Raw genomic sequence first — 57,671 nt, forward strand, 5'->3', positions numbered from 1 at the left:
CAAAGATTACAGAGTACCGTGGTTAAAATTCGTCATTCTGGACAGCGACGAAGGAGCGTGATTCAGAATCTACTAGTTGAGAATGTAAGTGTTTAAGTTGTTAGCTTCATCCTTGCTATGAGTAGATTTCTGATGCCGCTATGGCTCCTCGGAATGACAGGAAATGATGGTCAAAGATTACAGAGTACCGTGGTTAAAATTCGTCATTCTGGACAGCGACGAAGGAGCGTGATTCAGAATCTACTAGTCGAGCATGCAAGTGTTTACGTTGTTAGCTTCATCCTTGCTATGAGTAGATTCCTGATGTCGCTATGGCTCCTCGGAATGACGGAAAATGATGGTCAAAGATTATATAGCACTGAGGTTCAAATTCGTCATTCTGGACAGCGACGACGGAGCGTGATTCGGTTCCCCAAGAAGGAACCTAGGGTATTCCTTTACCCTAGGTCTCAATTTAATACTGGTCTTCAGACCAGCCATCACTATCGGACATATCGGGTGCGCCTGGGATGGTGTTTTCTTCATCTGCCCATTCACCAAAATCAATCATTTGGCATTGTTTACTGCAGAAAGGGCGATGAGGACTTTGTTCTCCCCATTCTACGTCGGCGCCACATTGTGGGCATTGAACGATGGTAACTTTAGACATAGTTGAGCGTCCCATTACTAATTGGTGTTAAAGGGTAGTATACCTAAACGAATTAAAGATGGCTTATTCAACGCGCTATTGCTGCTACGAAATTTTATCAAATATAAGCGCAATAAAGCGTTGAATTTTAGATTATGGAGGCGAGGCGTAGTGTCGTCTTAGCTGCAAACAGCAAGTTCAAATTCAATATCTTGTGTGCATGCTTGACCGTTTTCAAACGACATGAACTTGATCGCAAAGCGATTTTTATGACCTGAAATCATAGGATAAACGCCATATTCCATTGGGATGTGAAGTCTTAGAATGTTGGCTTCATCAGCGTCGCTTTGGAAGAAACCTGCACGACCGATTTGAGCTTTGAAATGTCCGGTCTCTCTAGTGAGCTTTAACCATAACGAAAGCGCATCAGATAAGGGCTTTAAGCTTGCTTGCCACTGTTGTGCATCACGCTTTTTACGTTCAATAGGTAGATGAAGCCAGTAGTGTAATGCTGGCAGATCAAAACAGCATGAACCACCCGGTAGATTAAAGCGTTGGCGGATAGAGCTTAAGAAGCGATCTTCTTTTAATGCTTGGCCAAAACGTTCAGCACCCATTAGTTGGCTATGAACGACATCTATCTCTTGTAGTAGGGTATTTAATGCGTCTTGATCGACACCATCAACATTTAGCCAATGGCGGTACGACAGCCGTTGCTTCTCAAGATCTTTAGCCAGTTCACTTTTCAGTTGGATTTGTTCGAAGATCTCAACCATATCGAATAACGCACGGAAAAACAGTTGATACTGATGATTTTCGCTAAACCCAGAGGCCAAGTGAGCCTGACGCAGCAGAGACTCCACTCTTAGATAAATACGAGTTTTCTCATTTAACGGATGTTCAAATTTGTGCGTGGTCATCGACATAAGCCTTTGTGAGTTTCGTTCCTATTTTCGCAGATTTTTCTTACACATGGCTAGGTACTTTTCGTGCAAATCTGTGATTTGAAGCAAAAGATCAGGGTCACTTGGATTATTCTTAACCACATCGTCTGCAAGCGCGAGCCTTTGCTCTCTTGATGCTTGAGAGGCAAGGATGGCGCGAACTTGATCTTCACTCACATTGTCTCGTTTCATCGTGCGAGATATCTGTGTATTCGGTTCTACATCGACGACAAGAATGCGATCACACAAACTATCTAGCTTGTTTTCTACGAGCAACGGCACCACAAGTAACGCATACTCTGAAGTGACTTGCTGCAAATCTTCGATCATCTTTTCACGAATTATCGGGTGCAACAGTGCATTGAGCCATGCTTTTTCATCTGAATTCGAAAAGATTTTTTCTCTCAGCTTTGCGCGATCTAAAGTTTGGTCTTCACGTACGATATCGTGACCAAAGTGTTCAATAATCGCGTTTAGGCCGGGAGTACCTGGCTCGACAACTTCTCTTGCTACAATGTCGGCATCGACGATATCGATTTTAAATTGTTGTTTGAACAGATTCGCGACGGTTGTTTTTCCACTAGCGATACCGCCTGTTAAACCAATAACCAAAGCCATTTACACTCCTAGAACTGAAGTAAAGTACCAGTTTAAAATCTGGTCGCCCCAAATTAAGCTTATCCAACCAGCAATTGCTAAGTAAGGACCGAAAGGGAAAGCTTTTTCAATTCCCTGCTTTTGCAAGCGTAGTTGAATGATGCCAAATACGATGCCAACCACAGAAGAAAGTAGAATGATCATCGGCAGTGACTGCCAACCTAGCCAAGCTCCTAGTGCCGCCAGTAGTTTAAAATCACCATACCCCATTCCTTCTTTACCAGTAAGTAGCTTAAAGCCCCAGTAAACGGACCAGAGACATAGGTAACCAGCAATAGCACCAATGACAGAATCTTGTAGAGTAACAGGACTTATTTCGACTAATGCTAAGGCAATGCCAGCCCAAGTTAATGGTAATGTTAATTGGTCAGGTAACAACATAGTATCGAGATCGATAAATGTTGCGGCGATTAAGATAAAAGTAAAAAAGAGTAGGGCAACGGTAAAGTAACTAAAACCAAAGTAATAAGCGATAAAGCCTGAACAGAACGCGGTGAGCAGTTCAATCAGTGGATAGCGTGCACTAATGGTTGCCTGACAGTTGTGACATTTGCCTTTTAAAAGCAGCCAGCTAATCACAGGAATGTTGTCGCGAATACGTATCGGTGTTGCGCATTTCTGGCAGGAGGAGCGTGGAACGCTCAAGGTCAGCACTTCTTTAGGAGGTTCTATTTTGTATTCAGGAAATGACTCGGCACATTCGCGTCGCCATTCTAGTTCCATGATTTTAGGTAGTCGATAAATAACCACATTGAGGAAGCTACCCACGATCAGACCGAAGATGGTGGCAAATACAACGAATAGCCAAGGGTAGTACTGGAATACTTCCATATTTGTCTCTTGAGCGATGAGTGAAATCAGCAAGATGCTGTTTTAAAGGAGTTAACAGCCCATTCTAGCCCAATACACTCATTAAGTTAAAGATTGGCAAGTACATTGCTGTCACTAATCCGCCAACAACGATACCTAAAAAAACGATAATTAGTGGCTCTAGAATTTTACTAAGGTTGTCGACGGTGTTATCGACTTCAAACTCGTAGATCGTTGCAACTTTATTGAGCATGTCGTCAAGTCGACCAGACTCTTCACCGATCATAACCATTTGTAACACCAATTCAGGGAACACATTACAGTTGCGCATGGCTACATACATTGGCATACCTGCGGCGGTATCACGGTAAACTTCTTCTATGGCGAGTTGATAGTGTAAGTTTCCTGAGGTTTTTGATGTGGTTTTTAAACTGGTTAGAATTGGAATACCCGCTGTAAAGCTTGTGGCGAGTGTTCGACTAAATTTGGCGATAGCGGCTTTTGATAATACAGGGCCCAGAACAGGAAATTTAAGCACAGAGCGGTTGAGCATTAAGCGAAAAGAATCTGAACGCTTAGAGAGGATTCTCGCCGAGGTGAATAAACTAATGGAGCCTAGTGCGATAAACGGACTCCAGTTTTGTGTCCAGGCGGAAAGATCTAACACTTGCCTGGTAAACCAAGGTAAGTCAGCACCAAAACCAACAAACATTTTTTCGAACTCGGGAATGACTTTGGTGAGCATGATAAACGACACGCCTAACGCTACTAGCACTACCATGGCTGGGTAAATCAGTGCTTTGATCACTTTCGCACGAAGCTGCTCATTTTTTTCTCGGTAGGTGGCTAAGCGCTCGAACACTTCCGCTAAGTTACCGGATTGCTCACCTGTTGCGATAAGGTCGGTATAGAGTGGGTCAAAGTGTTCACTTGCAGTGCGCATGGCTTTTGACATGGGCGTACCGGCTTCAACGGCGCGTGTCACGCTCATCAAAATGGATTTCATCTCTGCTTTTTTATTGTTTTCTGAGACCAATTTTAAAGCCTGAACTAACGGCACACCAGTTATCAACATCGTCGAAATCTGACGGGTGAACACCGTGATGTCTCTGCCTTTCACGCGATGGCTGAGTTTAGTGAGAAACGAGATACTGCTTTTCTTTAACTTCTTGATCTTGATGTGCTGTGCGTCTAGACGCTCGCGTACTTCAATTTCTGTCATCGCGAGGGTTTGTCCAGACGTCTTTTTGCCTGAACTGTTGATGCCTTTCCAGCGGAAGTTTTTAAGTTGTGGTGTAGTGCTTTTCATAGAGGTGACTGCTGATTAAAGGATTAAAAATAAAGTACGCGCTGTAGTTCACTAAAACTTGTGATCCCTTGTTTGAGTTTTTCTATGCCCGACATTTGTAACGTGCTCATACCATTTGCGATGGCGAGTTTTTCTAGTTCATGTACCGAGGCACCTTTAATAAGCGCTTCGGAAAGAAATTCATCAAAGCGCATCACTTCATAAATCCCCGTTCGGCCGGAATAACCATGGGTACACTCATTGCATCCATCGGGATTGGCTTTAAAAATGTTGTCGCTTGCTTGAATTCCGAGATGTTGTAGCTGAACGGTAAGCTCTTGTGATTGTTTGCAGTGCGAGCACAGTTTACGGGCTAAGCGCTGGGCAATAATCAAACTAAGAGATGAGGCCAAGTTAAAGCTTTCTACGCCCATGTTTGATAAACGAATAACCGTTTCAGCCGCAGAATTGGTATGTAAGGTTGAAAGTACTAAGTGACCGGTTTGCGATGCTTTTATGGCTATTTCCGCAGTGTCTAAGTCACGAATCTCACCGACCATTACCACATCGGGGTCTTGACGCAAGAAAGAGCGCAGTGCTTCGGCAAAACCAAAACCAATCTTAGGCTGAACTTGAACTTGGTTAATGCCCGATAAGTTAATTTCTACTGGGTCTTCTGCCGTGGAAATGTTGATTTCTGGCTTATTGAGGATACTCAGCCCAGTGTACAGAGATACGGTTTTTCCGCTCCCGGTTGGGCCTGTCATCAGAATCATGCCTTGTGGGCGACGCAGCGCATCCAAGTACAATTGTTTTTGTTGTTCGCTATAACCAAGCTTGTCGATATCCAATGATGCAGAGCTGCTGTCGAGCAGTCGTAGTACAATTTTCTCTCCAAATAGAGTAGGCAGCGTGGATACACGCATATCAATTGCGGTGTCTTGATTCAACTTGAGCTTAATACGCCCATCTTGTGGTAAACGTCGCTCTGCAATATCAAGTTTAGAGAGGATTTTGATACGAGCGGATAAGCGGCGACTTAAGTGGCTTGGTGGCTGCTGTGTTTCAATTAAGATGCCATCACAGCGTAGGCGCACGCGGTACATCTTTTCATAAGGTTCAAAGTGGATATCGGATGCGCCTTTGCGCACAGCGTCCAACAGAATTTGGTTGATGTAACGGCTAACAGGAGACTCATCTTGGCTCAAGTCTTCAATGTTGTCGATTTCATCTGCGCCCACATCAACCAGATTGGCTAACTCTTCTTGGTTGATCTCTTTTAACCCGGACTTCTCATGACTCAATGAACGACCATATAAGCGTCGAATTGCCGCGCTGAGTTGACGAAAATCCGCCAACACCAATTCAATCTGTAAACCAGTGGCAAAGCGGAAATCGTCTTCTGCTTGTTGGTTCGTGGGGTCGGCAACGGCTAATAATAACGTTGAAGGTGTACGCTGGAGTGGGAGTGCGTTATGCCGTGTGATTAATTCCCTAAGGCCAAGTTGCTGACAAAGCGAGGCGTACTCGTACTGAGATAACTCGGGCTGATTTAATCCAAAAATAGAATTTAAATGTTCAGTGAGTTCGCGTGATGTAAATAACCCTGAACTGAGCAAAGCTTCCGGCATCGAAATGCCAGAAGCTTTGACTTGCTCAAGCAACGATTCTTCTTGGGAAAAAGCCAATAGTCCTTTTTGACGAAGAATCGTGGAGAGGTTGGTTTGCATTATGGGCAGCTATCAATAGATACTTTTGGGTTAGTATTATTTGTACAGCCCCAGGGTGTGTTTGGTGTCCTAGCATATTCGATGTCACCTGCTGCAGCATTGCCAGTATTAAATACAAATTTGAGTGTAGATTTTGCGTTTGAGGCTGCTCCAGCACCTTCAATTGATGCGGTAATATTGCCAAGGGCGTTCATAGTAGCGTTCCCACCGATGTCTCCTAAGTCGGAAGTAGCTGTGGTGTTGTTCTGAGTATATAAATCAGCATTAGTAAGTAATGACTTTAAAGTACCCACAGCAGAGGTTACAGCTGACTTTGCGACATAGTCTTTATATGCAGGGATTGCGACTGCTGATAACACACCAATAATTGCTACCACAATCATCAATTCAATTAACGTAAAGCCTTGCTGTTTTTTCTGTTTACTGTGTTTCATTTTCTTTCCTTCTTAATGAAATAAATAATGCCCTTGCATTAGCGAAGGATTATGGAGACTTCATAAAGGTTGAAAATGGGGAAGGGATGGGCTCTCGAGTGAGATAAAACTCTTTGGTGAAAAGTTGCATATCGCATGCAGAGTTTTGCGAGTAGTACTATTTTTTAGTGGATAAAAAGAAAGGGCCAATTGGCCCTTTTAAATGATGAATTACTCACAACTCACTGAGTTAGTTGAAGTAATTTCAGATTTGTTGCTTTTATTATTTGAAGCGCATCGAAAGATCCATCGCTTTTAAATGCTTAGTCAACGCGCCTACCGAAATGTAATCGACACCGGTTTCTGCGTATTCTGCGATGGTCTCTAGCGTAATGTTGCCGGAGTTCTCTAAAGCGGCACGACCTGCGTTAATCGCTACGGCTTCACGCATCATTTCTTTTGTGAAGTTATCGAGCATGATGATGTCGGCACCAGCCTCTATCGCTTGTTTCAACTCTTCTAAGCTTTCCGTTTCTACTTCTACCGGTTTGCCTGGGTTAAGCTCTTTCGCTTTTTGGATGGCTTGAGTGATGCCACCACAAGCAATAATGTGGTTTTCTTTAATGAGGTAAGCGTCGAACACGCCGATGCGATGGTTAAAGCCACCACCACACGTCACGGCGTATTTTAGTGCGCTACGCAGACCAGGAATGGTTTTGCGTGTGTCTAGTAGACGACACTCAGTATGCGCGATTTTTTCAGCGTACTCTGCGGTAACTGTTGCGCAGCCAGACAACGTTTGGATGAAGTTCATTGCGTTACGCTCACCAGTCAACAAGTCACGAGCAGGGCCTGTCAGCGTGCAAAGGGTTTGGTTAGGTTCGACTTTATCTCCGTCCTTTACGTGCCATTCAATACTGACCTTGCCACCGAGCTGCTTAAAAACTTCATCTGCCCATGCTTGACCACAGAACACACCATACTCACGAGTAATAATCGTTGCGGTATTAACCGCATCGGCAGGGATCAAAGATGCAGTAATGTCATTATCTGCGTCGACACTGCCACCTAGATCTTCTTTTAAGGTATCAGCGACAGAGCGAGTGATCTCTAAAGGGAGTTGTTGTTTAAGGTATTCTAGGCGTTCTTGAATGTTGTGTGTGTTCTTCATCGCAAATCTTGTCTTGAAAGGGAGATGGCAACGAATGATACTCTCCGGTGTCAATAATTTCAGCAGTTAATTTGCAAAGTAGAGAGGTTGATATGCGCCCAATTATCGAGAATGGCTGGCTGACACAAGCAAAGCATGTTCCGTCACCATTTTTTGATGCCCGCTCTGATATAAACGACATCTCTCTGCTGGTGGTACACAATATCAGTTTGCCTCCTGGGCAGTTTGGTGGACCATATATAGAGGACTTCTTCACTGGCAAGCTAGACCCAAATGAACATCCATTTTTTGAAGTCATTCACAAAATGGGCGTTTCTGCACATTGCTTGATTAAAAGAAACGGCGAGGTTGTTCAATTTGTTTCTTTTCTTGATAGAGCATGGCATGCCGGTCAATCCAGTTTCGCAGGCAGGGAGCGTTGTAATGACTATTCCATTGGTATCGAGCTTGAAGGGACAGAATTTACTGCCTACACAGAAGCGCAATATCAATCACTTGCAGAGATCACTGAGGTGATTATGCAGTCTTATCCTCAAATCACCCCGCCACGAATTACTGGTCATCAATATATTGCGCCCTTGAGAAAAAGCGATCCTGGTCTAAGCTTTGATTGGGTGAAATATAGACTGCTTATACAGCGTTGATTTGTAGCGAAAGTGTAAATTCAAAAAAGCGAAATAAATAAGGCATACGATCAGGTATGCCTTTTTTTGATACCAGAAATATTAATGATTGTTAAAAGTTAACTACATTTTTACGCTCGCACATGCCGTTTTGGTGAATAAATAGACTGATAATTTTGTCATTTTCTGTATTTCTTTTCCAAAACTGCTAGCACGTCGACTTCCCATTTGTATGCTTTATGTAATTGGTCATACCAATTCTATTGCTGTTTTAACAGTCGATTGTTATCAGAGTGTTGGAAGTAAGCTCGTTCTATGATTTAGGTCAATTTTCGGCTGGACAGTGGCGTTTTAATTATGTTAATTTCTGCACCAACTTAAAATTGGTATTACCAATTACCTGCAAGAGTAGAAGAACAATAAATTATGGCTTATCAAAGGATTCGTCAGCCAAAACTCTCTGATGTTATAGAACAAGAGTTAGAAAGGTTGATAGTGGAAGGAACATTGTCTCCGGGGCAACAACTGCCTCCAGAGCGTGAACTGGCAAAACAGTTCGATGTGTCTCGTCCTTCAGTCCGAGAAGCCATTCAACGCTTGGAAGCGAAGCGTTTGTTGACTCGTCGCCAAGGTGGCGGAACATTCGTAAGTGAGAATATCTGGAAGAGCTTTTCAGATCCCTTGTTGAATTTGTTGTCTAGTCATTCTGAAACCCAGCTTGATGTGCTTGAGTCTCGTCATGCGATGGAAGGAATTTCAGCCTACTTTGCAGCTTTACGTGGTACCGAAGAAGATTTTGCGCGTATTCAAGGTTGCCTTGAGCGCATTAGCCAAGAGCAAGCAAACAACGATATCGAAGCTGAATCTGCGGAAGTAATGCAATTTTTGATCGCTTTGACAGAGGCCGCGCACAACGTGGTTTTGTTGCACATTGTTCGAAGCTTAGCACCTTTGCTTGAGCAAAATATTCTACAAAATTTTAAATTACTACGTCGCCGCCCAGAAGCGGTCGAGAAAGTCAGTAAACACCGAGCCAATATCGTGGATGCGATTGTTTCTGGTCAGCCTGAAAAGGCGCGAGAAATGTCCCACTCGCACTTGGCTTACATCGAAGAAACATTGTTGGATTTGACTCGAGAAGAGTCTCGACGAGAGCGTTCTCTACGTCGAATTCAGCAGGGTAATGACTCGTAAGAGCGTTACTTAAATAAGTAGATCCAACCAACAGAAGGATAGATCGCCATGTCTGATATGAAGCATGACGTAGATGCACTGGAAACTCAAGAATGGCTACAAGCGCTTGAGTCAGTTGTACGTGAAGAAGGTCTAGAGCGTGCTCAATTCCTATTAGAGCAAGTTCTAGATAAAGCACGTCTAGACGGTGTTGATATGCCAACAGGTATCACAACTAACTACATCAACACGATTCCTGCAGACCAAGAACCAGCATACCCAGGTGACACAACACTTGAGCGTCGTATTCGCTCAATTATTCGTTGGAACGCTATCATGATCGTTCTACGTGCATCTAAGAAAGACCTAGAGCTAGGCGGCCACATGGCGTCTTTCCAGTCTTCTGCTGCGTTCTACGAGACATGTTTCAACCACTTCTTCCGTGCACCAAACGAGAAGGATGGTGGCGACCTAGTTTACTACCAAGGTCACATTTCACCAGGTATCTACTCACGTGCATTCGTTGAAGGTCGTCTAACTGAAGAGCAGCTAGACAACTTCCGTCAAGAAGTAGACGGCAAAGGTATTCCTTCATACCCGCACCCTAAACTGATGCCTGAATTCTGGCAGTTCCCGACAGTATCGATGGGCCTAGGTCCAATCGCTTCTATCTACCAAGCTCGTTTCCTTAAGTACCTAGAAGGCCGTGGTCTTAAAGATACTTCAGAGCAGCGCGTTTACGCGTTCCTAGGTGACGGTGAGATGGATGAGCCAGAATCACGTGGTGCTATCTCTTTCGCTGCGCGTGAGAAACTAGACAACCTATGCTTCCTAATCAACTGTAACCTACAGCGTCTAGATGGCCCTGTAATGGGTAACGGTAAGATCATTCAAGAACTTGAAGGTCTGTTCAAAGGTGCTGGTTGGAACGTAGTGAAGGTAATCTGGGGTAACAACTGGGATTCACTACTAGCCAAAGATACGACTGGTAAGCTTCTACAGCTTATGAATGAAACGATCGACGGCGACTACCAAACATTCAAATCAAAAGATGGCGCGTACGTACGTGAGCACTTCTTTGGTAAGTACCCAGAGACAGCTGCACTTGTTGCTGACATGACTGATGACGAAATCTTCGCACTTAAGCGTGGTGGTCACGAGTCTTCTAAGCTATACGCGGCATACAAAAACGCGGCAGAAACTAAAGGTCGTCCAACAGTAATCCTAGCTAAGACTGTTAAAGGTTACGGCATGGGTGAAGCGGCTGAAGGTAAGAACATCGCGCACCAAGTTAAGAAGATGGACATGACTCACGTACTACACCTACGTGATCGTCTAGGTCTTCAAGACATCCTAACTGACGAAGCAGTGAAAGAACTTCCGTACCTAAAACTTGAAGAAGGTTCAAAAGAGTACGAATACCTACACGCTCGTCGTAAAGCGCTACACGGCTACACGCCACAGCGTCTACCAAAATTCACTCAAGAATTCATCGTTCCTGAGCTAGAAGAATTCAAGCCACTACTAGAAGAACAGAAGCGTGATATCTCTTCTACTATGGCATTCGTACGTGCGCTAAACGTTCTACTTAAGAACAAGAACATTGGTAAGAACATCGTTCCTATCATTGCTGACGAAGCACGTACATTCGGTATGGAAGGTCTGTTCCGTCAAATCGGTATCTACAACCCGCACGGTCAAACTTACACACCAGAAGACCGTGGCGTTGTTTCTTACTACAAAGAAGCGACTTCAGGTCAGGTTCTACAAGAAGGTATCAACGAGCTAGGTGCTATGTCTTCATGGGTTGCTGCTGCGACTTCATACTCGACAAACGACCTACCAATGATCCCGTTCTACATCTACTACTCAATGTTCGGCTTCCAACGTGTTGGCGACATGGCGTGGATGGCTGGTGACCAACAAGCACGTGGTTTCCTACTAGGTGCAACTGCGGGTCGTACAACGTTGAACGGTGAAGGTCTACAGCACGAAGACGGCCACTCGCACATTTTGGCGGGTACGGTTCCTAACTGTATTTCTTACGACCCAACATTCGCGTACGAAGTAGCAGTAATCATGCAAGACGGTATCCGTCGCATGTACGGTCCAGAACAAGAAAACGTGTTCTACTACCTAACGCTAATGAACGAAAACTACACAATGCCAGCAATGCCAGAAGGCGCTGAAGAAGGCATCCGTAAAGGTATCTACAAGCTAGAAACTTACACGGGCGACAAAGCGAAAGTTCAGCTAATGAGCTCTGGTACTATCATGAATGAAGTACGTAAAGCAGCTCAAATCCTAAGCGAAGATTACGGTGTTGCTTCTGATGTTTACTCGGTAACGTCATTCAACGAACTAACTCGCGATGGCCAAGATGCAGAGCGTTTCAACATGCTTCACCCAGAAGCGGAAGCGAAAGTACCTTACATCCAAACAGTAATGGGTACTGAACCTGCTATCGCAGCAACTGACTACATGAAGAACTACGCAGAGCAGGTTCGTGCATACATTCCTGCTGAGTCTTTCAAAGTTCTTGGTACTGATGGCTTCGGTCGTTCAGACAGTCGTGAAAACCTACGTCGTCACTTCGAAGTGAACGCAGGTTACGTAGTAGTAGCAGCGCTAACTGAACTAGCGAAACGTGGCGAAGTTGAGAAATCTGTAGTTGCAGAAGCAATTAAGAAATTCGACATCGACACAGAGAAAACAAACCCGCTATACGCTTAATTAAGAAGGTAGATAAGAAATGGCAATCGAAATTAATGTACCAGACATCGGTGCGGATGAGGTTGAAGTTACTGAGATTCTTGTAAGCGTTGGCGACAAGGTTGAAGAAGAGCAATCTCTGATCACAGTTGAAGGCGATAAAGCTTCTATGGAAGTTCCTGCTTCTCAAGCGGGTATCGTTAAAGAAATCAAAGTTGCAGAAGGTGACAAGGTTTCTACTGGTTCTCTAATCATGATTTTCGAAGCCGAGGGTGCAGCTGACGCTGCACCTGCTCCTGCGGCAGAAGCGGCTCCAGCAGCGGCTCCAGCTCCAGCAGCAGCGGCAGAACTAAAAGAAGTTCACGTACCAGACATCGGTGGTGATGAAGTAGAAGTTACTGAAATCATGGTTGCCGTTGGCGACAGCATCGAAGAAGAGCAATCTCTTCTAACTGTTGAAGGCGACAAAGCTTCTATGGAAGTTCCAGCGCCATTCGCAGGTACTCTAAAAGAGATCAAAGTTGCAACAGGCGATAAAGTATCGACTGGCTCACTTATCATGGTATTCGAAACAGCAGGTTCAGGCGCTCCAGCAGCACCAGCGGCAGCTGAAGCTCCTGCGGCAGCAGCTCCAGCAGCGTCTGCGGCAAAAGAAGTGAACGTTCCAGATATCGGCGGCGACGAAGTTGAAGTTACTGAGATCATGGTTGCGGTTGGCGACACAGTGGAAGAAGAGCAATCTCTAATCACTGTTGAAGGTGACAAAGCTTCTATGGAAGTTCCTGCACCATTCGCTGGCACAGTTAAAGAAATCAAGATTGCAGCTGGCGACAAAGTGTCTACTGGCTCACTAATCATGGTATTCGAAGTGGCGGGCGCAGCACCTGCTCCTGCAGCAGCTCCAGCTCAAGCGGCAGCACCTGCAGCTCCAGCTCCTAAAGCAGAAGCTCCAGCGGCAGCAGCTCCAGCAGCGACTGGCGATTTCAAAGAAAACGATGAGTACGCTCACGCGTCTCCAGTTGTTCGTCGTCTAGCGCGTGAATTTGGCGTTAATCTTTCTAAGGTTAAAGGTTCTGGTCGTAAGAGCCGTATCCTAAAAGAAGACGTTCAAGCTTACGTGAAAGATGCACTTAAGCGTCTTGAGTCTGGCGCAGGTGCAGCAGCATCTGGCAAAGGCGACGGCGCGGCTCTTGGTCTACTACCATGGCCAAAAGTGGACTTCAGCAAGTTTGGTGAGACAGAAGTTCAACCGCTATCTCGCATTAAGAAGATCTCTGGCGCAAACCTACACCGTAACTGGGTAATGATCCCGCACGTTACACAGTGGGATAACGCAGACATCACGGCTCTTGAAGCATTCCGTAAAGAGCAAAACGCGATTGAAGCGAAGAAAGACACTGGCATGAAGATCACACCACTTGTGTTCATCATGAAAGCGGTAGCTAAAGCGCTTGAAGCGTTCCCAGCGTTCAACTCTTCTCTATCAGAAGACGGTGAGAGCCTAATTCTGAAGAAATACGTGAATGTTGGTATCGCGGTAGATACACCAAACGGTCTAGTTGTTCCTGTATTTAAAGACGTGAACAAGAAAGGCATCTACGAGCTATCTGAAGAGCTAATGGCGGTTTCTAAGAAAGCACGTGCTGGTAAGCTAACTGCGGCTGACATGCAAGGTGGCTGTTTCACTATCTCTAGCCTAGGCGGTATCGGCGGTACAGCGTTTACTCCAATCGTAAACGCACCAGAAGTTGGTATCCTAGGTGTGTCTAAGTCAGAAATGAAACCGGTATGGAACGGTAAAGAGTTCGAACCGCGTCTACAACTTCCACTGTCTCTATCATACGACCACCGTGTGATCGATGGTGCTGAAGGTGCGCGCTTCATCACTTACCTAAACTCATGTCTATCTGACATTCGTCGTCTAGTTCTGTAATAGAAATTAGATGAATGAGAGGCGGCAACTTAGCCGCCTCTGCTAATCATAATTACCGACAATTTGGTTATCAGCCTTGCTTCGTTCAGGGTTTTCACAATCGAATTGTTGTCTAGCTCACAGGCTAAATTGATTTACTTTTCACACCATTAACATCTCTGTAAACTGTTAGCGGTCTGAAAATAACTGTTTAAAACAAATCTCTCTTAAACATAAAAAATCGATACCCACTCAGCCTGTTAGGGATAATGACTACAAGAGGTCAAAATGAGCAAAGAAATTAAAGCCCAAGTTGTTGTACTTGGTTCTGGTCCTGCTGGTTACTCCGCTGCATTCCGTTGTGCGGACTTAGGTCTTGAAACTGTACTAGTTGAACGTTACAGCACGCTTGGCGGTGTATGTCTGAACGTGGGTTGTATCCCATCTAAAGCACTGCTTCACGTTTCTAAAGTAATTGAAGAAGCGAAAGCGATGGCTGACCACGGCGTTGTGTTCGGTGAGCCTCAAACAGACATCAGCAAAATCCGCATCTGGAAAGAAAAAGTTGTTAACCAACTAACTGGCGGCCTAAGCGGTATGGCTAAGATGCGTAACGTAACAGTAGTTAACGGTTACGGTAAGTTCACTGGCCCTAACTCTATCCTTGTAGAAGGTGAAGGTGAGCCAACAGTTGTTAACTTTGACAACGCAATCGTTGCGGCTGGTTCTCGTCCAATCAAACTGCCATTTATCCCGCATGAAGACCCACGTATTTGGGACTCTACTGACGCTCTAGAACTAAAAGAAGTGCCAGAAAAACTGCTTATCATGGGCGGTGGTATCATCGGTCTAGAAATGGGTACGGTTTACCACTCTCTAGGTTCTAAAGTTGAAGTTGTTGAAATGTTTGACCAGGTAATTCCTGCAGCAGACAAAGATATCGTGAAAGTATTTACTAAGCGTATCAAAGACAAGTTCAAGCTAATGCTAGAAACGAAAGTAACAGCAGTTGAAGCAAAAGAAGACGGTATCTACGTTTCAATGGAAGGCAAGAAAGCGCCAGCTGAAGCTGAGCGTTACGATGCGGTTCTAGTTGCTATCGGTCGTGTACCAAATGGTAAGCTAATCGACGGTGAAAAAGCGGGTCTAGAAATTGACGAGCGCGGCTTCATCAACGTTGATAAGCAAATGCGTACTAACGTTCCTCACATCTTCGCGATCGGTGATATCGTTGGTCAACCAATGCTTGCTCACAAAGGTGTGCATGAAGGTCACGTAGCTGCTGAAGTTATCTCTGGTAAGAAGCACTACTTCGACCCTAAAGTTATCCCTTCAATTGCGTACACTGAGCCAGAAGTGGCTTGGGTTGGTAAGACTGAAAAAGAAGCGAAAGAAGAAGGCATCAAGTACGAAGTAGCAACATTCCCATGGGCAGCATCAGGTCGTGCAATCGCATCTGACTGTGCAGACGGTATGACTAAGCTAATCTTCGACAAAGAAACTCACCGCGTAATCGGTGGTGCTATTGTTGGTACTAACGGTGGTGAACTACTTGGTGAAATCGGCCTTGCAATTGAGATGGGCTGTGATGCAGAAGATATCGCTCTGACTATCCACGCTCACCCAACTCTACACGAGTCTGTAGGTCTAGCTGCTGAAGTATTTGAAGGTTCAATCACTGACCTTCCAAACAAAAAAGCAGTTAAGAAGAAGTAAGCTTTTTCTGACTGAATGATAGAAGCCGCTGCATTGCAGCGGTTTTTTATGCTTGTTACATAGGAATATAAATGTGTGCTTAGTTGACAGCAGACAATAAAAAGCCCACCAAACGGTGGGCTGACATATATTACTAGTTAAGCTTTAGTGTTCACGGTTGTAAATGCAAAGCATATCTAAGTATGAATTCACTAGATGTTTCAGTTCCGCTTCACCTTTAGCGCGGTTCGCTTGGACAAACAGTGAGTAACAAATACCGTGGAACAGGTTTGCCAAGTGTTCTGAATCGTGCTGGTCACACACCTCACCGCGTTCAATTGCTTTAATGAACATGTTTTGTACCAGCAACTGGTTAGTACGGTTAGTTGAAACAAACAATGGCCATACTTCATCACGTGTTGAAGCACTCCACTCGAACCATACTTTTAGCCAGTGACAGTCTTGGCTGACAAGCTCGATCATCGCATTAGTAATATTGGCGATGTTTTCACGTGCATGTAAGTCTAGGTCTATGTTATCCGATAGGAAGTTTGAGAACTGACGTACGACGTGATTGAGAACTTCATCCACCAAGTCTTCGCGTGTAGGGAAGTAGTTAAAAACAGTCGCTACAGAAACTTGAGCAATTTCTGCGATATCTGCGTGACCACCACGACCGATGCCGCGGCGCGCAAATACTTCCAATGCGATTTCCATTAACTGTTGCTTACGCTTAATTGGAGAAAGCCTAGTTCTAGGTCTCTTTGCAATTGAGTCCATATCCATTTTCCTTGCCATTTGAGTTGATATTGGGGGTAACCCCCTAATTGATTATTTTAATAGTTGCTTAAAGCAGTGATGAGTGTAATGGTGCATATGCACAAGGTCAACATCTGTAGAACAATTTATATACAGTAATGTCATTATTATTGATAAATTTAGCTATGAACTTTATAAAACTAAGACCTTCTTCCAAGATTTTTTGGCAACAGGATGCGACTTTCAACCCAATGAACGTGGTGATACACTACACGCCGTAAGATTAGGTGATCGTTTGCGTGCGACTTACCTCAACCCACAAATTTAGATTGAGCACAGTATGAAACATACAATAGAAGTCATGATTTCTGAGCAAGAAGTTCAGGAGCGAGTTCGTGAATTAGGCAAACAAATTACAGAGCGTTATCAAGGTAGTGAAGATCTTGTGTTGGTAGGCTTATTGCGTGGCTCATTTGTATTTATGGCAGACTTGGCACGTGCTATCGAACTGACTCACCAAGTTGATTTTATGACTGCGTCAAGCTACGGCAATACGATGGAAAGCTCACGTGACGTTCGTATCTTGAAAGATTTGGATGATGACATCAAAGGTAAAGACATTCTGCTTGTTGAAGACATCATTGACACTGGTAACACACTAAATAAAATCCGTGAGATTCTTTCGCTACGTGAGCCGAAGTCTATCGCGATTTGTACGCTCCTAGATAAGCCATCTCGTCGTGAAGTGAATGTTCCTGTGGATTGGATTGGTTTCGAAATTCCAGATGAATTTGTCGTTGGGGTGGGTATTGATTACGCGCAGAAATACCGCCACTTACCATACATCGGTAAAGTTGTACCTCAAGAATAATCATTGAGTTCAGCATTAAAAATATAAAAAAACGCCCATCTAAGATGGGCGTTTTTTGTCCAGTTTTTAGGTATGACTTAGCGACAAAGCAGCTTGTTGTCTGTATTTAGAATCGTCGAAAGAGCTTTCTGGTAAGACGCTTCTACGGTTTCCTTAGAGTTAGAACGAATGCCTAAGTACTCTAAGCGACCATCTTCAATTCCGTATACCACACCATGAATTTCAACATCTTGCCCACGCTCCCAAGCGTTTTGCAGGATGGTTGAGTTACCCAAGTTGTACACTTGCTCTGCAACATTAAGCTCGCCTAGTTTATCCGCTCGATCTTGTTGCGGCATTTGATCTAGGTAAGTGCGGTGTTTGAAATAGATATCTCTGATATGTAACAGCCAATTATTAATAAGACCTAGCTTAGGGTTATCAATGGCTGCGTTTACGCCACCACATCCATAGTGTCCACAGACAATGATGTGTTTAACCTTAAGAACGTCTACAGCGTACTGGACGACCGATAGACAGTTGAGATCAGTATGGATAACTTGGTTTGCAACATTCCGATGAACAAAGAGCTCACCTGAGTATAGCCCGGTTAGTCGCTCGGCAGGAACGCGGCTATCAGAGCAGCCAATCCAAAGAAAATCAGGCTTTTGCCCCTCAGCGAGTTTTGCGAAGTATTCAGGTCGATCAGATTTGATCTCTTGAGACCATTTCGAATTGTTTTCAAATAACTGTTTTATTTCCGGCATTTTGCAAACTACTTCCCTTAAAAGACAAAATCGCTGCCGCTGTTTGTGTGCACATGCAAGCGATCAGTGTTGTAACTATACACAATGTTACAATTTCGATCTCGTTAAATATTCGTCAGATAGGACTCATCTGACTAGTTTTCATTAAGAAAAAAGTAAAATCTGGTGAAACTATTTGTGGTGTGAATTTAGCCTTAATCTATTTATGGTTTAAATTTTCGCCTAGCTCGTTAAAGTAGTGATATTTTACTTTTTAAAATTGAATGCAGGGAAAATCAGCAGTGTTCGGTAGTCGTTTTGAAGATATCAATTTCAAAGGGGATGTATTTGGCGGGGTAACCACGGCGATTATCTCTCTCCCTCTGGCGTTAGCGTTTGGTGTTGCATCCGGAGCCGGTGCTGAGGCCGGCCTTTGGGGGGCAATAATGGTCGGTTTGTTTGCCTCGTTATTTGGTGGTTCTAATACGTTAATATCAGAACCGACAGGGCCAATGACGGTAATCATGACCGCAGTATTAACCAGTATGATGGCGAAATACCCAGAAACGGGCATGGCTATGACTTTCACGATTGTCATGATGGCTGGCGCGTTCCAAATCCTATTGGGGACGTTAAAACTGGGTAAATACGTTACCTTGATGCCTTACAGCGTTATTTCCGGGTTTATGTCTGGCATTGGTGTGATTCTTATCATTCTACAGTTATCGCCTTTGATGGGGCATGCTGCGCCTTCAGGGGGAGTACTCGGAACGTTATCTGCTTTGCCGGAGACCATTTCTAACCTTAAGTTCAGTGAGTTGTTTTTGGGACTACTGACTTTGGGGATTCTTTTTTTCTTCCCTAAGCAATATCGTAAATACGTTCCTGCACAGCTCGTGGCATTGGTCGCGGTGACTTTATTGTCTGTGATTCTCTTTGATACAGAAGATATTCGTCGTATCGGTGAAATTCCTGCTGGGTTACCTTCTCTCGTCGCCCCTTATATTGACACAGATATGTTTGTCGAGATGGTCATTGATGCATTAGTGCTCGGCACATTAGGTTGTATTGATACTTTGTTAACGGCGGTTATCGGTGACTCATTAACTCGTAAAGAACACGACTCAGATAAAGAGCTGCGAGGTCAAGGGTTAGCTAACATGATCTCAGGCTTGTTTGGTGCGCTGCCGGGGGCGGGGGCTACCATGGGGACGGTAACGAATATCCAAGTTGGGGCTCGTTCGCCATTATCTGGTGTGATTCGTGCACTAATGTTGGCGTTGGTTGTACTGGTTGCTGGCGGATTAACAGAGCCAATCCCGATGGCTGTGTTAGCAGGCATTGCGGTGTATGTTGGCTTTAACATCCTAGACTGGAGCTTTATTCAGAGGGCACATAAGGTAAGCTTTTCCGGAATGGCGGTGATGTATGGCGTTATGTTGCTTACAGTATTCGTTGATCTTATCGTTGCGGTGGGTTTAGGCGTCTTTATCTCGAACATTATCATCATCGAGCGTTTGAGCCGAGAGCAGGCGCGACAAGTAAAAGCGATCAGCGACGCGGATGAAGATGATGTGCCGCTGACTGACAGCGAGCGTGGTTTGTTGGATCGTGCTAATGGTAAAGTGCTGTTCTTTTATCTTTCCGGTCCGATGATCTTTAGTGTTTCTAAAGCCATTTCACGTCAGCACTCTAGTATTTCGGACTATGACGTGATGATTCTCGATCTTACGGATGTACCAATGATTGATGTAACCGTCGGTTTGGCGTTAGAGAATGCGATTAAGGATGCTCTCGATGCCAATTGTGCCGTGTATTTATTATGCCCGAATGAGCGAACACGAGAACAGCTAGAGAAATTCCATGTGATTGACCTTGTCCCGGATGAAAATATGTACCAATTCCGTTACGAAGCATTGAATGCGGCGGCGGCACATGTTGAGGCAGACCAGTATCAGCGCATAACGGCGTAATCATTCTGACAGTTAAAAACGCAACAGTTTCCTGTTGCGTTTTTTTATGCTCTATTTTGTCTTACTTAGAGATAACCTTTACGAGGTAAGGGTTATATTTCCAATATTATCGAAAGGTTTATTTGTAATCATCGTTATTCAACGATAAACTGATGGACCTCCAGTACGATACCCAAGGCGATTTTGTAGTAAACCGCTGCTAAATATGAGTCGGTATTAGTAATCACAAACAAACGGCAATCAAGACCTTATGTACGCATTAGAAATTGAACAATTGCGCAAGACGTATGCAGGTGGCTTTGAGGCGTTAAAAGGTATAAGTCTCCAAGTGAAAAAGGGTGACTTCTACGCGCTTCTGGGTCCCAATGGTGCAGGAAAATCGACCACGATTGGCATCATTTCCTCCTTAGTGAATAAAACCTCCGGAACGACGAAAGTTTTCGGTTATGACATTGATACCGACCTCGAATTGGCCAAGCAGAATTTAGGCTTGGTGCCACAGGAGTTCAACTTCAACCAGTTTGAAACCGTTGAGCAAATTGTGATGCAGCAAGCTGGCTATTACGGTGTGTCTAAAGTATTAGCCAAAGAAAGAGCAGAAAAATACCTGAAAAAATTGGATTTATGGGAAAAACGCCAAGAGCGTGCTCGTAACCTATCCGGTGGGATGAAGCGTCGTTTAATGATCGCAAGAGCTTTGATGCACGAGCCGCAATTACTCATTTTAGATGAACCAACGGCTGGAGTGGATATTGAACTACGCCGCTCAATGTGGGGGTTTCTGAAAGAGATCAACCAAGAGCAAGGAATTACGATTATTTTAACGACACACTACCTAGAAGAAGCGGAGATGCTGTGTCGAAATATCGGCATTATTAATCGTGGTGAGCTGATTGAAAATACCACCATGAAGGCGTTACTAGGTAAGCTAAGCGTCGAGACATTTATCTTGGATATTGAGTCAGAAGTCGAGGTGCCTGAGCTTGAAGGTGTTAATCGACAAAGTATTGTTGATGGCTCTTTAGAGATAGAACTAGATAAGAGCCAAGGATTGAATTCGGTATTCAGTCAGTTAACAGAGCATGGCATTAAAGTTCTCTCAATGCGTAACAAAGCCAACCGACTTGAAGAGTTGTTTGTCAGCATTGTAAGAGAGGGGAGTAATTAAATGTACGGTTTATATTGGACGGCATTTCGCAGCTTGCTGAGCAAAGAAGTCACTCGTTTTACACGTATTTGGGTGCAAACCTTAGTGCCGCCAGCCATTACGATGACGTTGTACTTCATCATTTTCGGCAATCTTATTGGCTCTCGAATTGGTGAGATGAGCGGCTTTAGTTACATGGAGTACATTGTTCCAGGTTTGATCATGATGTCGGTGATCACTAACTCATACTCGAACGTGGCGTCGTCATTCTTTAGTGCAAAGCTACAGAAGAATATTGAAGAACTGCTGGTGGCACCGGTACCAAACTATGTGATTATTGCTGGCTATGTGATGGGCGGCGTGACTCGAGGTTTGTTGGTCGGTGCAATTGTTACTTGTGTGTCACTTTTGTTCGTTGATTTGCAAGTGGAGCACTGGGGCATTATTGTCGCGACTGTCTTCATGACGTCGGTTGTATTTGCTCTCGGTGGCTTGATCAATGCGGTTTACGCAAAAACGTTTGATGATATTTCGATCATCCCTACGTTTGTATTGACTCCTTTAACTTACTTGGGAGGAGTCTTTTATTCGATCAGTCTGCTGCCTGAATTTTGGCAAGGCGTTTCTAAGATCAACCCAATCGTCTACATGGTGAATGCGTTCCGCTACGGCTTTTTAGGTGTCTCGGATGTGGGCATTGTCACTTCATTTAGTGTACTTGCAGTGTTTGTTGTTGCACTGTATGTCATTGCGCATTATCTAGTAACCAAAGGGATTGGGCTAAGAAGCTAAGCCATTCTCATAAAGCAAAGAGCGGCGATTCACGCTGCTCTTTCGCGTGCATAACAATACATACCCATACAATTTTTCGGTTTTTATCATGGTAGGTTTCAATCATTTGTAATAAATGAGTGATCCTATGAATATTGTCCCGCCGCCGCCTTTCTCCTATCAGTTACTTAAGCCCAAATATTGGTCTGTATGGCTGGCATTTGGATCTTTAGCGATTCTTGTTAATGTACTGCCATACGTAGTATTGCGAATCTTAGGTAGAAGCATCGGCTGTATTGCGATGCATGTAATGAAGCGCCGACACAAGATCGCTCTGCGTAATCTCCAGCTGTGTTTCCCTGATTTTACGGATTGGCAATGTAAGGACGTAGTACGAAAAAACTTTCAATATACTGGAATGGCTATCATCGAAACCGGTATCGCTTGGTTTTGGCCAGATTGGCGGATACGTCGGATAACCTCTATTGTTGGAAAAGATCGTTTACTCGCTGAGGAAAAGAATGGACGTGGTGTGTTGGTGGTGTGCAGTCACCATTTAAACTTGGAGATAACCGCTCGTATTTTTAGCCAGTTTGCCCAAGGTTATGGCGTTTATCGCCCAAATTCGAATCCTGCTTATGAGTTTATTCAACATCGAGGTCGAACTCGTTTTGGACATCAAATGATTGATCGAAAAGACGTGAAATCAATGCTCAAAGTTCTGAAGAATGGTCATCGACTTTGGTATTTGCCCGACCATGATTATGGCGTTAGCCATTCTGTTTTTGCGCCGTTTTTTGCTGTTGAACAAGCGGCGAGTACCGTCGGGTCTAGTGTTCTCATTGATGCAACAAAGTGCGCGGTTATATCTGGCGTTACAGTGAGTAAAAATCACCATTACACGCTGTACATTGGAAAAGACATTAGCGAGCGTTTCGAGAGACGTAATGCGGTTAAAGCGGCAAGCATCTTGAACCAAGAGCTTGAGAAAATGATAAAACGTGATATTCCAGCGTGGATGTGGCTGCACAAGCGGTTTAAAACTCGCCCTGAAGGGTTAGATTGCGTCTATACGTAGAGTATAAAAAAGGTCGACTAAGAGTCGACCTTTTTACTTTTATGGCTCAGAGCTTACTCTGCGTTCTCTGAGTTTGTATTGTTAGATTCAGCTTCTTCCTTCGTTTCGACAACCATATCTACCGTTTGGTTATCGATAAGACGAGCTTTGCCTAGGAACGCAGACATCAGAATAACAGCTTGTGTCGTTTCTGGTGTGATCACTTGTAATGTACGAGCATCACGAATGAAGATCTCATCAGGGTGCAGACCTGCAGCTCGAAGTTGGTCGCTTGCATCTTCGATGATCGATGCGTAGTCATCGCGGCCACCGCGAATGGCACTACTGATCCAACGCATTGTACGAGCAAGTACAGGAGCACGTTGACGCTCGTCCAGCGTAAGCAAGCCATTGCGTGAACTCATTGCTAAACCGTCCATTTCACGTACGGTTGGTACACCGATGATTTCAATGTCCATTGCTAGGTCATCAACCATCTTGCGGATAACAGCAAGTTGTTGGAAGTCCTTCTCGCCGAAGCACGCGACATCCGGTTGTACGATGTTAAACAGCTTATTCACAATCGTCGTCACGCCACGGAAATGACCTGGTCGAGACGCGCCTTCGAGAATTGTTGATAGGCCAGGGACATCGACGAAGGTTTGCTTATCCAGACCTTCTGGGTAGATAACTTCTGGTGTTGGCGTAAATACCACATCGACCCCTTCAGAGGTTAACTTGCTTAAGTCTTCCTCTAGCGTGCGTGGGTAATTATTTAAATCGTCAGCACGATCAAACTGCATCGGATTAACAAAGATGCTTACGACAACGATATCAGCGTATTCGCGTGCTTTACGCACTAAAGTTAAGTGGCCTTCGTGAAGGTTGCCCATGGTAGGGACAAACGCCACTTTACGACCTTCACGTTTAAAGGTTTTAAGGTGTTCACGAACTGCTGAGATTTCCGCAAAAGTTTGCATGCATTTATCCTCTAGGCAATGGTATGAGCGTCGTCTGGGAATACACCGTTGGCTACATCTTCAATGTATTTAGTAACGGCTTTGCGCATATCACCTGTTTCAGCAAGAAAGTTTTTGGAGAATTTCGGCATGTAGTTGGCAGAAATACCAAACATATCATGCATTACGAGAATTTGACCATCTGTTACGTTACCTGCACCAATACCGATAACAGGAACGTCAAGCACTTGCGTAATACGTTCAGCAAGCTCAGCTGGTACGCATTCTAGTAAGACGATTTGAGCGCCTGCTTCTTGCAGCGCTAATGCGTCTTTTACCATGCGGTCTGCTTTTTCTTGATCGCGACCTTGGATTTTGTAACCACCAAAAATATTAACAGCTTGAGGAGTTAAACCAAGATGAGCACAAACTGGAACTGATCGTTCAGTGAGCATTTTCACCGTGTCGACAAGCCAGTCACCACCTTCAATTTTTACCATATTGGCACCAGCACGCATCAGTTTAGCCGCATTTTCGCAAGCTTGCTCTGGCGTGGTGTAGCTCATGAATGGCATGTCTGCCATCAACAAACAATTTGGGCTACCAGCACGTACGCAACGAGTATGGTAAGCGATATCATCGACCGTTACTGGCAGAGTATCGTTGTGACCTTGCAAAACCATACCTAGAGAATCACCAACAAGAAGTACTGGCATTTCTTGGCTTTCAAACAGTTGGGCAAAGCTCGCATCATAAGCGGTTGAAGTAGCAAATTTACGACCTTCTTGCTTCCACTTGATTAGGTCGTTGATGGTCATTTTTTTCATGGTTTTATCCTTACTAGGAGTTGGCTATGACTGCCAGATACTGAGGCCGTTTCTATCTACTTGTTCCAGTAGTTCAGAGACCTCGGTCCCATCAGGGAGTTGTAAACTTGGTGCAATTTCCGCAAGAGGGTAGAGTACGAATTCACGCTCTTTCATTCCATAATGAGGAACGATCAGCCTCTCGGAATTAATCACCTCATTGCCATAAAGCACAATGTCGAGGTCCAAGGTTCTTGGTCCCCAGCGTTCGTCTTTACGGACACGCCCTTGTTCTTGCTCTATAGCTTGTGTGCAATTGAGCAATTCAATAGGCGTCAAACTGGTGTTAATAGACACAACCGCATTGATGTAATCCGGTTGGTTTTGTGGCCCCATTGGCGTGCTGCTGTATAGCGAAGAAGCTTGAACAAACTCTGATTTAGGCAGCGTTTTTAATGCTTCAATCGCTTGCTTTGCTTGGCTGACAGGATCAGCCAAGTTACTGCCTACCGCAATGTACGCTGTAATCATGATTTGGGCTTACTCTTTTTCTTGCGATAAGTTTTACGGCGGCGCTGGCCTGTTTTCGGTGATTGACCGTCTAAGTCGGCAGCCATTGCTTGACGCATTTCTCGGCCTGCATTTTGAAAAGTTTCCCACCACTTGGCAAGCTTCTGAGTGTCACCACCTTCAATTTCACCGCGCATTTCAAGAAAATCAAAGCCAGCTCTAAATTTATTGAGCTCCATAAGACGGAATGCACGTTTACCGTTACGTCGTGGAAGACGAAGCTGTAACTGCCAAATCTCGCGAATGGTTGCGGTGTGGCGTCTTGGAATGGCAATTGTGCGAACTTGCTCGTCAAGAATGATGTTGCTCGCTTCCATAATGGCGTCGTAATGGCCTAAGTTGCGCTCTTCCATCAGTTCATCGGCTTTCGCACACAGTGGGTACCACAGCATTGCAGCAAACATAAATGCTGGATTGATGCGTTTCCCATCTTCGATGCGCATGTCGGTAGAATCTAGGACAAGATCCAACATCTGCTCAGTGTGAGAGGAGTAATCTTCTGTAAAGTGCGCTGCAATCGTCGGGAATAGTTGCTGGAATAGGTTGTACTCACGCAGTAGGTGGTAGGTTTCTAAGCCATGACCGGATTGCAATAATTTGAGTGACTCTTCAAAAAGACGCGCTGACGGAATGTCACCGAGCAACGGTGCCATGTGTTCGATTGGCGCTGCGGTGTCTTCTTCAATATCGAAGTCTAGTTTTACCGCGAAACGAACCGCACGCAGCATGCGCACAGGGTCTTCACGGTAGCGTGTTTCTGGATCACCAATCAGTCGAATTAGGCGATCTTCTAAATCTTCAATACCACGTGCGTAGTCGTGAATCGAGTAATCTGCGATGTTGTAGTACATCGAGTTAATCGTGAAATCACGGCGCTCAGCATCTTCATCGATGGTGCCGTAGACGTTGTCACGCAGCAGCATACCCTCTTTTGATTGCTGAGAAATGCTCTTATTCTTTTGCTCTTGGTGGTGACCACGGAATGTCGCAACCTCAATGATGTCTCGGCCAAACATAATATGAGCCAAGCGGAAGCGGCGACCAATCAAACGGCAGTTACGAAATAGCTGTTTGATCTGTTCCGGCGTTGCGTTGGTCGCAATGTCAAAATCTTTTGGTTTTTGTCCAAGCAGTAAGTCTCGAACCCCGCCACCCACAAGAAAAGCATCGAAACCAGCACCATTTAGGCGGTACAGTACCTTCAGCGCATTATCACTGATCTGCTTACGCGAAATGTTGTGCTCTTCACGAGTTATTACATTGAGAGCGAGCTCTGGAATTGTGGCAGGTTCGCTTGGTGTATAGTCGTTTGTATTCATGTGCATCTGGCAATAACTGGGTTTAATCCAATCTTGCTTTGGTTAGTTTTATACGCCTCTAGGGCCTAATTTGCGGCTAATGATAGCCTACACAATGCCATTTGAGAATCACGGTGTGATCTCGATCTCTGCTGGAAGCTGTTCCAACCGCCAGTTTTCGCAGCCCCAACGAAGAATATCTTCTATGTTGGCCGCCCTTACGGTTTCAGGTATCTCGAAACCTAAAAATGTCATGGCGCGCAATAGAGTAGGTTTTGGTGTATCTATATCAATAGCCGTCGCGTGATTTTGTTTCGACAATTTATTGCCGTTGTTGTCCATCGCCAATGGTAAATGCAAGTAGCTAACTTCAGGCTGACCAAGTATTTGGTACAGGCTAATTTGACGCCCTGTCGGCTCGATTAAGTCTGCACCTCGCACGACTTCTGTGACGCCTTGGTCGATGTCGTCCAATACTACCGCAAGATTATAAGCAAATAATCCATCTCGACGTTTAATAATGAAATCTTCATTAACGAGTTGCTCTGGAATCGTAATGGTTCCCTGCTTTTGGTCGAGGAAATGAGCGACAGGCTTGGTCATTTTTAGGCGAATCGCGCCGTCTTTCAAGTTTTTATCGCGGCAAGTGCCAGGATAAAAACCGCCATGCTCTTTAATTTGCTTACGAGTACATTGGCAATAATAGGCTTCTCCATTTTCGAGCCATTTGTTTATTTGAGCTTGGTAAAGGTCGTGACGTTCGCTCTGGTATACCACTTCTCCATCCCAATGCAGCTGATAGGCCTTGAGTGCCTCTAGGATAAGTTGCGCTGCACCTGGCATTTCTCTTGGTGGGTCTAAGTCCTCAATACGTACTAACCAAGCTCCGTTTTGTGCTTTCGCTTGAAAATAACTGCCAAGAGCGGCAATCAGTGAACCAAAATGCAGTGGACCAGAAGGAGATGGGGCGAATCGACCTACATAGCGTGTCATGCGTGTATCTCGAATTTAGTAAACAAATAGGGTGCGAAGATAGCCAAAACAAAAAGGGAGCCTGAGCTCCCTTCAACAATCATAATGCTGGGTGATTAACCTTGCATTTGCTTCTCTTTGATTTCTGCAAGTGTTTTACAGTCAATACAAAGGTCAGCGGTTGGACGTGCTTCAAGACGGCGAACGCCAATCTCTACGCCACAAGACTCACAGAAGCCAAAATCGTCTTCTTTGATTTTATCCAAAGTCTTTTCAATCTTCTTGATCAAACGGCGTTCGCGGTCACGGTTACGCAGTTCTAGGCTGAACTCTTCCTCTTGAGAGGCGCGGTCAACTGGATCTGGGAAGTTTGCTGCTTCGTCCTGCATGTGGTGAACAGTACGATCCACTTCAGCTCTTAGCTGGTCGCGCCAAGCTGTTAAGATTTTCGTAAAGTGTTCAACCTGCTCTGGTGACATGTACTCTTCACCAGGTTTTTCCTGATATGGCTCCACGCCGGCAATGGCTAGGATGCCTATCGTTTTCTTCTTTGATTCTGGCATACAGCATCTCCTACTTACACCTAGTCAACTGCTACGCAGTCAATTTAAGGCGGGTATCTATAGCAAAAAGAGGCGGTGCAAGCAAATACTGAATCGCAAAGTTATCGTCAATGTGAAGACGACATCATTTTTTCTCTTAATTGATAAAATCAATAGCGGAAATCAGCTTCATTCCAGTATCGCTCAGTTCAGCTTTGTAGCAGAGAACTTCCACTCCAGCGTCTTGTGCTTGTTTGAGTAATAGTGAATATTTCGCGTCTATATGGTGCGCCGCGGATACTTTTTCAATACCTGAATGTAAAACAGTGAATAAAAGTATGGCTCTACTTCCATTTTGTGCCATTTCTGTGAGCTCTCTCAGGTGTTTTTGTCCCCGAGTCGTGACCGCATCTGGGAAGTATCCTTGTCCAGTAGAGTCGGTCTCATCAAGAAGAGTGACGCTTTTCACTTCTATATAGCACTTTGGCTTGTCGTCTGCGCTGAGCAAGATATCAATTCGGCTATTTTCATTGCCGTATTTCACCTCAGTTTGAAGTGTGTCATAACCACAAAGCTCTGAAATGACATTATTTTCAATAGCCTCTACGGCTAATTGATTGGCGCGCGCGGTATTGATACAAATACGGTGGCCTTGTTCGGTTTCACTCAACTCCCAACTATTGGGGTATTTTCGTTTCGGGTTGTCGGAAGTAGAAAACCAAACCTTGTTTCCGGGCGTAGCACAACCCGTCATTGCACCTGTATTTGCGCAGTGGATTGTACGGATTTCACCAGTATCGAGCTCGATATCGGCAAGAAAGCGTTTATAACGTTTGAGTAGAGTGGCGGACTCTAAAGCGGGTGTGAAATGCATTTGCTTATTTAGACAAAAAATTTTTTATGTACAATGTTGCCACCATTACACCATAAGGTATTTCCTTTGTCACAATTGCCGATTGAAGCCGTGATGCCTGAGTTGCTGACGGCGGTCAAAAATCAACATCAAGTGATCTTAAAAGCGGCGCCTGGTGCCGGTAAGTCGACTTACTTCCCTTTGCAGTTACTCTTAAATCATTCGGTTGCTGGAAAAATCATCATGCTTGAGCCAAGACGACTCGCGGCGCGTAACATTGCCCGTTATCTTGCTGAGCAATTGGGAGAACAAGTTGGTCAACGCGTGGGTTATCGAGTTCGTGGCGAGGCAAAGGTAAGTTCTGCAACGCAGCTGGAGATCGTGACCGAAGGGATCATGACCAGGATGATCCAAACTGACCCTGAACTGGATGGGGTTGATCTACTGATCTTTGATGAGTTTCATGAACGCAGCATTCATGCCGATACCGCTTTGGCATTCAGTTTAGAAGTTCAAGAGGCATTGCGAGACGATCTCAAGCTGGTGGTAATGTCGGCAACGCTTGACCAACAAGCATTACAATCGTTGTTGCCGGAAGCCAGTTACATTGAATCTGAAGGGCGCAGCTTTGATGTGGCAATGCGCTACCAGCCGTTAGGTGTGAACGAGCATTTACCTACGAGTATGGCAAAAACAATAGAAAGTCTTATGAACAAAGAGTCCGGATCTTTGTTGGCTTTCCTGCCGGGTGTTGGTGCCATAAAACAAGTTGAAGAGCGGTTGTCTCATTTAGCGGATGATATCGACATATGCCCACTTTATGGTCAACTGAGTTTTGCAGATCAACAAAAAGCGATTACGCCAGCAGAACAAGGTAAGCGTAAAGTCGTTCTAGCGACCAACATTGCAGAAACTTCACTAACGATTGAAGGCATTCGCCTCGTGGTTGATTCTGGGTTAGAGCGTATTGCCCGCTTTGATTTGAAAAACGGTTTAACACGCTTAGAGCAAACACGCATTGCACAGTCTTCAGCGATTCAGCGTGCAGGACGAGCGGGACGAATAGAAGAGGGCATTTGTGTTCGTCTTTATTCTGAAAGCCAGTTCAAGCAGCAACCGCTGGTTCCCCTACCCGAAATTTTGCATTCCGATTTGGCTAGTTTAGTTATGGAGCTTGCCTTTTGGGGAACGGGTGATATCCACGATCTAAAGTGGCTTGATGTTCCCGCTAATGCGTCATTGGAACAAGCGAAGCAGCTATTGGTGTCATTGGGACTACTGACGGAAAAAGGGCAATTAACGTCCGAAGGAAAACAGGCGCATGAACTAGGCGTTGAGCCTCGTGCGGCTGCGATGCTAATTAAAGCGCTATCTTACAGTGATAAGATGTTAAATGCTGCTTTGGCGGCGGTCGCACTGATTGAAGAGCCAGAGAGAAATGTTACCAATATCGCTCATAGCTTGCATCGTTGGCTTGTTGGTACTCATCCAAAAAAGTCGATGTTGTTCAAGCGTGCTCAATCTCTGGCGTACAAATTGGATACGGTATTTGACCTGAAAGGCGTGGATGAAGATGCATTACCGCTGGTGTTAAGTTTGGCATTTCCAGATCGCATTGCGCAGCAGCGCACAAATCAATTTGGGCGATTTACTTTGGCTAATGGTCATGGTGCAGAATGTCATCAGGAAGACATGCTAGGTGGCTGTGAGTATTTGGTTGCCGTTGACTTAATGCGTTCTCATTCTAATTCAAGTCAAATTCATTCGGCATGTGAATTGGATGTCAATATATTGCGAACGACCTTTGATACGCTATTTTCGTCTGAAGAAGTAGTGGACTGGGATGAAAAAAGAGGCCGTCTAATAGCTGAGCGACAAACAAAACTCGGTCTGCTGGTCGTTGAACGCGAGCCGTTGCCAAGCCCGGGCAAAGAAAAAATGACACAAGCTTTACTCACGTATGTCCGCCGCCAGGGCTTACAGAGTCTAAACTGGACACCGGCAGCGGAGAGCTTGTTGGCTCGGATTCGTTGTGCGGTGGAATGGTTACCTGAGCAGTCATGGCCAGTGTTTGATGAAGCCAGTTTGCTGGATTCATTAGAGGAGTGGTTAGAACCATACATGACGTCTGTCAGCTCGGTTAAAGACCTGAGCAAGATAAACTTGGTCGAAGCGCTTAATGCTCTATTAGGTTGGCCACTCAATCAACAACTGGATGAATGGTTACCTGAGCATTACCAACTACCCACAGGTTCAAAGAAGCGTATCCGTTACCAATATGGCCACGAGCCGATATTATCGGTGCGTATGCAAGAAGTATTTGGGGAGAGTGGTTCCCCAACGGTAGCTCTTGGCCGCAAGCGTTTGGTGCTTGAACTGCTTTCACCGGCACAACGTCCATTGCAAGTAACGTCGGACTTGGCGGCTTTCTGGAACGGAAGCTACAAAGACGTTCAAAAAGAGATGAAAGGGCGCTACCCAAAACACGTTTGGCCAGATGATCCTGCCAATCATGTAGCAACAACGAAAACAAAAAGACAATTGAATAATGACTGACAGCAAGAAGCCTAGCGCGAAAAAAGCGCCAGCGAAGAAAAGTACAACCAATAAAGGAACCGCAAAACAGACTCGACGTACGCCGAGTAAAAAGCCGACTAACGAGAAACGTTCGTGGTTGAAAGTTCTGTGGTCGTTTAGCTGGAAAGCTGGCGTTGCACTTGCCGCTGTTTTGCTGTTTGTTGGGATTTACTTAGATAGTGTGGTGAAAGAACGCTTTGAAGGCCAGCTGTTTGAGCTGCCAACGGTGGTTTATGCCCGTATCTTGAATCTAAGCCCTGGTGAGAATATCACCATCCAAGAACTGCGCAACGAGCTAGATGTGTTGAATTACCGTAAAGTGAGTCAACCTCGTTACCCAGGCGAATATTCCTCTTCTTCCACTCGGATTGAATTGATTCGTCGTCCATTCGAGTTTGCCGATGGTCCCGAGCCGGATCGTCACATTATGCTGCATTTCTCTGATTCCGGCTTGCAACGTATTCAGTCTTTAGAATCTCGAGGAGACCTTGGTTACTTGCGCCTAGAACCGAAGATGTTGGGCATGCTGGAGAAAGACCGTGATGAACAGCGCCTTTTCTTACGTCGTGATCAGTTCCCTGAAATTTTGGTGGATGCACTGCTTGCGACCGAAGACCGGGATTTTTATCAACATGACGGGGTGTCACCGCTCGCGATTGCACGTGCATTGGTTGCGAACATTAAGGCGGGTCGTACTGTTCAAGGTGGTAGTACGCTGACTCAGCAATTGGCAAAAAACCTGTTTTTGACTCGTGATAAAACACTGTGGCGTAAAGTTCGAGAAGCGTATATCGCGCTAATTTTGGATTACCGTTACAGCAAAGATCGTATCTTAGAAGCCTACCTAAACGAAGTGTACCTAGGTCAAAGTGGAGGTGAAGCGATCCACGGGTTTGGCTTGGCGTCGCGTTACTATTTTGGGCAGCCAATTCAGGAGTTGCGAATCGATCAACTGGCGATGTTAGTTGGGATGGTAAAAGGACCGTCTTACTACAACCCAATTCGTTACCCTGAGAGAACGAAAGAGCGTCGTGATCTCGTTCTGCGCCTGTTAATGCAGCAAAACATGTTGACTTCAGAGCAGTATGAACAAGCTGTAAGTCGTCCACTCGATACGCAAAGCAAGCCACGTATTGCGAGCCGTCAGCCAGCTTATTTCCAACAATTGAGCATTGAATTAAAAGAAAAAGTTGGGGAGCGATTTAAAGCAGAGACCGGACTGCGCGTATTTACGTCTCTGGACCCAGTATCGCAAAGCAAAATGGAACAAGCTATCGCGAAAAAGATCCCAGAACTAGCTAAACGGGGTGGTAAAGAGTTAGAAGCCGCTGCTGTGGCCGTTGATCGCCATAGTGGTGAAATCCGTGCGATGGTTGGTGGTAAACGTGTCGGTTATGAAGGCTTTAACCGCGCGCTCAATGCCAGTCGTCCAATTGGTTCTTTAGTGAAACCAGCGATTTACTTAACGGCTCTAGAACAACCGGATAAATACAACCTAGGCACGACGCTACACGACACGCCGTTAAGTCTGAAGAGCAGTAAAGGTAACGTGTGGACGCCACGCAACTACGATAGAAAATATCGTGGTGATGTGCCACTTTACATTGCTTTAGCGAAATCACTTAACGTACCAACCGTGCGCTTAGGTATGGCACTTGGCATTCCTGAAGTCTCCAATACTTTAGAGCGTTTGGGCGTGAACAAAGACGAAATTCGCCCAGTGCCTTCGATGTTTTTGGGTTCGTTTTCTTTGACGCCATTCGAAGTCGCACAGATGTATCAGACTCTGACGAATTCAGGTAAGCGTGCAAAACTGACCGCTCTGCGCTCAGTCATGGATATGGAAGGTAATGTGCTGTATCAATCCTTGCCTCGTTCATCAAGAGCCGTGGATGAACAAGCAGCATGGCTAACGACCTACGCGATGAAACAAGGGGTTGCTCAAGGCACTGGCCGCTTCTTACAAAGCCAGTTTGGTTGGGCTGCATTGGCAGGAAAAACGGGTACCAGTAATGACAACCGCGATAGTTGGTTTGTCGGTGTTGATGGTCGTGAGGTGACGACAATTTGGCTAGGCCGCGACGATAATAAACCCGTGAATCTAACGGGGTCGAGTGGTGCATTACGAGTGTACGCAGAGTACTTGAAGCAGCGTATTCCTGAGCGCTTAGAGCTCCCATGGCCAAGAGAAATCACCACATTAGGGTTCAAGCCTACATCTGATGGAGGTTTAGAAATGAACTGCCGTAGTGATTACAAACTGCCGGTTTGGGATAAAACCGGTCAGATAAAGCAACAGTGTGAGAAGAAATCAAACTGGTTAAATAGCATATTTGATTGGTAGCATCGCCAAATCAACAACATTAGCTTGTTTATCTGATTAATTCTTAGTACATATTAGGGCGTGTTAGTACAGTACTGCTAGCACGCCCTACTTGATCAGATATTCAATAAAGGAAGAAGTGAATGTTCAAAAAGCTGTTATCAAGCCCATCGGTTCGCAACTTTGCGCTTTGGGTTAGTACCTTTTTGATGATCACTCCTTCTGTTTCCCTCGCAAACTCTCTAACAAAAACGGATGACTTGGAACCTCGACCAAAGGTGGCGGTTGTGCTCGCTGGTGGCGGAGCGAAAGGGGCGGCACACATTGGGGTTTTAAAAGCATTGGAAGAAATGCAGATCCCTGTCGATATTGTGACCGGTACCAGTATGGGCGCCTATGTGGGTGGGCTCTATGCCACGGGGATGAGTGCTGAAGAAATCGAGAGTTTTATCTACACCGTCGATTGGGGCAGCGGTTATCGAGATCGTGTTGACCGTAGCCAACGTCGAGTTCGTGACAAAGAGTATGAAGACCGCTATCAAATTAATACCGACCTCGGCTTAAGGTTCGGTGAGGTACGAGCACCAACGGGTGTGGTGCAAGGCCAGAACATGTTGCGAGTATTGCGTGAGACTACAGGGAACTTAGGGCGATTCGATTCTTTTGATGATCTTGCCATTCCTTATCGTTCTGTTGCGACAGATATTCTTGCCTTAGAAGAAGTCGTACTGGGCAATGGTTACCTTGTGGACGCCATGATGGCTAGCATGTCTGTACCAGGAGCGCTTCCTCCCTATAAGCTCAATGGCCATATGCTTGTTGATGGCGGCGTCGTCAATAACATGCCTGTCGATGTGGCTCGCGCCATGGGGGCTGATGTCGTTATTGCCGTCGATATTAGCACCGACTACAAAACCGAAGATGAATTTACGGGGCTGTTTACTGTCGCGGACCAACTCTCTAACTATCTCGTTCGTCGTAGTACACAACAGCAAGTGGACGAGCTTGAACCTCAAGATATCTATATTCGTCCCAATGTGGGCACCATGGAAACTGTCGAGTTCGACAAAATGCCTTGGGCTTTTCAAGCTGGGTACGATATTACCAAGCAGTTAAAAGACAAGCTGAAAGGGTTGCGCTTGTCCAATGCGGACTATCAAAAATACATCGATCGCAAACAAGAAGTTCGTAAAACTTTGATTTATGGCGATCAGCGTGTGGTTGATGACATAGTGATTGTTAATAACACGCACTACAGCGATGTGTTGTTGACGAATCGTATTGAATTAGAAACCGGACGTCGTATTTCAACGGCCGAAATTGAGAAAGCCGTTGAAAACCTCTACGCGTTAGATCGGTTCGAGCTCATCACTTATCACTTTGAAGAGGTTGATGGTGAGACATTGTTGGTTTTTGATGTTAACGAGAAGTCGTGGGGGCCTAATTATCTCAACTTCCGATTTTTTCTTGAAGATGACTTCGATACAGATAGCCAGTACGGCATAGGAATATCGACCAACTTTACCAATTTAAACTCTCATGGCGCGGAGTTGGCGTTCAACGTAGAAATGGGCACGGATAAGCTGATTGAAGCTGAGTTGTATTCCCCTGTTTTATCTAGCCAAGAACTTTTTGTATCGGGGCGAATTTCCTATGGTAGTGAGAGCCGAAACTTACCTTTAACAGAGCCTCAAGCACCAGATTTAGAGTCAGTAAATGACTTTTTTCCGGTCACTTACGATGATTTTACAACAGAGTTAGCGATAGGTATCCAACCCACATTGTGGCAAGAACTTCGATTTGGCGCTCGCTACTCAACCGGAGATATTGAGCTTTCTACTTTGGCTTCTGCTGGTAAATTGGATTTTGAACGTCGTGGACTGTTTGCCAATTATCGTCTAGATACACTTGATGATTTCGCATTTCCGACTCGTGGACTTTTAGTCGATCTCGAATATTTAGTGTCTCATGATCAAAGTCCTCAGGGCGTTAGCCTTTTAGAGACTGACAAAATTATTGAAGATACCGTTTATGAAATCTCTGCACGATTTAAAGGTGCAGTGAGTCATCAGCGTCATACTTTAGTCGGACATGCTGAATATAGTTTTGTAGAGAGTAAAAACTCATCTTTACCGCTTGATCCCAGAGAGTTGGGCGGCTTTTTAAGCCTATCGGGAATCCCAAGAAATAGCCTGATCGGACAGAACTTATTTTTCAGCAGTTTGGTGTACCGATATAAGTGGTTTGATAATGATTTCGGATTGTTTGAAGCTCCAGTCTACCTGGGCGCATCGGTCGAATATGGCGGTGTTTGGTCTGATAATGATCTGAAACTAAACGAAGCGCCGCTTTACAATGCTGGCTCCATCTTCTTTGGTGTTGACTCACCAATAGGACCAATAATGTTGGCATACGGTCGTACCGAGCAAGATTTGGATGCTGTGTATTTGATCGTAGGAACATCGTTTAATTAACCGGGTATGAGAAAGCAAAAACTTGGCATATTTGGTCAAATTTAGCAGAACTTTAGTCGTAAGTTGCTATGTTGGTCAAAATGATAAGATTTTAATTTAAGGTTAAATTTGCTATTATTTTGCCCACAGTTTGGCCTCTACGGCGCTGTTTCTCAATCATAATTGAATGAAAACAAGGGCAATGGAGAGCCAAGTTTCCAAGGATGTTCACTCCTTTACTTTAACAATAGTAATAATAGAGGAGGAACCGCAATGAGAGGAAAAAGTCGTGCTTGAAGCCTACCGTAAACACGTCGAAGAGCGTGCTGCTGAAGGAGTTGTTCCTAAACCGCTAGACGCAGAACAAGTTGCTGGACTTGTAGAACTTCTGAAAAATCCCCCGCAAGGTGAAGAAGAAGTCATTCTTGACCTACTTGAAAACCGTATCCCTCCAGGTGTTGATGAAGCTGCTTATGTAAAAGCGGGTTTCCTAACAGCAGTAGCAAAAGGTGAAGTTAAATCACCATTAGTGAGTCGTGAAAAAGCGGCTGAACTGCTAGGCACTATGCAAGGTGGTTACAACATCGAACCGCTAGTTGAGCTATTGGATGATGAAGCACTGGCAGAGATCGCAGTAAAAGCGCTGTCTCATACGCTGCTGATGTTTGATGCTTTCTACGACGTAGAAGAGAAAGCAAAAGCAGGCAATGCGCATGCACAGAAAGTACTTCAATCATGGGCTGATGCTGAGTGGTTCCTTTCTAAGCCTAAGCTTGAAGAAAAAGTCACTCTAACCGTATTTAAAGTAACAGGTGAAACGAACACGGATGACCTTTCACCTGCACCTGACGCTTGGTCTCGCCCTGATATTCCAGTACACGCACTGGCGATGCTTAAAAACGAGCGTGAAGGAATAAACCCTGATCAACCGGGTACTATTGGCCCGATCAAGCAAATTGAAGAGTTAAAAGACAAAGGTCATCAATTGGTTTACGTTGGTGATGTTGTTGGTACTGGCTCTTCACGTAAATCGGCAACCAACTCAGTGCTTTGGTTTATGGGTGATGATATCCCTTACGTTCCAAACAAACGAGCTGGTGGGTATGTGCTTGGTGGCAAAATTGCCCCTATCTTCTTTAACACAATGGAAGATGCTGGCGCACTACCAATTGAAGTTGACGTAACTAAGCTCAACATGGGCGATGTTATCGATGTTTACCCATATGAAGGTAAAGTTTGCAACCACGAAACTGGTGAGGTTCTAGCTGAGTTCTCGCTAAAAACAGAAGTACTGATTGATGAAGTTCGTGCTGGTGGTCGTATCCCATTGATCATCGGTCGTGGTTTGACAGACAAAGCGCGTCAATCGCTAGGTCTTGAGCCTTCGGATGTATTCCGTAAACCTGGTGAAATCGCAGATTCTGGCAAGGGTTACACGCTTGCACAGAAAATGGTTGGTAAAGCGTGTGGCGTAGAAGGCATTCGCCCTGGTACCTACTGTGAGCCGAAGATGACGACAGTAGGCTCGCAAGATACTACAGGCCCTATGACTCGTGATGAACTTAAAGACTTGGCGTGTCTCGGCTTCTCTGCTGATCTTGTCATGCAGTCTTTCTGTCACACATCGGCTTATCCAAAACCAGTAGACGTTAACACTCACCATACACTTCCGGACTTTATTATGAACCGCGGAGGTGTATCTCTTCGTCCTGGTGACGGTATTATCCACTCATGGCTAAACCGTATGCTACTACCGGATACTGTTGGTACGGGTGGTGACTCACATACTCGTTTCCCTCTGGGTATTTCATTCCCAGCTGGCTCGGGCTTGGTTGCCTTTGCAGCTGCGACAGGCGTTATGCCGCTAGACATGCCAGAGTCAATCTTGGTTCGTTTTAAAGGTGAAATGCAACCGGGTATTACACTGCGTGATCTTGTTCATGCCATCCCTTACTACGCGATTCAGCAAGGGCTACTAACGGTAGAAAAAGCGGGCAAGATCAACGAATTTTCTGGCCGTATCCTTGAGATTGAAGGCTTAGAAACGCTAACGGTTGAGCAAGCATTTGAGCTTTCTGATGCATCTGCAGAGCGTTCTGCGGCAGGTTGTACTGTGAAATTGTCTCAAGAGTCGATCGAAGAGTACTTAAACTCTAACATCGTGATGCTGAAGTGGATGATCTCTGAAGGTTACGGTGATCGCCGTACTATCGAGCGCCGCATTACTGCAATGCAAGAGTGGCTAGCAAACCCTGAGCTGATGCAAGCAGATAAAGACGCTGAATACGCACATGTGATTGAAATCGATATGGCTGAAATCAATGAGCCAGTACTATGTGCACCGAATGATCCAGATGACGCTCGTTTGTTGTCTGAAGTACAAGGCACAGCGATTGATGAAGTGTTCATCGGTTCTTGTATGACGAACATCGGTCACTTCCGCGCAGCAGGTAAATTGCTTGATAAGTTCAATGGCCAGTTAGCAACGCGCCTTTGGGTAGCGCCACCAACAAAAATGGATAAAGACCAACTGATTGAAGAAGGCTACTACGGTATCTTCGGACGTGCAGGGGTGCGTATTGAAACGCCAGGGTGTTCACTTTGTATGGGTAACCAAGCGCGTGTTGCAGATAAATCAACAGTAATGTCGACTTCAACGCGTAACTTCCCGAACCGTCTGGGTACTGGTGCGAATGTTTACCTGTCGTCAGCTGAGCTAGCTGCAGTAGGTGCAATTCTAGGTAAGATTCCAACCAAAGAAGAATACCTAGAATACGCGAAGCAAATCGACGCTACGGCAACGGATACGTACCGCTACTTGAACTTCCATAAAATGGATCAATACACCAAGAAAGCGGACGAAGTGATCTTCCAAGAACCGGCATAATCAGAAATGCACAATTCAAAAGCACCTCACATGAGGTGCTTTTTTTATGGGAGCAATTCGCTATACTCGCACCAAATTGATACGAAATAGGCAATCTCGGTGGAATTTGAATTCATTCGTAACACGTTGATGGGCGAGTACTACGTAAAATGTAGCATGGGACATGAGATTGTAGGGCGCTGGTTGCAAGAAGAAATTGGCAAAGATCCGATGAAGATTGCACAGGTTGAAAAGCTAATTGAGCGGTCATTTTTAGCGCCTTCTCAGGAGCATAACCTAACAGGCACGGAAATTAGCTTGATGATTCAGGGCGACGAAGTTCTTGTACAAGAAAACGCATTAGCCCATGAATATGATGTCGAGATGGAAAGTGAGTTCGACTTCTACAATGCAGAAAGTACAGCAAGTTGTGGGATAGAGGATTTCATGGCACTTATCGAACAGTGGAAAGACTTTTTGAACATTTAATGCACAGTTTTGGGTAACTTCTCTGTCGTTGCTTTAAATTTGTGAAAAGGGCGCACCGATATGGTGCGCCCTTTTTGTTTATAGATATGTAAATTGAGGTTAGTTTTTATTATTCAATAACTTAAAAACTTGGCACGTAGATTGGATTATAAGAAGTGTTTCAGGATGAAAGCTTCGGAGATAACTCAATGAAAATAATCAATGCCATTATTAAGCCGTTTAAATTAGACGATGTACGAGAAGCATTGGCTGATGTCGGTATCGAAGGGATGACAGTATCAGAAGTTAAAGGGTTCGGTCGTCAAAAAGGTCACACGGAATTGTATCGCGGTGCAGAGTATCAAGTCGATTTTCTACCAAAGGTGAAAATTGAAATCGCGACTCACGCAGACAATGTAGATCGCGTTGTTGAAGCAATTACAAAAGCTGCGCAAACCGGAAAAATCGGCGACGGTAAAATTTTTGTTTACGATTTGAACCAAGCGGTGCGTATCCGAACTGGCGAAATGGACGCAGAAGCACTTTAAGAATTCAAAGGATTGGAGATACTTATTATGGAATTAACAACAACAGTAACCGAGTTACGTTACGCACTTGACACCTTTTTCTTCCTCATTTCCGGTGCGTTGGTAATGTGGATGGCAGCAGGCTTTGCGATGCTAGAGGCTGGCCTTGTGCGCTCTAAAAACACAACAGAAATTCTTACGAAGAACATCTGTTTGTACGCCATCGCATGTACGATGTTTCTGATTGTCGGTTATAACATCATGTATGTCGATAATGGAGAAGGAGGCTGGTTACCTTCATTTGGTACGCTAATTGGTACTCAAGGTGAAGGGGCCGACCACTCTTTAGAGTCTGACTTCTTCTTCCAAGTTGTCTTCGTTGCAACTGCCATGTCCGTCGTTTCTGGTGCGGTAGCTGAGCGCATGAAGCTTTGGTCTTTCTTGATTTTCTCTGCGATTTTAACTGCGTTTATCTATCCAATGGAAGGTTACTGGACATGGGGTGGAGGGTTCCTAGCAGAAGCTGGATTTAGTGACTTTGCGGGTTCTGGTATCGTACATATGGCAGGTGCTTCTGCTGCTCTTGCTGGTGTGTTACTGCTTGGCGCGCGTAAGGGTAAGTACGGTAAAAATGGTGAAATCTATCCGATTCCAGGTTCTAACATGCCTTTGGCAACGTTGGGTACTTTTATCCTTTGGTTTGGCTGGTTTGGATTTAACGGTGGTTCTCAGTTGATGGTTTCAGATTTTGAGAATGCTACAGCGGTAGGTCAGATCTTTCTAAACACTAACGCAGCAGCGGCTGCCGGTGCAATTGCGGCGCTATTCGTTTGTAAAACTACTTGGGGTAAAGCCGATTTAACGATGATTCTCAATGGCGCGCTAGCTGGCTTGGTTGCCATCACTGCAGACCCTCTATCGCCATCACCACTGTACGCGGTTGCGATTGGTGCGGTGTCGGGGGCACTAGTTGTATTCAGTATCATTGCTCTAGATAAACTTAAAATTGACGATCCAGTAGGTGCTATCTCAGTTCACGGTGTGTGTGGTTTCTTCGGCCTAATGGTAGTGCCACTGAGCAACGGTGATGCAACGTTTGGTGCACAGCTTTTAGGTGCCGTAGTTATCTTTGCTTGGGTATTTGGTGCCAGCCTAGTTGTGTGGGCAATCTTGAAAGCAACCGTTGGGATTCGCGTTACAGAAGATGAAGAAATGGAAGGTATGGACATGCATGATTGTGGTGTTGGTGCTTACCCAGAGTTTGTTACGGTGAAATAATCATTAGCTTGTAATAAATGGTTACACACTTAACACAATAAAACCTGCTCCGATGAGCAGGTTTTTTAATATTCGTCATTGTCTTCTTATTGAACATACATATAATAACGCAACTGATAAACGTTATCATTAGCATGGTAAAGGATTAAACAATGAAAAAACTGCTAACTCTTTCAGCACTAACTTGCGCTACTCTAGCTCCAACAGCAATGGCTGCTGAAGAAGTGAACGTCTACTCTTACCGTCAACCTTTCCTAGTTGAACCTATGTTCAATGAGTTCACTAAAGAAACTGGCATCAAAGTAAACGTAAAATTTGCTAAAAAAGGCTTAGCAGAAAAGCTAGCTCAAGAAGGTGAGTACAGCCCTGCTGACGTTATTCTTACGACAGACATCAGCCGTCTAGCTGAACTGACAAACAAAGGTTTAGTTCAGAAAGTCGATAGCAAAATCATTGAAGAAAACGTACCTGCTCAATACCAAGATAAAGAGAATGAGTGGTTTGCTCTAACTCTACGTTCTCGTAGCGTTTATTCATCACGTGATCGCGTAGGTAAACTAGGCGCAGATTTCAACTACGCAGACTTAGCTAAGCCAGAGTTCAAAGGTAAAATTTGTACTCGTAGCGGTAAGCACCCGTACAACGTTTCTCTAGTTTCAGCAATGATTGCTCACAATGGCGAAGCAGAAACCAAAGAGTGGTTGGAAGGCGTGAAAGCAAACCTTGCTCGCAAACCACAAGGCAACGACCGTGCACAAGTTAAAGCGATCAAAGAAGGCCTATGTGATGTTTCTCTAGGTAACAGCTACTACCTAGGTAAAATGGTTAACGACAAAGAGCAAAAAGCTTGGGCTGATGCAGTTTACATCAACTTCCCTAACCAAGAGACTACAGGCACTCACGTGAATATCTCTGGTATGGCGATGGCGAAGTACTCTCCAAACAAAGACAATGCTGTAAAGCTAATGGAATTCCTAACGGGTGACAAAGCGCAGCAAATGTACGCAGAAGTTAACTATGAGTACCCAGTTAAAGAAGGCGTGAAGCGTTCTGAGCTTGTGGAATCTTGGGGTGACTTTAAAGCAGACAAGCTTTCTCTAGACGATATTGCAGCCAACCACGAAGCGGCAATTAAGCTATTAGACGAAGTGAAATTTGACCTTTAATTCCTTGTGGGGGTATAACAGTACCCCCATTTGATTAAAGGATATGAGATGTATTTGCAACAGCATTTGTATTTCATACAGCCTTGCAGTAATTAGGCGATGAAAGATAAACACTCTTTATGGAAAACCAGTAGTGGGGTAATAACTCTGCTACTGGTTTTGCCGATCTTAGCGATCTTCTACACCGCGATTGGTGAAACGGATGATTTGTTTGCTCATTTAATGGCAACGGTCATGCCGACTTATATTTTTAACACGGTTGCGCTAACTGTTGGCGTAATGGTGCTGTCCTTAATTCTTGGTATTCCAAGCGCTTGGATAATGGCCATGTGTAAACTGCCGACCGAAAAATGGTTGCAGTGGGCATTGGTACTACCTCTTGCAATGCCAGGTTATATCATTGGTTATATTTTTACTGATTGGTTTGATTTTGCAGGCCCGATTCAGATCTTTTTGCGTGATGTAACCGGATGGGGACCTGGCGAGTATTGGTTCCCTGACATTCGTACGTTGCCTGGTGCGACCTTTGTGTTGGCTTTGGTGTTGTATCCTTACGTGTATTTATTGTGCCGGGCTGCGTTTATGGAGCAAAATGTCTCTTTATTGCAAAGCGCGCGTTTGCTCAAGTGCTCTCCATGGGAAAGTTTTTGGCGCATCTCGATGCCGTTAGTAAGACCCTCTATCGCAGTGGGTTTATCATTGGTCGCAATGGAGACCATTGGTGACTTTGGTACGGTAAGTTACTTCGCGGTGAATACGTTAACCACAGCGGTCTACGATACTTGGTTGGGGTACTCTAATCTTAATGCGGCAGCCAAGATTTCTGCCATGATGCTCGTCATTGTAGTACTGCTTCTTAGTGCCGAACGATACAGCCGCCGTAAACAAAAGCTTTTTCAAAGCCAATTTAACAGTCACGAAGATTTTCGTTACGAGTTGACGGGCTGGAAAAAGTGGACCGCACTAGTTTGGTGCTGGGGCTTGGTTTCGGTCGCGTTTATTTTGCCGCTACTACAGCTGATTGATTATGCGATCACTTATTTTGCACAGAGTTGGACCTCAGAGTTTCGTGAATACGCATGGAATAGCTTAGTTGTGTCTGTTATTGCTGCGATTATTGGTGTTGCTGTCGCACTGATCGTTAACTTTACCCATCGAGTCAATGGTAAACGAGAAAGCTTGGCATTTATGCGTCTTTCTTCTATGGGCTATGCAGTACCAGGAACGGTACTAGCCATCGGTGTGATGGTCGCTGTGCTGTTTATGGATCATCGTGTCAACGACGTTGCTAAAGCCATGGAGTGGGGAAGGCCGGGACTTATCTTTTCTGGTTCCATGTTCGCACTAGTATTTGCCATGGTTGTGCGCTTTTCCGCGGTAGCGATTGGTAGTATCGAAAGTAATTTAAATAAAATTTCTCCGTCGTTAGATATGGCATCGCGCACTATGGGTTGTAAGCCCAATGCCATGCTGTGGCGCGTGCACTTTCCGCTGGTTAAGCGCGGTGCACTGATTGCGGCTTTATTAGTGTTTATCGAGTCAATGAAAGAGCTCAATGCGGCTTTGTTACTTCGTCCGTTTAACTTTGAAACACTAGCCACATACGTTTATAACTTCGCCTCGGATGAGCATTTAGAATTGGCCGCTTTACCAGCGGTCCTGTTGGTTCTTGTTGGGTTGATCCCGCTTGTTGTTGTTAACCGTTCACTGGAGCAAAATCACTGATGAGCTGTGCATTATCAATTAAAAACCTAACGTGCCAATATGATGATCAAACCGTACTCGAATCATTGTCTCTTGAGGTAGAACAAGGGCAGATTGTCTGTTTGCTAGGAGCTAGTGGCTGTGGGAAAACAACACTATTAAAGGCCGTTGCGGGATTATTGCCGTTAACGTCAGGCGAAATGAGTCTAAATTGCGTCACAATTGATGATGGGGAAAACTGGTTGCCGCCAGAACAGCGTAATATAGGGATGATTTTCCAAGATTACGCACTTTTTCCTCACTTGACGGTGGAGCAAAACATTGCCTTTGGCTTAAAGCAGTGCTCGACAAAAGAGAAAAATGCCAAAGTTCAAGAGATGTTAGAACTCGTGCATCTTCAAGGTTATGGCGATCGTTATCCTCATCAATTGTCTGGTGGACAGCAGCAGCGTGTTGCGATTGCTCGCTCATTAGCTTACAGCCCAGACTTACTGTTACTGGATGAACCGTTTTCTAATATTGATACGCAAGTTCGCCATGAGTTGATAAGTGAGATCCGTAAGATTTTTAAGGCCCAAGGTGTGACTGCCATTTTTGTTACGCATAGCCGTGAAGAGGCTTTTGCTTTCGCCGATAAAATGGCAGTGATGAACAATGGAGTCATCGAGCAATATGGCACAGCATCTGAGCTTTACTACCAACCTTCAAGTAAATTTGTCGCTGATTTCTTAGGTGGTGGCAGTTACCTTGCTGCTAAACGAGTTTCGAATTCAGAATATGAAACCCACTTGGGCGTGGTTGAAGCCACGGCTCAACAAGATATTCCAGTACAGGCGGAGTGCTCTTTACTGCTAAGACCGCAGCATGTGCAAATTCAATCCGATGAAGATAGTTCGGTAACCGTATTGGAACAGCATTTTATGGGTGATCACTGCCGTTATGTGATTAACGCGAATGGTGACCGTTTGTTAGCTACAGCTTCGCAAGCATTAAATATAGGTGAGTCCGTCGCGGTGAAAATTGAAACGCAAGGCGTCCTGGCATTTGCTTAACGCTCCTGAGTATCTTTTCTATCTCGTTTACGACTTTCCAACATACAATAAAAAAGCCCGGCTGTGGAGCCGGGCAAGTGCTCTTCTCCTTTTTGATGAGCGCCTTTTCAGACAGCGTCGACTCTCATCATAGTGCGCGAAGCGGGCACAAGGTTCAGTTATAAAGACAAGAAGTCTTTAAACTGTTGAAGAACACGTTCCGCAGTGTCCTTATCTTGCATCTCTGCAAAAATTCGTAGCAGTGGCTCAGTGCCAGAGAAGCGAGCGATGATCCAACCGCCGTTTTTGAAGTAGACTTTCGCGCCATCTTCATAGCTGACTTTTTCGATTTCAAACTCAAACTCAGGCAACTGCTTTTCAACATAAATCTTGTTGAACAGTACGTCTTTTTGCGCTGGTTTGAACTTGCAATCGCCTTCTGCCATGTAGGCATAGCCGTACTTGCCGTAGATTTCATCTAGCAACTCAGACAGCTTCTTGCCGGTTACTGAAATCATTTCTACCAATAGACTTGATGCGAATACGCCGTCTTTACCTTTGATGTGGCCGCGAATGGTTAGGCCGCCAGAGCTTTCCCCGCCAATCAGTGAGTCATCCGCTTCCATTTTGGAACTGATGTGCTTAAAGCCTACAGGAACCTCAAAGCATTTTTCGCCATGATCTTCGGCGACTTTATCGAGAAGGTGTGTGGTTGCGATGTTACGTACCACGGAGCCTTTCCAGCCTTTGTATTCAAGTAGGTAGTAGTAAAGCAGCAGTAGCACTTCATTTGGATGAATGAAGTTACCTTTTTCGTCGATAATGCCAAGACGGTCCGCATCGCCATCAGTACCGATGCCAATATCGTAACCTTGCTCTTTCACTAGGTGCATCAAACGGTAGAGTGTTGCAGCGCTTGGCGAAGGCATTAACCCACCGAAGTCTGGGTTTTTGCCATCGTTAATCACATCAACGTCACAGCGGCCGTTGATTAATACGGTTTGCAGTGCGTTTTTCGCGACACCAAACATTGGGTCGATCAAAACACGTAAATTCGCTTTCTTGATCGCTCCTATGTCGATAAAGTCGATGATTGAGTCAACGAATTCGTTCATCGGGTTGATGATTTCAATCAGCTTATCTTCAACCGCTTGTTCAAAGTCGACGCTTTTTACATCTTGCACGGTGAGCGCGTCTATTTGTGATTCGATTTTTTGGGTGATGATTTCATCTGCGTCACGACCGCCTTCAATGAAGACTTTAATGCCGTTGTAATCGGCAGGGTTGTGTGATGCGGTAATACATGCCGAGTATGCGCAGCCCATTTCTTTCGCTTTAAACATTACGATAGGTGTTGGGACAAATTTGTCGATAAAGCTAACCACAATGCCGTTTGCTGCTAGAACCTCAGCGAACCAACGACCTGCTTTATCGGAAAGAAAACGACGGTCATAGCCAATCACAAAACCGCGATCAGCAACCGATTCGTTATTCGTGATGTTTGCAACTGCTTGAGCGACCAAACGTACATTATCTTTGGTGAACTCCTCACCGATAAATGCACGCCAACCGCCTGTACCAAATTTGATCATGATTCGATCCTCGATAAGAGCGGTATCCCACCGCCTCTTAAATCTTTGCTAGCGAACCGATGCACTTCTCAAACTCAAGTGCATCGGATAAATCAAAAGGGGAAAAGCTCTCCCCCAAAAGATGATTAACCTAGAGTAACGATAACTTCGTTTACTGAACCTTCCGCTTGAACTGGGACAGAGGCACCATTCACTGCTTCACCGTTCACAGTAATCGACTTAACGCCTTTGCTTACTGAGTTTGGGTTAACTACTTTGATGTTGTACGTTGCACCTAGCCATTGACGAGTCACTTCGAAACCAGGCCAGTTCGTTGGGATACATGGATCGATAGTTAGGCCATCGAAGCCTGTACGCACACCAAGGATAAAGTTGGTAACAGCGAAGTAAGCCCAGCCTGACGTACCTGTTAACCATGGGTGGTTTGCACGACCGTGGTCTTGGTGGTCACGACCCATGATGAACTGTACGTATGAGTAAGGTTCTGCAATACGTTTTTCGATGATGTCGTTCTGGTTGTATGGGTTCAGTGCATCGTAGAACTTCATTGCACGATCACCACGACCCAGTTTCGCTTCAGCTACCCAAGCCCATGGATTTGGATGCGAGAAGATCGCACCGTTCTCTTTTACGCCTTGGTAAACACGAGTTACGAAGCCGATATCATCATTCGGTGTTGCAAAAGATGGTGAGTTTAGGTGGAGGCCGTATTCAGAGAATAGGTTCTCATCGACAGCGTCCATCGCTTTTTCGCCGCGCTCTTGAGATACCGCACCAGAAAGTACCGCAAGTGTGTTTGACTCTAGGTGTACACGACCTTCTTTTTGTTGCGCTGTACCGATCTTTTCGCCGTTTTTCGTTAGACCACGGATATACCAGCCGCCTTCTTCGTCCCAAAGGTGTGTTTCACACGCTTCACGCACGTTTGCTGCCATCTCGGTGTATTTTTCAACGTCGGCTTCCTTACCTAGGTATTTCGCTAGGTCGATGAACTCCTGCAGTGCCCAGAAATGTAGGAACGACACCATTGAAGATTCGCCGCCACCTAGGTTCAGACAGTCGTTCCAGTCTGCACGCAGACCTTTACAGATACCGGTTTGACCTACGTATTCAGCCGAGAAGTCTAGCGCGGCTTTCATGTGGTCATAAACCGTTGCATCGCCACCGTCGGCGTAAGGGATCACTTCGTCGAAGAAGCTGTGCTCACCGGTTTCCATCACGTACTTACAGATGGTTGGAACTAGCCATAGGTGATCATCAGAACAGGTGTCTTCGATGCCGTGAATTTTGTCTTCATCAGAAGGTGTTGGAACTACGGTTGGAGATTTAGATGGTTTAACATCAGCTTTTTCTGGATCAAACCAATCTGGATCGAATAGGTGTAGACCGTAGCCCGCTTTTACTTGGCCGCGCAGTAGGTCAACGATACGTTTGCGCGTCATTGCTGGGTTAGCGTGAGGAACTGAGATTGCATCTTGCGCTGTATCGCGGTAACCAAGACCAGTACGGCCTCCCACCTCGATGAATGAAGCAAAGCGAGACCACACCACACACGTTTCCGCTTGGTATAACGTCCAAGCGTTGATCATGGTATCTAGACCTTCGTTTGGTGATTTCACTTGGAACTTGCCACAACGCTCATCCCAGTGTGCTTTGATACCCGCAAATGCGTTGTCGACTTCTGCAAGATCTTGGTACTTAGCACGTAGACGCTCACCGTTGCCTTTACCGATACCTAGAATGTAAGCAAAGCGAACTTCTTCACCCGGCTGAATAGTGAATTGCTTATGCAAAGAGCCACAGTGGTTGTAACACGTTTGTGCTGTATTGAAACACTTACCTTGTTCTACCGCTAACGGGTTTGCTTCGTCACGGTATAGGCCTAGGAAGCTGTCACGTTGGCCGTCGTATGAATCTGGGGCAAATGTTGAAGCTAGGTAGTAGAAGCCTTCGAAATCGTTGGTGTTGTAGTACAGATCGTACTCGATCACGCCTTCGTTGTAAGCCGTACCTGCTGAGTACAGAGACATCTGATGGTTTTGGTTATCAGACTGAATGTGGCTGAATGAGAACTCAACAAATGAGAATGCACTGATCGTACGTGGTTTGTCAGAGGTGTTTTTAATCACTACATCCCAGATTTCAGCGTCTTCGCCTTTTGGCACGAACAGAGTTTTTGTTGCGGTAATACCGCTGTATTCACATTTGAACTTAGAGTAAGACAAGCCGTGACGAACTTCGTAGTTTGCTTCGTCTAGGCTCTTCGCAACTGGTTGCCAAGAGATTGACCAGTAATCACCTGTCTCATCATCACGCAAGTAAACGTAGTGTCCTGGGCGATCGAATGTCGCATTTGGACGGAATTTAGTAACACGGTTGTATTCTGGAGAGTTGTAGAACGAGTAGCCACCCGCGTTGTGCGAGATAACCGTACAGAACTTCTCAGTACCTAGGTAGTTGGTCCATGGTGCTGGTACGTCAGGGCGAGTGATGACGTATTCGCGATTCTCGTTATCGAAATAGCCGTATTTCATTTGTGTCTTTCCTTTTTACGAAGCTGCATCAGCAGCCAAAATTTAAAAACTCTTCAAGCGTGATGTTTCGACATCAGTTTTGTATTACTTCCACGGTTTACGGTAATTCACTCCCTGCAAATCAAGCAGAGGTAGATGGCCTTTCAAGCGTGATAAATAGTCGGTCCAATCTCGGTGTTGTTTGTCTGTCCAACATGCTTCTGCCATTGCAGTTAAACGAGGGAAGATCATGTAGTCCATGCGAGGTTGGTTATTGATAATTTCGCACCATAATGCTGTTTGAATGCCCCAAATGCGCTTACGTATTGGGTCGTCAGCAGGCACTTCAGCGAGCGGCTCGTAGTTGTAAGCTTTTTCTAGTGGCAGTGGGTTTGCCCAGTCCACGCCCGGTTCTTCAGGTGCGTAGTCTTGGGTCATATCTAGGTAAGTGGTTTGTGCTGGTTGCAGCACCACATCAAAGCCTTGGCGAGCACAGTTCAATGCCGCTTCTTCGCTTAGCCATGAGTAGATCACCGTATCTTTACTGACTTTGTCGCCGTGTTGAGCCTCTTCCCAGCCCAGCATGCGTTTGCCCAATTTACGAAGTTTGTTTTCGGCATAACGCAAGAAGTGTCCTTGCAAATCTTTGTAGTCGCTGTAACCCAGTTGTTCCATTAGTGCTTGGCATGCTGGGCTTTTTGACCATACGCCGTTAGGTACTTCGTCGGCACCAATATGAACGTAAGGCGCAGGAAAAAGTGCAGAGACTTCTTCTAGCACTTTGTCGATAAATTCATAACTCCCCGGCAGAGCAGGGTTAATGACGTTGTCGTTGTAATGCTGAATACTGCGGTATTCGGTGGTATCTTCCGCTTCTACCAATAGGTGTGGTAACGACTTGATGGCGGCTCGGCAATGACCAGGTACATCAATTTCAGGAATGATGGTGATGCCGCGTTGCGATGCAAATTCGATAACGTCTTTGATGTCTTCTTGTGTGTAGAAGCCGCCGTAACGTTCATCAAAGTGCGTGTACTGTGGTTCATTGATCTCATCCAATCCGCGCCAAGCACCAATATCGGTCAGTTGAGGCAGTGATTTGATTTCAATTCGCCAACCCTCATCGTCGGTAAGATGCCAATGGAACGTATTGAACTTGTAATGAGCCAGTTGGTTGATCAAGCGTTTGACTTGCTCAATGGAGTGAAAATGACGAGCACAATCGAGCATCATACCGCGGTAACGAAAGCGTGGCCTGTCCTTGATTGAACAGCAAACTACTTCCATTGAGTTAGGTTGATCGCCAACTTTGATTAGTTGTAATAACGTTGCACAAGCATGGGTAAAACCAGACGAAGATCCTGCTTCAATTTTGATTGACTCTTCGGATACTTTCAGTTTGTAAGCGCCTTCATCCAAGGTTGGGTTGCCTTTGAAGATGATCTGACTGCCATTGTCTGATGCGAACTCAAATTGGTGAATGCGCTTAAGCTCTTCAAGTAGCCATTCTTTAGCTGAATTGGCCAGGCTTGAATAAACCGCGACGCCAGCATGATGGTCAAAGCTAAAATAGTGATCGCTGACCTCAATATGGTTTGGTTTTGGCAGCAAGGGTTGTGCATGGGTTAAACTTGCAGGAATCTCACTGCGTTCACGGTATGGTGAAGCTAATACGATAGGCGTGACATCCACTTGTGCGCGCTGTGGGTTTCCATCAACGACAAAGTTGATCATCGCTTCGTTAAAGCCATCCGAGTAATAACGGAATGGGTTCGAACCAATACTGAATTCACAGTAATAGTGATGGTTGGCAGCCAGTACCAGCCCTTCTGGCTTAAGTGTGCAAAAACTACCAATTTGAGTCAGTTGACCATTTGAAACGCTGTCTGGAAGAATGTAACGATCGAAAGCGAAAGTTAAGCTCCAGCTGTTTAGGTCTTGGTCGCTCAAGTTATGAAAGGTGAGGCCAAAGCGGCAGTTTTGTTTCTGCTCAGAAAGGACTACGAGATCAACACGATATTCCATATCTACTCCTACGCCGCACTGAGCGAGTAAAGGTTATGTTCTGGTTTGCCAGCAAACATAATTGCGCCTTCAATCGCGTCAAACTGTGGCTCAACAATCCATTGCTGAACTGGTGGTGAAAGCCAACGTACAATGCGTTCAGCTATGCTGCCCATTAAACAAATACGTGTTGCGCCGCGCTTGTTTAATGCCACGAGAAACATTTCTATATCCGCTGCGGTTTGCTTCAGCATTTCAATGGCCAGTGCATCGCCTTGTTCCGCATGTTGGAAAATAGCCGGAGAAAACTGCCCATAATCACGAGGAAGCGCCTGTTTTGACCACGCCACCACGTTGTCGACCTCATTTCCGAAATGCGTCATAACGTGTTGTGCTAGGGGCGTTTTTTCTCTGATGCCATCTTCAGCTAACAAAACTTGCTGAACTAGGCGTAGCCCCATCACTGCGCCGCCACCTTGATCCGAAATAGGGAACTCACGACCACCGACAACGTGTTGCTCCAATCCTTTAAGGTAGATGCCACAAGAACCGGTTCCCGCAATCATGATTGCGCCATCTTCGCCATTGTGCGCACCAACGCACGCACCGTAAGCATCGGTATTCAGAGTTATACTGGCAAATGGATGAGGAAGAGACATGAAGGCTTGCCAAGATGCTTTGTGCTCTGCGCCAGCAAGGGCTAAGCCGACGTGCATCGACGCGAAATCTTGTTGTGTTAGACCGCCTTGCTCGGTAGCCGAAGTGATGGATTCAAGAATCGAAGCCATTGCTATTTCAGCACCTAGCATGATGTTGGCACTGCCGCTTTTGGCCTCGCCAAGAAAATTACCTTGTGAATCTTTAATCCTGGCTCGACATGACGTGCCGCCACCATCGATACCGACAAAATACATTCCCATGATTATTCTTCCTTCATATTTTTAGAGGTCGCCAACTGAGAAACATGCTGAGCTTGACTGATTATCGCGAGTAAGTACCAAGCGCCATGCGGGATCCATTGTTCGCCCCAGCGCCAGTTTTGTAACACGTCTTCTTTTTGTGCTGGTGGGTTAAATGCAATGTCTTCCTCGTCTTCAAAGCCGCCAGTGATTCCGTTACACACGCCACCTTTTGCGTTGAAGAAACCATATTGAGGGAGGTAATCAGGGTTGTTACGACCATGGCCATCTAGCATGCACATGTCGTATGGGTTTAAGCCTACAACCCAGTTCAATGCATCTTGAGCAAACACAGAAAGTTGTTGCTGTACTTCTTGCGACGCTATATGCGGTTGAGCAAGGTACGCCATGGTCGCGAGTGAGCCAAGTCGAGCATTCTCGCCTTGCCACCAATAGCCGGATTCATTGTTGTGTGCGACAAAAAATGCCTCGCGTTTTGACTCATTTACGCCTTTAACATATTGGCGAGGGTAACCGAATGGGTTGATCACTTTATTCGATATTGTGATCTCAAACTCACACGCTAGGTTGACGATACGTTTTACTGATTCCGCTCGTGCTGAGTCGTCTTCAATAGATAGATATTCGCATAGGGCAATAACTGGTAGACCAGCTTCGGCTGCGTGAAAGTATGGACGGCTGCCGTCTTGGTTTGCTGACCAAAAGTGTTGAATCTGCTCGTCGCTCATTTGGCGTGCAACTAAACGTTGCGCCCACAAACGGCTCTCTTCCAAGTAGCGAGTTTCTTTGGTTGCTTTAAACAGTTCTACACAAGCCAGTAGCGCACAGTATTCGTCGATAATGTTTTCTTCCCCATCATTGAGGTACTGCGTATTGTGCTCTTTTAAGTGCCAGTAACCATTTTCGGCAGCGTTGCGGTATTTTGGTTGATCGTATTCACCGTGAACACTTAAACGCGACGCTGCCGCTAGCGCTGCAATGGCGACACCGCCACCTTGTCGAAAGCCTGCTTGATAGTCGTCAAATTTGTGACCAAGTTGAGTTTCGTACGCGCAAATCTCGCGTTGCGCAGTATCTTTGCTCCACTTGTCAAAGACCGTCATGTAGAAAAAGCCTTTTTCGTTTTGCATACGCACAAGAAAGTCTGCACCGAACAGGGCTTCTTCAATCAGACGTGTACGTGTGAAAGCTGCAATGTCTTCGCTTCCTTCAAGCAACGAAACCCCTTTTAGGATGTTCCAAACCACCATTGGGGTTTGTTGAGGATTCAAATAATTCGCGTATGAAAGGTGACTTAAATACTTGCTAACGTCTCCTGATGCGTCGTACCAGCCGCCGTGTACATCAACCTTTTTATTGGAGTTTAGTACTGGAAGTTGTCGATCTTGTTGATCGAAGATCCCGCCGCAACGTTGCGATTTGAAGTAGTGGATCACATCTGACAAAGTTTGATCCAACAGAATGTGTTCGCCAACGATGAAAGAGGAAGAGCGCGTATCTTCTACTTGCAAGAAATAGTCACCTGACGTTGTGCAAGAGGAAAAGTCGATGAGGTAGAAATAGCCCTGATGCCAGTTCGCCACTTTACCTTGTTCTTCAACCGCAAAAGTTGCCACGGTTTGCTCGCTAGTGGCACAAATCAATTGAGCAGTGTAAGAAGACAAGTGTGGTTGTTCGGTCTGGATAATGGCTTTCTTTGGGCCCAGACGTTCATAACCAATGTGGTTAGTCAGTAGCAGCATTCAATGTCTCCGGGAAACGATAAAAACAGGAATGGGTCAGGCTGAACCTGACCCTCGTTATGATTAATCTTCAAATAAGTAACAGCGGACAAAGTGGTTGTCGGACAGTTGAGTGACGCCCGGTAGTCGTTCGCGACATTTGTCGGTAGCGTGTACACAACGTCCAGCAAATGGACAGCCGACAGATTCTGGTGTCCAAAGTGGGATTTCCCCTTTGTTGCCTTTCAGTTTCTCGTGAATAGACTTCGATGGATCTGGAACCGCAGATACCAACAGTTGCGTATATGGGTGTTGAGGATCGTGAATGATTTCTTCAGTATCGCCCCATTCAACCATGTGACCTACGTACATGACCGCGAGATCTTCAGCAATGTAACGCGCTGTTGCGATGTCGTGAGTGATGTAAAGCAGAGACATTTGTTTCTCGAACTTCATCTCTTCCATCAAGTTCAGAACACCGGCACGGATTGATACATCGAGCATCGATGTTGGCTCATCCGCCAATACCACTTCAGCACCAACTGCGATGTTACGAGCTAGGTTTACACGTTGACGCTGACCGCCAGATAGCTGGTGCGGGAACTTTTGCGCCGTTTCTTTTGGTGGAATAAGACCAACTTGTTCAAGTAGGTCGTACACACGCTCTTCCAGTTCTTTCTTGTTGCCCGGTGCTACTTTCTTATGAATCAGCAGCGGGCGCGCAATATGGTGGAAGATATTGTGCGTTGGGTTTAGCGAGCCAAACGGGTCTTGCCACACCATTTGTACACCTTCACGGTAGGTCATTAAATCGTGACGAGAGGTGATGTCTTGGATATCACGACCTTTGTATTCAATGATGCCATCGGTTGGTGCGTACATTTTTGCAATCATTTTTGCAGTAGTAGACTTACCTGAACCAGATTCACCTACCACTGACAAGCCGCGGCTCTTGTACATTTTGAAAGAGACGTCGTTGATTGCGCGCATCTTAGATTGTTTGATTGAGTTACTGTTTAAAGGGAAGTCCTTAACGACATTTTTACCCTCAATCAGCAGTTCGCCGAATTGTTTGCTCATAATTCTCTCCAGTGTAATTTTTGTTCTTAGCTAACGTTTTTTTGTTGTTAAACCTTAGCTTGAGCAATGGTGTCGCCGTACAAATGGCAATTTGAGAGGCGACCTGGTTCAATTTGACGTAATTGGGTTGGTACACGTGTACATGCTTCATGTACGCGATCGCAACGAGCTTGGAAGCGGCAGCCCCGTGGTACTTCTAGCAAGTTCAACGGGTTACCTGGAATACCAGTCAATTTGGTCTTTGGTCCAGTTAGTGGAGGGAAAGAGCTACCCAAACCTTTGGTGTAAGGGTGGTAAGGACTTTCCAGAATTTGCTTAGAAGGCGCGACTTCAATCAACTCACCTGAGTACATGATGCCGATACGATCCGAGAACTCGACCATCAATGACAAGTCATGTGTGATGAACAGAATTGAGAAACCAAACTCTTCTTTAAGCGCGTAAATTTTTTGTAGAATTTCACGTTGAACCACTACATCCAATGCGGTAGTCGGTTCGTCCATGATGATCATTTTTGGGTTCAGAGCCAAAGCGATTGCGATTACTAGACGTTGACGCATACCACCAGAGAACTGGTGCGGGTAATCACTCAATCGGCTAGGGTGGATATCAACGATTTCCAGCAGACCTTCAGCGCGTGTTTTTGCTTGAGCGCGAGTCATATTGGTATGACGCATGATGACGTCACAGAACTGCTCTTCCATGGTTAGAACAGGGTTCAAAGCGTTCATCGCACTCTGGAATACCATCGACATTTCACTCCAGCGGAACGCTTGCATGCGATCATCGCTGTACTGAAGGATATCTTCACCGTTGAAGATAACCTCACCACCTGTGATAAACGCTGGTGGCTTATGAAGGCGCATTAGTGAGAAGGCAACAGTGGATTTGCCACAGCCAGATTCACCAGCCAGACCGAATACTTCACCTGGTGCAATGTCGAAGCTCACGTTGTTACAGGCGCGGACATCGCCCGCGTCTGTGATGTAGTCTACGCATAGGTTACGGATGGAAATTAGTGGTGCAGTCATGATTATTTATCTCCGCTCCATAGTGCATTTTGTGGTGCCAGTTCAGGCTCACGCTCTTTCTTGTCTTTTGCTGCTAGTTTTTTCCAGCGTTTCATGCCTTTGTGAGAACGAAGTTGAGGGTTCGCAATTTCGTCAACGGCAAAGTTCAACAGAGCAAGACCAGTAACCAGTAGTGTTAGGGCAATACAAGGTGCTAGTACTTCCCACCATGCGCCAATCAGCATGGCTGATGAGGTTTGCACGTTGTAAAGCATGATGCCCCAACTGATCGTGTTGGCATCACCCAAACCTAGGAACGAAATGACCGCTTCAGTGTTGATCGCCAACATTACTGAGCCAATGAAGCTCGCACCGACAATTGGGATAAGGTTTGGTAAAATCTCAACGAAGATGATGCGGAATGAAGACTCTCCCAATACTTCGGCAGCTTTAACGAACTCTTTCTCGCGTAGTGCCATAGTTTGAGAGCGGACAACACGTGCACCCCATGCCCAAGAAGTACCAGCGATAATCAAGGCAATGGTGAGTGGGCCTGCTTCACCGATAAAGGCCGCCAACACGAATAGCAATGGATACTGCGGGATTACTAACATGATGTTCATCGCGGCACTCAATACGTCATCCACTTTACCGCCGAAGTAACCTGCCGATATACCAATGACTGTTGCTAAGAAACACACGATGATGCCAGCACCAAAGCCTACACCCAGTGATACTCGTGCACCGTAAGCCACCTGCGACCAGATATCGCGACCCATTCGGCTAGTACCTAATACGTGGTCGGCCTTTTTAGACATAAGCAGTGTACGACGATCGTCTGCTAGGTTTTTAGCGACCCAACCATCAGGGTTGTTTTGTGCCTGTTTTACAACAAAGCTTGGGTATTCGTGTGGGTTACCGGTTCGCTTGTCTGGCGCATGCTTTGTAAGTAAAGGAGCGGCAATCGCAACGAACACGAACAGCGTAACAATGCCAAGACCAATGCGAGCAAATGCGTTACCTAAAATAAGTTTGAATAGTTCTTTCATGATTATTTGCCTCCCGTACGTAGGCGAGGGTCTAGAATCATGTACAGCATGTCAGCCATTAAGTTGAAGCACAGCATGAACATCGTCATGATAATTAACTGACCTTGAAGTACTTGGTAGTCACGAGCGTGAATTGCGTTCAATAGAACAGTACCTAGGCCTGGGTAGTTGAAAATCATCTCGATGATTAATTGACCTCCAATGGCCATACCTAAAGACATAGACAGTGCGGTAACACTTGGAAGTAGTGCGTTACGTGCGGCGTAATTAAAGACGACGCGGTTTTCACTCAGCCCTTTACCTTTAGCCATCGTGATATAGTCTTCGGCG

The 57,671-nt window shown here is 45.4% G+C and carries 46 protein-coding genes (1 of these 46 cut by a window edge); 20 read left to right on the forward strand and 26 right to left on the reverse strand.

Annotated features, from left to right (window positions below):
- Positions 1 to 454: 454 nt before the first annotated feature.
- From yacG to nadC, 8 genes are all read right to left on the reverse strand, one after another.
- A complete protein-coding gene (gene yacG, locus R7H07_RS06630; protein ID WP_017635922.1) occupies positions 455 to 649 on the reverse strand; it encodes a DNA gyrase inhibitor YacG in 195 nt (64 codons plus the stop codon).
- A 158-nt stretch (positions 650 to 807) separates the two neighbouring features.
- Complete coding sequence (gene zapD / locus R7H07_RS06635) at positions 808 to 1,548, reverse strand: cell division protein ZapD (RefSeq protein ID WP_005373086.1); 741 nt, start codon at positions 1,546 to 1,548, stop codon at positions 808 to 810.
- A gap of 27 nt (positions 1,549 to 1,575) precedes the next feature.
- Positions 1,576 to 2,190: a dephospho-CoA kinase gene (gene coaE, locus R7H07_RS06640; protein ID WP_047102660.1), complete on the reverse strand. Its 615-nt coding sequence runs from the start codon at positions 2,188 to 2,190 to the stop codon at positions 1,576 to 1,578.
- Entirely contained in the window at positions 2,191 to 3,060 is an 870-nt protein-coding gene (locus R7H07_RS06645) for a prepilin peptidase (RefSeq protein ID WP_017635919.1), read from the reverse strand. It lies immediately after the preceding gene.
- 64 nt (positions 3,061 to 3,124) lie between these two features.
- Positions 3,125 to 4,348, reverse strand: coding sequence for a type II secretion system F family protein (locus tag R7H07_RS06650; RefSeq protein WP_047102659.1), 1,224 nt, complete (start codon positions 4,346 to 4,348; stop codon positions 3,125 to 3,127).
- A gap of 23 nt (positions 4,349 to 4,371) precedes the next feature.
- Positions 4,372 to 6,057, reverse strand: coding sequence for a type IV-A pilus assembly ATPase PilB (gene pilB, locus R7H07_RS06655; RefSeq protein WP_054730502.1), 1,686 nt, complete (start codon positions 6,055 to 6,057; stop codon positions 4,372 to 4,374).
- Entirely contained in the window at positions 6,057 to 6,491 is a 435-nt protein-coding gene (locus tag R7H07_RS06660) for a type IV pilin protein (RefSeq protein WP_029803401.1), read from the reverse strand. The genes pilB and R7H07_RS06660 overlap by 1 nt, the downstream gene beginning before the upstream one ends.
- 262 nt (positions 6,492 to 6,753) lie before the next feature.
- A complete protein-coding gene (nadC, locus tag R7H07_RS06665) occupies positions 6,754 to 7,641 on the reverse strand; it encodes a carboxylating nicotinate-nucleotide diphosphorylase (protein ID WP_054576329.1) in 888 nt (295 codons plus the stop codon).
- Between the two features lie 92 nt (positions 7,642 to 7,733).
- Here nadC and ampD point away from each other — a divergent pair, with 92 nt between their 5' ends.
- From ampD to lpdA, 5 genes are all read left to right on the forward strand, one after another.
- The gene (gene ampD / locus R7H07_RS06670; RefSeq protein ID WP_042521337.1) at positions 7,734 to 8,285 is read left to right on the forward strand and encodes a 1,6-anhydro-N-acetylmuramyl-L-alanine amidase AmpD; all 552 of its coding nucleotides are present in this window, start codon (positions 7,734 to 7,736) and stop codon (positions 8,283 to 8,285) included.
- A 405-nt stretch (positions 8,286 to 8,690) separates the two neighbouring features.
- Entirely contained in the window at positions 8,691 to 9,458 is a 768-nt protein-coding gene (gene pdhR / locus R7H07_RS06675; protein WP_005379989.1) for a pyruvate dehydrogenase complex transcriptional repressor PdhR, read from the forward strand.
- Between the two features lie 48 nt (positions 9,459 to 9,506).
- Entirely contained in the window at positions 9,507 to 12,170 is a 2,664-nt protein-coding gene (gene aceE, locus R7H07_RS06680) for a pyruvate dehydrogenase (acetyl-transferring), homodimeric type (RefSeq protein WP_065274838.1), read from the forward strand.
- Positions 12,171 to 12,189: 19 nt separating this feature from the next.
- The gene (aceF, locus tag R7H07_RS06685; RefSeq protein ID WP_033905589.1) at positions 12,190 to 14,082 is read left to right on the forward strand and encodes a pyruvate dehydrogenase complex dihydrolipoyllysine-residue acetyltransferase; all 1,893 of its coding nucleotides are present in this window, start codon (positions 12,190 to 12,192) and stop codon (positions 14,080 to 14,082) included.
- Positions 14,083 to 14,349: 267 nt separating this feature from the next.
- Positions 14,350 to 15,777 carry a dihydrolipoyl dehydrogenase gene (gene lpdA / locus R7H07_RS06690; protein WP_005379993.1) on the forward strand — a complete coding sequence of 476 codons (1,428 nt, stop codon included), beginning with the start codon at positions 14,350 to 14,352 and terminating at the stop codon, positions 15,775 to 15,777.
- A 144-nt stretch (positions 15,778 to 15,921) separates the two neighbouring features.
- On the opposite strand, the gene opaR is transcribed toward lpdA, so the two are convergent.
- Positions 15,922 to 16,536 (reverse strand): transcriptional regulator OpaR, encoded by a 615-nt coding sequence (gene opaR, locus R7H07_RS06695; RefSeq protein WP_005379994.1) that lies wholly within the window; start codon positions 16,534 to 16,536, stop codon positions 15,922 to 15,924.
- Positions 16,537 to 16,855: 319 nt separating this feature from the next.
- On the opposite strand from opaR, the gene hpt reads away from it, so the two are divergent.
- Positions 16,856 to 17,386 carry a hypoxanthine phosphoribosyltransferase gene (hpt, locus tag R7H07_RS06700; RefSeq protein WP_005379995.1) on the forward strand — a complete coding sequence of 177 codons (531 nt, stop codon included), beginning with the start codon at positions 16,856 to 16,858 and terminating at the stop codon, positions 17,384 to 17,386.
- 77 nt (positions 17,387 to 17,463) lie between these two features.
- Here hpt and can read toward each other — a convergent pair whose 3' ends face one another.
- Complete coding sequence (gene can, locus R7H07_RS06705) at positions 17,464 to 18,132, reverse strand: carbonate dehydratase (protein WP_005379996.1); 669 nt, start codon at positions 18,130 to 18,132, stop codon at positions 17,464 to 17,466.
- A 281-nt stretch (positions 18,133 to 18,413) separates the two neighbouring features.
- On the opposite strand from can, the gene R7H07_RS06710 reads away from it, so the two are divergent.
- The 4 genes from R7H07_RS06710 to R7H07_RS06725 all read left to right on the forward strand — a co-directional run bounded on the left by R7H07_RS06710 (position 18,414) and on the right by R7H07_RS06725 (position 23,080).
- Entirely contained in the window at positions 18,414 to 20,084 is a 1,671-nt protein-coding gene (locus tag R7H07_RS06710) for a SulP family inorganic anion transporter (RefSeq protein ID WP_065274836.1), read from the forward strand.
- A 250-nt stretch (positions 20,085 to 20,334) separates the two neighbouring features.
- Positions 20,335 to 21,252: an ABC transporter ATP-binding protein gene (locus R7H07_RS06715; protein ID WP_005380000.1), complete on the forward strand. Its 918-nt coding sequence runs from the start codon at positions 20,335 to 20,337 to the stop codon at positions 21,250 to 21,252.
- Positions 21,253 to 22,023 carry an ABC transporter permease gene (locus R7H07_RS06720; RefSeq protein ID WP_065274835.1) on the forward strand — a complete coding sequence of 257 codons (771 nt, stop codon included), beginning with the start codon at positions 21,253 to 21,255 and terminating at the stop codon, positions 22,021 to 22,023.
- A 127-nt stretch (positions 22,024 to 22,150) separates the two neighbouring features.
- A complete protein-coding gene (locus R7H07_RS06725) occupies positions 22,151 to 23,080 on the forward strand; it encodes a Kdo(2)-lipid IV(A) acyltransferase (protein ID WP_053304122.1) in 930 nt (309 codons plus the stop codon).
- Between the two features lie 53 nt (positions 23,081 to 23,133).
- Here the strand turns inward: R7H07_RS06725 and panC are convergent, their stop codons facing one another.
- The 7 genes from panC to sfsA form a co-directional block, all read right to left on the reverse strand.
- Positions 23,134 to 24,039 (reverse strand): pantoate--beta-alanine ligase, encoded by a 906-nt coding sequence (gene panC / locus R7H07_RS06730; protein ID WP_065274834.1) that lies wholly within the window; start codon positions 24,037 to 24,039, stop codon positions 23,134 to 23,136.
- Between the two features lie 11 nt (positions 24,040 to 24,050).
- Positions 24,051 to 24,845 (reverse strand): 3-methyl-2-oxobutanoate hydroxymethyltransferase, encoded by a 795-nt coding sequence (gene panB, locus R7H07_RS06735; RefSeq protein ID WP_005386592.1) that lies wholly within the window; start codon positions 24,843 to 24,845, stop codon positions 24,051 to 24,053.
- Positions 24,846 to 24,869: 24 nt separating this feature from the next.
- Entirely contained in the window at positions 24,870 to 25,355 is a 486-nt protein-coding gene (gene folK / locus R7H07_RS06740; RefSeq protein WP_017635910.1) for a 2-amino-4-hydroxy-6-hydroxymethyldihydropteridine diphosphokinase, read from the reverse strand.
- Positions 25,352 to 26,719 (reverse strand): polynucleotide adenylyltransferase PcnB, encoded by a 1,368-nt coding sequence (pcnB, locus tag R7H07_RS06745; RefSeq protein WP_005386589.1) that lies wholly within the window; start codon positions 26,717 to 26,719, stop codon positions 25,352 to 25,354. The genes folK and pcnB overlap by 4 nt, the downstream gene beginning before the upstream one ends.
- Before the next feature lie 102 nt (positions 26,720 to 26,821).
- A complete protein-coding gene (gene gluQRS, locus R7H07_RS06750; RefSeq protein WP_047102653.1) occupies positions 26,822 to 27,685 on the reverse strand; it encodes a tRNA glutamyl-Q(34) synthetase GluQRS in 864 nt (287 codons plus the stop codon).
- 95 nt (positions 27,686 to 27,780) lie between these two features.
- Complete coding sequence (gene dksA / locus R7H07_RS06755; protein WP_005386584.1) at positions 27,781 to 28,227, reverse strand: RNA polymerase-binding protein DksA; 447 nt, start codon at positions 28,225 to 28,227, stop codon at positions 27,781 to 27,783.
- Between the two features lie 136 nt (positions 28,228 to 28,363).
- The gene (gene sfsA, locus R7H07_RS06760) at positions 28,364 to 29,080 is read right to left on the reverse strand and encodes a DNA/RNA nuclease SfsA (protein ID WP_017635909.1); all 717 of its coding nucleotides are present in this window, start codon (positions 29,078 to 29,080) and stop codon (positions 28,364 to 28,366) included.
- A gap of 66 nt (positions 29,081 to 29,146) precedes the next feature.
- Between sfsA and hrpB the strand changes: the two genes are divergently transcribed.
- From hrpB to R7H07_RS06810, 10 genes are all read left to right on the forward strand, one after another.
- Positions 29,147 to 31,615: an ATP-dependent helicase HrpB gene (hrpB, locus tag R7H07_RS06765; RefSeq protein ID WP_054576324.1), complete on the forward strand. Its 2,469-nt coding sequence runs from the start codon at positions 29,147 to 29,149 to the stop codon at positions 31,613 to 31,615.
- Positions 31,608 to 33,980: a penicillin-binding protein 1B gene (mrcB, locus tag R7H07_RS06770; protein WP_005380020.1), complete on the forward strand. Its 2,373-nt coding sequence runs from the start codon at positions 31,608 to 31,610 to the stop codon at positions 33,978 to 33,980. The genes hrpB and mrcB overlap by 8 nt, the downstream gene beginning before the upstream one ends.
- A 122-nt stretch (positions 33,981 to 34,102) precedes the next feature.
- Complete coding sequence (locus R7H07_RS06775; protein WP_171344519.1) at positions 34,103 to 36,433, forward strand: patatin-like phospholipase family protein; 2,331 nt, start codon at positions 34,103 to 34,105, stop codon at positions 36,431 to 36,433.
- A gap of 268 nt (positions 36,434 to 36,701) precedes the next feature.
- Entirely contained in the window at positions 36,702 to 39,299 is a 2,598-nt protein-coding gene (gene acnB / locus R7H07_RS06780; protein ID WP_005380009.1) for a bifunctional aconitate hydratase 2/2-methylisocitrate dehydratase, read from the forward strand.
- A 99-nt stretch (positions 39,300 to 39,398) separates the two neighbouring features.
- Positions 39,399 to 39,767: a YacL family protein gene (locus R7H07_RS06785; protein WP_054579081.1), complete on the forward strand. Its 369-nt coding sequence runs from the start codon at positions 39,399 to 39,401 to the stop codon at positions 39,765 to 39,767.
- Positions 39,768 to 39,955: 188 nt separating this feature from the next.
- Entirely contained in the window at positions 39,956 to 40,294 is a 339-nt protein-coding gene (locus R7H07_RS06790) for a P-II family nitrogen regulator (protein ID WP_005386570.1), read from the forward strand.
- Between the two features lie 27 nt (positions 40,295 to 40,321).
- Complete coding sequence (locus R7H07_RS06795) at positions 40,322 to 41,551, forward strand: ammonium transporter (RefSeq protein WP_005386568.1); 1,230 nt, start codon at positions 40,322 to 40,324, stop codon at positions 41,549 to 41,551.
- Between the two features lie 152 nt (positions 41,552 to 41,703).
- Positions 41,704 to 42,717, forward strand: a complete 1,014-nt coding sequence (locus tag R7H07_RS06800; RefSeq protein WP_005386566.1) for a Fe(3+) ABC transporter substrate-binding protein — start codon at positions 41,704 to 41,706, stop codon at positions 42,715 to 42,717.
- A 99-nt stretch (positions 42,718 to 42,816) separates the two neighbouring features.
- A complete protein-coding gene (locus R7H07_RS06805) occupies positions 42,817 to 44,442 on the forward strand; it encodes an ABC transporter permease (RefSeq protein WP_005386564.1) in 1,626 nt (541 codons plus the stop codon).
- Positions 44,442 to 45,473 (forward strand): ABC transporter ATP-binding protein, encoded by a 1,032-nt coding sequence (locus R7H07_RS06810; RefSeq protein ID WP_005380055.1) that lies wholly within the window; start codon positions 44,442 to 44,444, stop codon positions 45,471 to 45,473. Before R7H07_RS06805 ends, R7H07_RS06810 begins: the two co-directional genes overlap by 1 nt.
- Positions 45,474 to 45,631: 158 nt before the next feature.
- Here R7H07_RS06810 and R7H07_RS06815 read toward each other — a convergent pair whose 3' ends face one another.
- The 9 genes from R7H07_RS06815 to R7H07_RS06855 form a co-directional block, all read right to left on the reverse strand.
- Positions 45,632 to 47,044 carry a phosphoglucomutase/phosphomannomutase family protein gene (locus R7H07_RS06815; protein WP_186584667.1) on the reverse strand — a complete coding sequence of 471 codons (1,413 nt, stop codon included), beginning with the start codon at positions 47,042 to 47,044 and terminating at the stop codon, positions 45,632 to 45,634.
- Positions 47,045 to 47,169: 125 nt separating this feature from the next.
- A complete protein-coding gene (locus tag R7H07_RS06820) occupies positions 47,170 to 49,578 on the reverse strand; it encodes a GH36-type glycosyl hydrolase domain-containing protein (protein ID WP_206959610.1) in 2,409 nt (802 codons plus the stop codon).
- A gap of 84 nt (positions 49,579 to 49,662) precedes the next feature.
- Positions 49,663 to 51,582 (reverse strand): beta-N-acetylhexosaminidase, encoded by a 1,920-nt coding sequence (locus R7H07_RS06825; RefSeq protein ID WP_206959608.1) that lies wholly within the window; start codon positions 51,580 to 51,582, stop codon positions 49,663 to 49,665.
- Between the two features lie 8 nt (positions 51,583 to 51,590).
- Positions 51,591 to 52,481, reverse strand: a complete 891-nt coding sequence (locus R7H07_RS06830) for an N-acetylglucosamine kinase (RefSeq protein ID WP_206959606.1) — start codon at positions 52,479 to 52,481, stop codon at positions 51,591 to 51,593.
- Positions 52,482 to 52,483: 2 nt separating this feature from the next.
- Positions 52,484 to 54,223 carry a glycoside hydrolase family 9 protein gene (locus R7H07_RS06835; RefSeq protein ID WP_206959604.1) on the reverse strand — a complete coding sequence of 580 codons (1,740 nt, stop codon included), beginning with the start codon at positions 54,221 to 54,223 and terminating at the stop codon, positions 52,484 to 52,486.
- A 63-nt stretch (positions 54,224 to 54,286) separates the two neighbouring features.
- Complete coding sequence (locus R7H07_RS06840; protein ID WP_005380041.1) at positions 54,287 to 55,282, reverse strand: ABC transporter ATP-binding protein; 996 nt, start codon at positions 55,280 to 55,282, stop codon at positions 54,287 to 54,289.
- A 47-nt stretch (positions 55,283 to 55,329) separates the two neighbouring features.
- On the reverse strand, positions 55,330 to 56,313 hold the full coding sequence (locus R7H07_RS06845; protein ID WP_005380040.1) for an ABC transporter ATP-binding protein: 984 nt from the start codon (positions 56,311 to 56,313) through the stop codon (positions 55,330 to 55,332).
- A gap of 2 nt (positions 56,314 to 56,315) precedes the next feature.
- Entirely contained in the window at positions 56,316 to 57,341 is a 1,026-nt protein-coding gene (locus tag R7H07_RS06850) for an ABC transporter permease (protein WP_047102642.1), read from the reverse strand.
- Positions 57,342 to 57,343: 2 nt separating this feature from the next.
- Positions 57,344 to 57,671, reverse strand: partial view of an ABC transporter permease gene (locus tag R7H07_RS06855; protein WP_005380038.1) — the 3' portion only. 659 nt of this gene lie beyond the right edge of the window; only the last 328 of its 987 coding nucleotides appear in the window; its start codon lies beyond the right edge, outside the window; its stop codon occupies positions 57,344 to 57,346.

This window comes from Vibrio sp. Vb1127 (genome assembly GCF_033338735.1).
Lineage (GTDB): Bacteria > Pseudomonadota > Gammaproteobacteria > Enterobacterales > Vibrionaceae > Vibrio > Vibrio alginolyticus.

Coding starts and splice junctions, on each gene's coding strand:
- R7H07_RS06650 (WP_047102659.1), bottom strand. CDS start 4,348: ATGAAAAGCACTACACCACAACTTAAAAACTTCCGCTGGAAAGGCATC.
- R7H07_RS06715 (WP_005380000.1), top strand. CDS start 20,335: ATGTACGCATTAGAAATTGAACAATTGCGCAAGACGTATGCAGGTGGC.
- R7H07_RS06795 (WP_005386568.1), top strand. CDS start 40,322: ATGGAATTAACAACAACAGTAACCGAGTTACGTTACGCACTTGACACC.
- R7H07_RS06725 (WP_053304122.1), top strand. CDS start 22,151: ATGAATATTGTCCCGCCGCCGCCTTTCTCCTATCAGTTACTTAAGCCC.
- mrcB (WP_005380020.1), top strand. CDS start 31,608: ATGACTGACAGCAAGAAGCCTAGCGCGAAAAAAGCGCCAGCGAAGAAA.
- R7H07_RS06805 (WP_005386564.1), top strand. CDS start 42,817: ATGAAAGATAAACACTCTTTATGGAAAACCAGTAGTGGGGTAATAACT.
- aceF (WP_033905589.1), top strand. CDS start 12,190: ATGGCAATCGAAATTAATGTACCAGACATCGGTGCGGATGAGGTTGAA.
- panB (WP_005386592.1), bottom strand. CDS start 24,845: ATGAAAAAAATGACCATCAACGACCTAATCAAGTGGAAGCAAGAAGGT.
- nadC (WP_054576329.1), bottom strand. CDS start 7,641: ATGAAGAACACACACAACATTCAAGAACGCCTAGAATACCTTAAACAA.
- pilB (WP_054730502.1), bottom strand. CDS start 6,057: ATGCAAACCAACCTCTCCACGATTCTTCGTCAAAAAGGACTATTGGCT.
- R7H07_RS06790 (WP_005386570.1), top strand. CDS start 39,956: ATGAAAATAATCAATGCCATTATTAAGCCGTTTAAATTAGACGATGTA.
- R7H07_RS06645 (WP_017635919.1), bottom strand. CDS start 3,060: ATGGAAGTATTCCAGTACTACCCTTGGCTATTCGTTGTATTTGCCACC.
- R7H07_RS06845 (WP_005380040.1), bottom strand. CDS start 56,313: ATGACTGCACCACTAATTTCCATCCGTAACCTATGCGTAGACTACATC.
- lpdA (WP_005379993.1), top strand. CDS start 14,350: ATGAGCAAAGAAATTAAAGCCCAAGTTGTTGTACTTGGTTCTGGTCCT.
- gluQRS (WP_047102653.1), bottom strand. CDS start 27,685: ATGACACGCTATGTAGGTCGATTCGCCCCATCTCCTTCTGGTCCACTG.
- aceE (WP_065274838.1), top strand. CDS start 9,507: ATGTCTGATATGAAGCATGACGTAGATGCACTGGAAACTCAAGAATGG.
- zapD (WP_005373086.1), bottom strand. CDS start 1,548: ATGACCACGCACAAATTTGAACATCCGTTAAATGAGAAAACTCGTATT.
- R7H07_RS06830 (WP_206959606.1), bottom strand. CDS start 52,481: ATGGGAATGTATTTTGTCGGTATCGATGGTGGCGGCACGTCATGTCGA.
- R7H07_RS06815 (WP_186584667.1), bottom strand. CDS start 47,044: ATGATCAAATTTGGTACAGGCGGTTGGCGTGCATTTATCGGTGAGGAG.
- hpt (WP_005379995.1), top strand. CDS start 16,856: ATGAAACATACAATAGAAGTCATGATTTCTGAGCAAGAAGTTCAGGAG.
- R7H07_RS06840 (WP_005380041.1), bottom strand. CDS start 55,282: ATGAGCAAACAATTCGGCGAACTGCTGATTGAGGGTAAAAATGTCGTT.
- yacG (WP_017635922.1), bottom strand. CDS start 649: ATGTCTAAAGTTACCATCGTTCAATGCCCACAATGTGGCGCCGACGTA.
- panC (WP_065274834.1), bottom strand. CDS start 24,039: ATGCAAACTTTTGCGGAAATCTCAGCAGTTCGTGAACACCTTAAAACC.
- R7H07_RS06800 (WP_005386566.1), top strand. CDS start 41,704: ATGAAAAAACTGCTAACTCTTTCAGCACTAACTTGCGCTACTCTAGCT.
- pdhR (WP_005379989.1), top strand. CDS start 8,691: ATGGCTTATCAAAGGATTCGTCAGCCAAAACTCTCTGATGTTATAGAA.
- pcnB (WP_005386589.1), bottom strand. CDS start 26,719: ATGCACATGAATACAAACGACTATACACCAAGCGAACCTGCCACAATT.
- R7H07_RS06850 (WP_047102642.1), bottom strand. CDS start 57,341: ATGAAAGAACTATTCAAACTTATTTTAGGTAACGCATTTGCTCGCATT.
- dksA (WP_005386584.1), bottom strand. CDS start 28,227: ATGCCAGAATCAAAGAAGAAAACGATAGGCATCCTAGCCATTGCCGGC.
- can (WP_005379996.1), bottom strand. CDS start 18,132: ATGCCGGAAATAAAACAGTTATTTGAAAACAATTCGAAATGGTCTCAA.
- sfsA (WP_017635909.1), bottom strand. CDS start 29,080: ATGCATTTCACACCCGCTTTAGAGTCCGCCACTCTACTCAAACGTTAT.
- R7H07_RS06820 (WP_206959610.1), bottom strand. CDS start 49,578: ATGAAATACGGCTATTTCGATAACGAGAATCGCGAATACGTCATCACT.
- R7H07_RS06835 (WP_206959604.1), bottom strand. CDS start 54,223: ATGCTGCTACTGACTAACCACATTGGTTATGAACGTCTGGGCCCAAAG.
- R7H07_RS06720 (WP_065274835.1), top strand. CDS start 21,253: ATGTACGGTTTATATTGGACGGCATTTCGCAGCTTGCTGAGCAAAGAA.
- R7H07_RS06825 (WP_206959608.1), bottom strand. CDS start 51,582: ATGGAATATCGTGTTGATCTCGTAGTCCTTTCTGAGCAGAAACAAAAC.
- ampD (WP_042521337.1), top strand. CDS start 7,734: ATGCGCCCAATTATCGAGAATGGCTGGCTGACACAAGCAAAGCATGTT.
- opaR (WP_005379994.1), bottom strand. CDS start 16,536: ATGGACTCAATTGCAAAGAGACCTAGAACTAGGCTTTCTCCAATTAAG.
- coaE (WP_047102660.1), bottom strand. CDS start 2,190: ATGGCTTTGGTTATTGGTTTAACAGGCGGTATCGCTAGTGGAAAAACA.
- R7H07_RS06660 (WP_029803401.1), bottom strand. CDS start 6,491: ATGAAACACAGTAAACAGAAAAAACAGCAAGGCTTTACGTTAATTGAA.
- R7H07_RS06810 (WP_005380055.1), top strand. CDS start 44,442: ATGAGCTGTGCATTATCAATTAAAAACCTAACGTGCCAATATGATGAT.
- R7H07_RS06775 (WP_171344519.1), top strand. CDS start 34,103: ATGTTCAAAAAGCTGTTATCAAGCCCATCGGTTCGCAACTTTGCGCTT.
- folK (WP_017635910.1), bottom strand. CDS start 25,355: ATGATTACAGCGTACATTGCGGTAGGCAGTAACTTGGCTGATCCTGTC.